The organism is Nocardia sp. NRRL S-836 (genome assembly GCF_001279525.1).
Taxonomy (GTDB): domain Bacteria; phylum Actinomycetota; class Actinomycetes; order Mycobacteriales; family Pseudonocardiaceae; genus Lentzea.
Genome location: NZ_LGDY01000128.1, coordinates 1 through 53,310, shown reverse-complemented (window position 1 = coordinate 53,310; position 53,310 = coordinate 1). Strand labels below are relative to the sequence as shown.

Annotated in this window: 49 protein-coding genes; 22 read left to right on the top strand and 27 right to left on the bottom strand. The window is 71.4% G+C overall.

Going from position 1 to position 53,310, the window contains the following annotated elements:
* Positions 1-67: 67 nt before the first annotated feature.
* The 3 genes from ADL03_RS35710 to ADL03_RS35700 form a co-directional block, all read right to left on the bottom strand.
* Positions 68-862 (bottom strand): hypothetical protein, encoded by a 795-nt coding sequence (locus ADL03_RS35710; protein ID WP_053738035.1) that lies wholly within the window; start codon positions 860-862, stop codon positions 68-70.
* A gap of 28 nt (positions 863-890) precedes the next feature.
* Positions 891-2,744: a glycoside hydrolase family 9 protein gene (locus ADL03_RS35705; protein ID WP_053738034.1), complete on the bottom strand. Its 1,854-nt coding sequence runs from the start codon at positions 2,742-2,744 to the stop codon at positions 891-893.
* 90 nt (positions 2,745-2,834) lie between these two features.
* Positions 2,835-3,836: a methionine synthase gene (locus ADL03_RS35700; RefSeq protein ID WP_231642687.1), complete on the bottom strand. Its 1,002-nt coding sequence runs from the start codon at positions 3,834-3,836 to the stop codon at positions 2,835-2,837.
* A 182-nt stretch (positions 3,837-4,018) separates the two neighbouring features.
* Between ADL03_RS35700 and ADL03_RS35695 the strand changes: the two genes are divergently transcribed.
* Positions 4,019-5,359 (top strand): cellulose binding domain-containing protein, encoded by a 1,341-nt coding sequence (locus ADL03_RS35695; RefSeq protein ID WP_053738032.1) that lies wholly within the window; start codon positions 4,019-4,021, stop codon positions 5,357-5,359.
* Between the two features lie 227 nt (positions 5,360-5,586).
* The gene (gene paaI, locus ADL03_RS35690) at positions 5,587-5,973 is read left to right on the top strand and encodes a hydroxyphenylacetyl-CoA thioesterase PaaI (protein ID WP_053738031.1); all 387 of its coding nucleotides are present in this window, start codon (positions 5,587-5,589) and stop codon (positions 5,971-5,973) included.
* Here paaI and ADL03_RS35685 read toward each other — a convergent pair.
* Together ADL03_RS35685 and ADL03_RS35680 are read right to left on the bottom strand one after the other, a co-directional pair.
* On the bottom strand, positions 5,912-6,352 hold the full coding sequence (locus tag ADL03_RS35685) for a hypothetical protein (RefSeq protein WP_157529589.1): 441 nt from the start codon (positions 6,350-6,352) through the stop codon (positions 5,912-5,914). The genes paaI and ADL03_RS35685 overlap by 62 nt on opposite strands.
* On the bottom strand, positions 6,349-7,491 hold the full coding sequence (locus tag ADL03_RS35680; protein WP_053738029.1) for a hypothetical protein: 1,143 nt from the start codon (positions 7,489-7,491) through the stop codon (positions 6,349-6,351). The genes ADL03_RS35685 and ADL03_RS35680 overlap by 4 nt, the downstream gene beginning before the upstream one ends.
* A gap of 36 nt (positions 7,492-7,527) precedes the next feature.
* Here ADL03_RS35680 and ADL03_RS35675 point away from each other — a divergent pair, with 36 nt between their 5' ends.
* Together ADL03_RS35675 and ADL03_RS35670 are read left to right on the top strand one after the other, a co-directional pair.
* Positions 7,528-8,031 (top strand): DUF6584 family protein, encoded by a 504-nt coding sequence (locus ADL03_RS35675; RefSeq protein WP_053738028.1) that lies wholly within the window; start codon positions 7,528-7,530, stop codon positions 8,029-8,031.
* Positions 8,028-8,885 carry a serine/threonine dehydratase gene (locus ADL03_RS35670; protein WP_053738027.1) on the top strand — a complete coding sequence of 286 codons (858 nt, stop codon included), beginning with the start codon at positions 8,028-8,030 and terminating at the stop codon, positions 8,883-8,885. The genes ADL03_RS35675 and ADL03_RS35670 overlap by 4 nt, the downstream gene beginning before the upstream one ends.
* 96 nt (positions 8,886-8,981) lie before the next feature.
* Here the strand turns inward: ADL03_RS35670 and mnmA are convergent, their stop codons facing one another.
* The 7 genes from mnmA to ADL03_RS35635 form a co-directional block, all read right to left on the bottom strand.
* Positions 8,982-10,064 carry a tRNA 2-thiouridine(34) synthase MnmA gene (gene mnmA / locus ADL03_RS35665; protein ID WP_053738026.1) on the bottom strand — a complete coding sequence of 361 codons (1,083 nt, stop codon included), beginning with the start codon at positions 10,062-10,064 and terminating at the stop codon, positions 8,982-8,984.
* Positions 10,061-11,233, bottom strand: coding sequence for a cysteine desulfurase family protein (locus tag ADL03_RS35660; RefSeq protein ID WP_053738025.1), 1,173 nt, complete (start codon positions 11,231-11,233; stop codon positions 10,061-10,063). The genes mnmA and ADL03_RS35660 overlap by 4 nt, the downstream gene beginning before the upstream one ends.
* Positions 11,233-12,576 (bottom strand): MFS transporter, encoded by a 1,344-nt coding sequence (locus ADL03_RS35655; RefSeq protein ID WP_053738024.1) that lies wholly within the window; start codon positions 12,574-12,576, stop codon positions 11,233-11,235. The genes ADL03_RS35660 and ADL03_RS35655 overlap by 1 nt, the downstream gene beginning before the upstream one ends.
* Positions 12,533-13,405: a 1-acyl-sn-glycerol-3-phosphate acyltransferase gene (locus tag ADL03_RS35650; protein WP_082373747.1), complete on the bottom strand. Its 873-nt coding sequence runs from the start codon at positions 13,403-13,405 to the stop codon at positions 12,533-12,535. The genes ADL03_RS35655 and ADL03_RS35650 overlap by 44 nt, the downstream gene beginning before the upstream one ends.
* A complete protein-coding gene (locus ADL03_RS35645; protein WP_053738037.1) occupies positions 13,402-14,175 on the bottom strand; it encodes a GNAT family N-acetyltransferase in 774 nt (257 codons plus the stop codon). Before ADL03_RS35645 ends, ADL03_RS35650 begins: the two co-directional genes overlap by 4 nt.
* A 175-nt stretch (positions 14,176-14,350) precedes the next feature.
* On the bottom strand, positions 14,351-15,304 hold the full coding sequence (locus ADL03_RS35640) for an electron transfer flavoprotein subunit alpha/FixB family protein (protein WP_053738022.1): 954 nt from the start codon (positions 15,302-15,304) through the stop codon (positions 14,351-14,353).
* A gap of 13 nt (positions 15,305-15,317) precedes the next feature.
* A complete protein-coding gene (locus ADL03_RS35635) occupies positions 15,318-16,100 on the bottom strand; it encodes an electron transfer flavoprotein subunit beta/FixA family protein (protein ID WP_053738021.1) in 783 nt (260 codons plus the stop codon).
* Between the two features lie 215 nt (positions 16,101-16,315).
* Here ADL03_RS35635 and ADL03_RS35630 point away from each other — a divergent pair, with 215 nt between their 5' ends.
* A complete protein-coding gene (locus tag ADL03_RS35630; protein ID WP_053738020.1) occupies positions 16,316-17,158 on the top strand; it encodes a DegV family protein in 843 nt (280 codons plus the stop codon).
* A 65-nt stretch (positions 17,159-17,223) separates the two neighbouring features.
* Positions 17,224-17,376: a hypothetical protein gene (locus ADL03_RS48975; protein ID WP_197288932.1), complete on the top strand. Its 153-nt coding sequence runs from the start codon at positions 17,224-17,226 to the stop codon at positions 17,374-17,376.
* Here the strand turns inward: ADL03_RS48975 and ADL03_RS35625 are convergent.
* The 4 genes from ADL03_RS35625 to ADL03_RS35610 form a co-directional block, all read right to left on the bottom strand.
* On the bottom strand, positions 17,373-18,218 hold the full coding sequence (locus ADL03_RS35625; RefSeq protein WP_053738019.1) for an isocitrate lyase/phosphoenolpyruvate mutase family protein: 846 nt from the start codon (positions 18,216-18,218) through the stop codon (positions 17,373-17,375). The genes ADL03_RS48975 and ADL03_RS35625 overlap by 4 nt on opposite strands.
* Positions 18,219-18,329: 111 nt before the next feature.
* A complete protein-coding gene (locus ADL03_RS35620) occupies positions 18,330-19,532 on the bottom strand; it encodes a hypothetical protein (RefSeq protein ID WP_157529587.1) in 1,203 nt (400 codons plus the stop codon).
* A 270-nt stretch (positions 19,533-19,802) separates the two neighbouring features.
* Positions 19,803-20,264 carry a hypothetical protein gene (locus ADL03_RS35615; protein ID WP_053738017.1) on the bottom strand — a complete coding sequence of 154 codons (462 nt, stop codon included), beginning with the start codon at positions 20,262-20,264 and terminating at the stop codon, positions 19,803-19,805.
* Positions 20,261-21,229 carry a hypothetical protein gene (locus tag ADL03_RS35610; RefSeq protein WP_157529586.1) on the bottom strand — a complete coding sequence of 323 codons (969 nt, stop codon included), beginning with the start codon at positions 21,227-21,229 and terminating at the stop codon, positions 20,261-20,263. The genes ADL03_RS35615 and ADL03_RS35610 overlap by 4 nt, the downstream gene beginning before the upstream one ends.
* A 294-nt stretch (positions 21,230-21,523) precedes the next feature.
* On the opposite strand from ADL03_RS35610, the gene ADL03_RS35605 reads away from it, so the two are divergent.
* Entirely contained in the window at positions 21,524-22,366 is an 843-nt protein-coding gene (locus ADL03_RS35605; RefSeq protein WP_053738015.1) for a DegV family protein, read from the top strand.
* Between the two features lie 284 nt (positions 22,367-22,650).
* On the opposite strand, the gene ADL03_RS50325 is transcribed toward ADL03_RS35605, so the two are convergent.
* Together ADL03_RS50325 and ADL03_RS35600 are read right to left on the bottom strand one after the other, a co-directional pair.
* The gene (locus tag ADL03_RS50325; RefSeq protein WP_255353446.1) at positions 22,651-22,785 is read right to left on the bottom strand and encodes a hypothetical protein; all 135 of its coding nucleotides are present in this window, start codon (positions 22,783-22,785) and stop codon (positions 22,651-22,653) included.
* Positions 22,782-23,414 carry a TetR/AcrR family transcriptional regulator gene (locus ADL03_RS35600; protein WP_053738014.1) on the bottom strand — a complete coding sequence of 211 codons (633 nt, stop codon included), beginning with the start codon at positions 23,412-23,414 and terminating at the stop codon, positions 22,782-22,784. Before ADL03_RS35600 ends, ADL03_RS50325 begins: the two co-directional genes overlap by 4 nt.
* Before the next feature lie 113 nt (positions 23,415-23,527).
* On the opposite strand from ADL03_RS35600, the gene ADL03_RS35595 reads away from it, so the two are divergent.
* The 5 genes from ADL03_RS35595 to ADL03_RS35575 are packed head-to-tail and all read left to right on the top strand — an operon-like array spanning position 23,528 to position 28,141.
* Entirely contained in the window at positions 23,528-23,890 is a 363-nt protein-coding gene (locus ADL03_RS35595) for a hypothetical protein (RefSeq protein WP_053738013.1), read from the top strand.
* 9 nt (positions 23,891-23,899) lie between these two features.
* The gene (locus tag ADL03_RS35590) at positions 23,900-24,628 is read left to right on the top strand and encodes a bifunctional 2-polyprenyl-6-hydroxyphenol methylase/3-demethylubiquinol 3-O-methyltransferase UbiG (protein ID WP_053738012.1); all 729 of its coding nucleotides are present in this window, start codon (positions 23,900-23,902) and stop codon (positions 24,626-24,628) included.
* A complete protein-coding gene (locus ADL03_RS35585) occupies positions 24,625-26,085 on the top strand; it encodes a glycoside hydrolase family 57 protein (protein WP_053738011.1) in 1,461 nt (486 codons plus the stop codon). The genes ADL03_RS35590 and ADL03_RS35585 overlap by 4 nt, the downstream gene beginning before the upstream one ends.
* Positions 26,086-26,089: 4 nt before the next feature.
* Entirely contained in the window at positions 26,090-27,337 is a 1,248-nt protein-coding gene (locus ADL03_RS35580) for a glycosyltransferase family 4 protein (protein WP_053738010.1), read from the top strand.
* Between the two features lie 48 nt (positions 27,338-27,385).
* Complete coding sequence (locus ADL03_RS35575; RefSeq protein ID WP_053738009.1) at positions 27,386-28,141, top strand: SGNH/GDSL hydrolase family protein; 756 nt, start codon at positions 27,386-27,388, stop codon at positions 28,139-28,141.
* Here ADL03_RS35575 and ADL03_RS35570 read toward each other — a convergent pair.
* Entirely contained in the window at positions 28,110-28,865 is a 756-nt protein-coding gene (locus ADL03_RS35570; protein ID WP_053738008.1) for a DapH/DapD/GlmU-related protein, read from the bottom strand. The two genes, ADL03_RS35575 and ADL03_RS35570, sit on opposite strands and share 32 nt — an antisense overlap.
* Before the next feature lie 103 nt (positions 28,866-28,968).
* Here ADL03_RS35570 and ADL03_RS35565 point away from each other — a divergent pair, with 103 nt between their 5' ends.
* Both ADL03_RS35565 and ADL03_RS35560 read left to right on the top strand, forming a co-directional pair.
* Complete coding sequence (locus tag ADL03_RS35565; RefSeq protein ID WP_053738007.1) at positions 28,969-29,805, top strand: nucleoside hydrolase; 837 nt, start codon at positions 28,969-28,971, stop codon at positions 29,803-29,805.
* A 58-nt stretch (positions 29,806-29,863) separates the two neighbouring features.
* The gene (locus ADL03_RS35560; RefSeq protein WP_053738006.1) at positions 29,864-33,121 is read left to right on the top strand and encodes a GH92 family glycosyl hydrolase; all 3,258 of its coding nucleotides are present in this window, start codon (positions 29,864-29,866) and stop codon (positions 33,119-33,121) included.
* A 139-nt stretch (positions 33,122-33,260) separates the two neighbouring features.
* On the opposite strand, the gene ADL03_RS35555 is transcribed toward ADL03_RS35560, so the two are convergent.
* Positions 33,261-33,665: a DUF4267 domain-containing protein gene (locus ADL03_RS35555; RefSeq protein WP_053738005.1), complete on the bottom strand. Its 405-nt coding sequence runs from the start codon at positions 33,663-33,665 to the stop codon at positions 33,261-33,263.
* Between the two features lie 90 nt (positions 33,666-33,755).
* Here ADL03_RS35555 and ADL03_RS35550 point away from each other — a divergent pair, with 90 nt between their 5' ends.
* Entirely contained in the window at positions 33,756-34,322 is a 567-nt protein-coding gene (locus tag ADL03_RS35550; RefSeq protein ID WP_053738004.1) for a TetR/AcrR family transcriptional regulator, read from the top strand.
* A gap of 20 nt (positions 34,323-34,342) precedes the next feature.
* The gene (locus ADL03_RS35545) at positions 34,343-37,021 is read left to right on the top strand and encodes a BTAD domain-containing putative transcriptional regulator (RefSeq protein WP_053738003.1); all 2,679 of its coding nucleotides are present in this window, start codon (positions 34,343-34,345) and stop codon (positions 37,019-37,021) included.
* On the opposite strand, the gene ADL03_RS35540 is transcribed toward ADL03_RS35545, so the two are convergent.
* From ADL03_RS35540 to ADL03_RS35525, 4 genes are all read right to left on the bottom strand, one after another.
* Positions 36,990-38,150, bottom strand: a complete 1,161-nt coding sequence (locus tag ADL03_RS35540) for a hypothetical protein (RefSeq protein ID WP_053738002.1) — start codon at positions 38,148-38,150, stop codon at positions 36,990-36,992. The two genes, ADL03_RS35545 and ADL03_RS35540, sit on opposite strands and share 32 nt — an antisense overlap.
* A 4-nt stretch (positions 38,151-38,154) precedes the next feature.
* The gene (locus ADL03_RS35535) at positions 38,155-39,111 is read right to left on the bottom strand and encodes a class I SAM-dependent methyltransferase (protein WP_053738001.1); all 957 of its coding nucleotides are present in this window, start codon (positions 39,109-39,111) and stop codon (positions 38,155-38,157) included.
* Positions 39,101-39,880 (bottom strand): enoyl-CoA hydratase/isomerase family protein, encoded by a 780-nt coding sequence (locus tag ADL03_RS35530; RefSeq protein WP_053738000.1) that lies wholly within the window; start codon positions 39,878-39,880, stop codon positions 39,101-39,103. Before ADL03_RS35530 ends, ADL03_RS35535 begins: the two co-directional genes overlap by 11 nt.
* Positions 39,881-39,988: 108 nt before the next feature.
* Entirely contained in the window at positions 39,989-40,756 is a 768-nt protein-coding gene (locus tag ADL03_RS35525) for an ABC transporter ATP-binding protein (RefSeq protein ID WP_369809056.1), read from the bottom strand.
* A gap of 164 nt (positions 40,757-40,920) precedes the next feature.
* On the opposite strand from ADL03_RS35525, the gene glgX reads away from it, so the two are divergent.
* From glgX to ADL03_RS35505, 4 genes are all read left to right on the top strand, one after another.
* The gene (gene glgX, locus ADL03_RS35520; protein WP_053737998.1) at positions 40,921-43,035 is read left to right on the top strand and encodes a glycogen debranching protein GlgX; all 2,115 of its coding nucleotides are present in this window, start codon (positions 40,921-40,923) and stop codon (positions 43,033-43,035) included.
* A gap of 261 nt (positions 43,036-43,296) precedes the next feature.
* Positions 43,297-43,875, top strand: coding sequence for a cysteine dioxygenase family protein (locus ADL03_RS35515; protein WP_053738036.1), 579 nt, complete (start codon positions 43,297-43,299; stop codon positions 43,873-43,875).
* A complete protein-coding gene (locus ADL03_RS35510) occupies positions 43,872-44,261 on the top strand; it encodes a rhodanese-like domain-containing protein (RefSeq protein WP_053737997.1) in 390 nt (129 codons plus the stop codon). The genes ADL03_RS35515 and ADL03_RS35510 overlap by 4 nt, the downstream gene beginning before the upstream one ends.
* A gap of 38 nt (positions 44,262-44,299) precedes the next feature.
* Positions 44,300-45,421 (top strand): hypothetical protein, encoded by a 1,122-nt coding sequence (locus tag ADL03_RS35505; protein ID WP_157529585.1) that lies wholly within the window; start codon positions 44,300-44,302, stop codon positions 45,419-45,421.
* A gap of 56 nt (positions 45,422-45,477) precedes the next feature.
* Here ADL03_RS35505 and ADL03_RS35500 read toward each other — a convergent pair whose 3' ends face one another.
* From ADL03_RS35500 to ADL03_RS35490, 3 genes are all read right to left on the bottom strand, one after another.
* On the bottom strand, positions 45,478-46,020 hold the full coding sequence (locus ADL03_RS35500) for a hypothetical protein (protein WP_053737995.1): 543 nt from the start codon (positions 46,018-46,020) through the stop codon (positions 45,478-45,480).
* A 298-nt stretch (positions 46,021-46,318) separates the two neighbouring features.
* Positions 46,319-48,904 (bottom strand): alpha-glucan family phosphorylase, encoded by a 2,586-nt coding sequence (gene glgP, locus ADL03_RS35495; RefSeq protein ID WP_053737994.1) that lies wholly within the window; start codon positions 48,902-48,904, stop codon positions 46,319-46,321.
* Between the two features lie 98 nt (positions 48,905-49,002).
* A complete protein-coding gene (locus ADL03_RS35490; protein WP_053737993.1) occupies positions 49,003-50,649 on the bottom strand; it encodes a serine/threonine-protein kinase in 1,647 nt (548 codons plus the stop codon).
* A 240-nt stretch (positions 50,650-50,889) separates the two neighbouring features.
* On the opposite strand from ADL03_RS35490, the gene ADL03_RS35485 reads away from it, so the two are divergent.
* Positions 50,890-52,866, top strand: coding sequence for an alpha-1,4-glucan--maltose-1-phosphate maltosyltransferase (locus tag ADL03_RS35485; protein ID WP_053737992.1), 1,977 nt, complete (start codon positions 50,890-50,892; stop codon positions 52,864-52,866).
* Between the two features lie 48 nt (positions 52,867-52,914).
* The coding region (locus ADL03_RS35480; RefSeq protein ID WP_255353445.1) for an alpha-amylase family glycosyl hydrolase at positions 52,915-53,310 on the top strand (396 nt) is incomplete at its 3' end.

The window sequence follows — 53,310 nt, the reverse complement described above, 5'->3', positions numbered from 1 at the left end:
GCCAACTTCCTCCGGCCCTGCGGTCCCCGATCACTCCGGATCTCGAAGTCCACCGCAACCCCTCAACTCAGGTGTTGCAACGACCTCTTGAACCCAAGATCGTCGCAGAGGGGTCTGACAATTCCGCGACGCTGCCATCGGCCATGACCGCGTACAGCGCGACCGTCCCGTCCGGCAGCAACACCGCCTCGGGATCACCCGCCACGCCGGGCACCACGGGCCGCCAGCCGCCGTCGAGTAGCACCACGACCTCGCCACGCACGGTCCGCGCGTACACGAACCGGCCGGCCACCGACGGACGGCCGACGAAGTCGCCCGAGGTGCTCAGCTGGCGCTGTCCCACCCAGACGTCGCCGTCCTCCACCACGTACACGCCGTCGACGACCTCCGGCCCGCCCTGCCACGCCTGGCGCAGCATCGACGAGGCCCGGTCCGCCGCCTGGTCGTAGCGCTCGGGGCAGCACGACCGCTGCACGGCGTCGGCGAGCAGGCCCGGCGTGAGCTCCGGCCGGTCCACCGCCGTGGCGCGTTCGAAGAAGCGGCCCGCCGCGTACGAGACGTCCATGATCTGCTCAGGTGTGCCCCAGCCCATCGACGGGCGCTGCTGGAACACGCCCAGGGAGTCGGCGTCGCCGCAGTCGAGGTTGTGCATGTGCGACTCGACCCAGCCGGCCTCGAAGGCCGCGAGCATCACCTTGTCGCTGACCCGCAGGGACAGGCCCACCTCGTGGACCTCGCGGATCACGTCGGGGTCGTGCACGGCGGGCACGCGGCAGGCCGGGCTCAGCGGCAGCGCCTGCGCCGGCACGGCCGTCAGGAACAACGCGAGGACGACCAGCGCGAGCCCGAGCACGGTCCTCATTGGACACCCGGGCTCGCGCGGCCGCCACTCAGCCGTTCGCGATCAGCGAGAAGCCCAGCACGCCGGTCGCCGTGAAGTCGATGGCCGGCTCGGAGCTCGGCCACGACCGCAGGTCGTCGGCGAACACGGACTTCGCCGAGTTGAACTGCAGGGTGTAGGGCTTGGTGCAGTCCACCGCGCCCGGTGGCATCTCGCCGAGGTCGCTGAACAGCGTGGCGTCGTTCGGGCCGTTGATCACGGCGCCGACGAGCACCTTGGCGCCGCCGTCGGGTGAACCGGACAGGTTCGCCGCCTGGTGGTGCGGGCACTCGGGGAACTTCGCGCCCACGCCGACGATCAGCGAGGTGCCCCAGGCGTTGGTGCCGAGCGCGAAGCCGCGCTGCTGGGTGCCGAACGTCTCGTACGTCCGGTCGCCGGTCAGCTTCCCGTACAGCGCGGCGGTGGTGATGAAGCCGAACGTGCGCGAGCCGACGTCCCAGGTCTCGACGTTCGCGGCGGTGCGGAACGGCGAGCCCTTGGCCGCGTCGGCACCCTGCTGGAGCTGGCGCCGCAGGTCGCCGACGACCTGCGCCTCGGTCACCTCGGCGCCGGGGACGCCCGCCTTCAGCAGCTTCGCGAGGTCGGCGTGGCCGAGCGCGGAGATGTTGTAGACGTTCAACGTGTCGGGGTCCTGCGTCGCGAGGAACTCCTTGGCCCAGTGCGTGGCCGCGCGGGCGAACTGGGTGTACCGCTTGTCGTTCAACGCCTTCGCGGCGAGCGCGAGCTGGGTCGCGCCGAACTCCAGGTCGTCGGTCCAGGACGGTTCCGGGTAGTAGGCGTGCGGGAACGCCGTCACGAGCTGGCCGACGTCCTCCGTCTTGGCCAGCGCGAACAGCTGCGCGGCCTTGTCCAGGTACCGGCACGCCAGGCGCGGGTTGCGCTTGGCCTCGATCTGCGCGGCCAGCGCGAACGAGCCGGCCACCCGGCCGACCAGGTTCGGGCTGATCTTCTCGCCGGCGGCGTTCGCGCGGAACACCGGGCGGTGCTTGATGAAGTACTGGCTGTCGCCGGGCTTCACGTCGAGCTTGTCGTCGGCCTCGGGCAGGCGCCACACGTCGTGGTCGCCGACGAAGCCGAACTCCTCGGAGCCGGTGCCGATGCCGACCTGCGCGTAGAGCGTGCCGGTCCGCTCGTCCCACGCCTTGTCGAGCCACCGCAGGCCGAACTTGGCCTCTTCGTACAGCGCGTCGTCATGCTTGTTGCGCAACGCCAGCAGCATCGACGCGGTCGAGTACGACGAGGCGTGGGTGAACTTCACGAAGTCGCCCGCGTCGAACCAGCCACCTTCGAGGTCGACCCGCGCGCCGGTGGGCTTGAGCGGTGCCGCGATCTGGTCGCCGCCCTCGCCCGCGAACACCGGCTCCTCGTAGACCAGCGCCGCGCGGTCGGTGAGGTGGGCGGGTTTGCGGTTCAGCCGGCCGGGGATGACGTTCGCGCCGTCCCGTTGCGCCTGGAAGAACTCCACGGTGTCGTTCGCGACCGGCTGGAAGAGCCGGTGCAGCGAGTCGACCCGGAACGCGGTGGAGGTGGCCGAGCCGACCTTGATCCGGTACGTGCCCGGTGTCCGCACGCCGGAGAGGTCGATCGGGTGCACCGACGGGAACTTCTCGCTCCACGAGCCCGTCGAGGCACCCGTCCGGCCGGTCAGCACGGTCCGGCCGCGGCCGTCGACCACGCTGAACTTCGCGTTCGCGGCACCGCCGAGCACGTAGGCGTGCTTGGCCTCGCCGGTGCCGAACCCGACCTGGTCGACCCTGATGTACGTGGCGGGAGCGGCCTCGGCAGGCGCCACGACCACCCCGGTGAGCACTGCGGCGACGAGTGCCGCACGTCTGATGCGCATGTTCGGAACTCCCGATCCAGGCCCGGCGGTGGCCCATGGTTAAGAAAGTTTCCTAATAGTTCGCAGCAGACTAGCCGCCCAAACCGGACATCACCAGCCCTCGGGCGGCTCCGAGAACGCCGAGGAGAGGTCACGGGTCAGCGCCAGCGCACGCTTGACCCACCCCGCCGTCGCACCGGCCAGCCCGCACGTCGGTGTCGGCAGCGCCTTCTCCGCGAGGATCGACCGCGGGAAGCCCAGCCGGTCGGCGAGGGTGAACGCCCGCTGACCGACGTCCTTCACCGTCACCGGCGCACCGGGGTCGGTGCTCGGCACCAGTCCGAGCACGAGCGTCGTGCCCGCCTCCCAGGTCTCCCCGATCTCGTCCAGTGCCGCCGCACCCCTGACCAGCGTCGCGTCGAACGCGATCGCCGCCGCGCCCGCCTCGCGCAGCAACGTCAGCGGCGGCTGCGGCGCGCAGCAGTGCACGACCACCTCGTGGTCCCCCAGCGCGTCGATCACGGTCGCGAGCACCCCACGCGCGTCCGGCGCCGGCACGGCGGGCACGGTGCCGAGCTTCGACGGCGTCGGCAGCAGGCCCTCCAGCACGGCGGGCAGGCCCGGTTCGTCCAGCTGCACCACGACCTTCGCACCGGTGCGCCTGGCGACCTCGGCGGCGTGCTGGCGCAGTCCCTCGGCCAGCGACTCGGAGAACTCCTTCACGGCACCTCGGTCGGTGAGGACCCGATGGCCGCGCATCAGCTCGATGTTCGACATCAACGTCCAGGGCCCCGCCGCCTGCACCTTGACCGTCTCCGGCCGCGCACCCGCGCGTTCCAGCGCCTCGTCGAACGCGTCCAGGTCGCCCCGCAGCAGGTCGATCGCCCGCCGGTGGTCACGGCCGGCGCGCGGCGTGACCCGGTAGCCCGAGGTGATCACCTCGATGGCGAGGTCGACCAGCAGGCCGGCGGTGCGGCCGATCATGTCCGCGCCGACTCCCCGCGCAGGCAGCTCCGGCACGTGCGGCAGCTCCGGCAGCTCGCCGGCGACCACCCGCGCCGCCTCGTCGATGTCGGTTCCGGGCAGTGATCCGATTCCAGTTGCTCCACGCACCCGCCGAATTGTTCCACTGTCCGACAGAGAGAAGAGGTCTAGACCCATTGACGATGTGGTCTAGGCCACTTACCGTGATTGAGCAGGTGCTGAGCGTGCGAGCACCTCCCTGCACGTGGTGTGGGACCGCGACGCGCCCCGCGATCCCACACCACCCCTTCCCCTGTACAGAAGGACCCCCGATGTCCCGCTTCGCCCTCTTCGCCGCCGGGGCCGCCACCGCACTGGTGGCCGGACTCGTCGCGATCGCTCCCGCCTCCGCCGCCGGCGAGTCCGCCGTGTTCAGCCAGGACTCCACCTGGGGCTCCGGCTACCAGGCGAAGTACACGATCTCCGCGGGCACCACCGCCGTGAGCGGCTGGAAGCTGGAGTTCGACCTCGCCGGCGCCTCCGTCGGCTCCTACTGGGACGCCACGCTGGCCCGCAGCGGCAACCACCACACGTTCACGCCCCGCGAGTACAACGGCAACCTGGCCGCCGGGTCCTCCACGAGCTTCGGCTTCCTCGTGAACGGGTCGGCGGTGCCGGCGAACTGCAAGCTCAACGGCGTTCCGTGCGGCGGTGGCGGTGGCGGCACAACCACCACCACTACGACGACCACGACCACCACCACGACCGGACCGACCACCACGACGTCCGATGTGCCGCCCACGCCCGGCAGCGCGCGCGTCGCGCCGTACATCGACATCACGATGCCGACGCCGTCACTGGTCGACGTGGCGAACGCGACCGGCCAGAAGCACTTCACGCTGGCGTTCGCCCTGGGCTCCTCGGCCGGGTGCGCACCCGCGTGGGGCGGCACGGTTCCGTTGGACGACAGCCGGATCGTGAACGACGTCCGGGCTCTGAAAGCGCAGGGCGGCAGCGTGATCGTGGCGACCGGCGGTGCGATGGGCCCGTACCTGGAGCACGTCTGCTCCTCGGCCGACGCGCTCTACAACGCTTATGTGGCGGTGCTCGACGCCGTCGGTTCCAACAGCATCGACGTGGACGTGGAGGCCACGATCCCGCAGGCGATCGTGAACACGGCGCTGAAGCGGCTGCAGGACACCCGCGGCACCACCGTCAGCTACACGATGCGCATCCAGGGCCAGGACTACGGCATGGACCCGTACTCGGTGGACGTGCTGAAGGACGCGGCCGCCAAGGGCGTCACCGTCCTGGTGAACCCGATGCTGATGAACTTCGGCTACACGGGCAACTGGGGCGACGCGATGGTCGCCGCCGCCAACGCCACCCTCGCCCAGATGCGCACCATCTGGCCGTCGAAGACCGACGCACAGCTCAAGGCGCTGCTCGGTCTCACGCCGATGATCGGCCGCAACGACACGGGTCCGACGACGACCCAGGACGACGCGCGCAAGGTCCTCGACTACGCGAAGGCCAACCACGTCGGCCGGGTCGCGTTCTGGTCCGCCGGCCGCGACAAGGGCTGTCCCGGTGGCGGGGTGTCGCCCACGTGCAGTGGAATCTCGCAGAGCAACTGGGAGTTCACGAACATGTTCAAGTCCTACACCGGCTGATCCCCCTGCCGGGCAGAGGCCGACGCGGATGCACCGCGCCGGCCTCTGCCCGTTCGTCCGGGCCTTCTAACAGCCGCTGCAGCACCCGCAGCCCGGACCCGTGCACGAGCCGCAGCAAGAGCATCCAGCCATGACGACCACCTCCGTTTTGAGCGATCAAGCAATCGGACAGTAGGGCCGCCCCGGAGCGGCGTGACACCACCGCCAGGGTGATTACGCTGCCACGAATGAATGGTCCTGCTGAGATGCTGGCCGCGGACAAGGCCTCCACCGCCCTGGGCATCACGCCGGTCGAACTGCGCGACGGTTATGCGTTGCTGCGGATGACGGTCACCGAGTCGATGCTCAACGGGCACGGCATCGCGCACGGTGGATATGTCTTCCTGCTGGCGGATTCGGCGTTCGCGTGCGCCTGCAACCGGGCCGGGTCCGTCACCGTCGCCGCCACGGCCGAGATCGACTTCATCCGGCCCGTGCACGCGGGCGACGAGCTCGTGGCGGAGGCGGTGGAACGGACCCGGTTCGGCCGCAGCGGGATCTACGACATCACGGTCAGGCGGGGGACGGAGACCGTGGCCGAGTTCCGGGGCCGCTCACGGACGCTGCACGCCTGAGGCCGGCGGACTGCAGCACCGCGAAGCCGAGCACCGCGAGCCCCTGGGCCAGCACCAGCGCGACGCCGAGACCGGTCAGCGGGAACCACTCCAGCTCCGCGGTGAGAATGCTGGCGGCGGCCCACGCCACGTTGCCGATGATGACCGGCAACACGATCCGGCGGTCGGGAACGGCGCGCGTTCCGAGGAAGAACACGCCCGCACCGTAAATGACGCAGAAAGCACCGAGGCCGATCTGCCAGCCGACCGGCATCCCCACCTCCGGGCGGATCAGCAGGGTCAGCAGGCCGAGCGCGAAGGAAGCGACACCGTCGAGTTTCAAGGCGAATTTCAACATGGCCCGACCATGGCCCGGCGAACGCTGCCGGAACCACGTCAAGCGCTGCCAACTCCTGCCACCAGGTCCGCCGCGACCAGGCGCGCGGCCGCGTTCTGCCAGTTGTGGAGGGTGCGCTCGGGCACCTGGGTCACGAACCACCGCAGGGCGCGGCGGTCCTCCTCGTCGAGGTCCTGGCGCTTGGTGCGCACCGAGTACGGGCGAATTCCCTTGACGTAATAGAAGTACAGGGCGTTGTAATGACGCCATTCATCGCTCGTGCCGAAATCGCCGTCCGCTGGCTTGAGCCGTTGAATGCTCGTCAGCAGCATCGATTTCAGCTGTGCCGCCCGGTCGAGCGGCGGGCCGTCGTCGGTGAGCGCGATCAACGGGCTCGCGACGAGCTTTCCGAGGTCGCCGTAATGGCTCAGCGCCTTGCGGGTGAGCCGTGCGAACTCGGCCTCGTCCTCGGTGACCAGCGGGCGTTGTCTCGGCAGCGCCTCGGCGGCTTCGCGGAGCTCGGCGCGTTCGGCGGCGACGGCGGGCACGGCGAGGCGGTCGACGGCGGCGGCGAGCGGGTTCGCGAGCACCTGGACCGCGATGGCCGCCGCGACCGTCGTGTACGCGAGAACCTCCGGGCCGTCGAAGAGCAGGACCTGGGAGCCGAACAGGACGGCGGTGAGGCCGGCGATCACCAGCGAGCGCAGCATGTCGGCGCGGATCGCCTGGCCCTCCTCGACCGCGTCGGTGACCGCAACGAGCACACCGAACACGAGCAGGTCAAACCCGATCGAGGGCAACGCGACGGCGGTGGGCACCAGATCGAGCACGAAAGCCGCCACCGACAGTCCGAACATCACCCCAACGAGTGAAAAGTACGTGCGTTTGCCAGCCGCCAGAGCCGTCGCCACGGCCAACGGCAGCAGCACGATCCACGGCACCCAGAGCGACGCGGCGAAGAACGGCACCACGGCGAAGATCCACCAGCGGATCGCCTCCGGCCGCGCCAGGAGCAGGATCGCACCGGTCCAGGCCAGCGCCGGAACCCCGAGCAGCACCGGGTGCGGCACCACGACGACCGCCGCGTATCCGGCCAGTCCCGCGCCCGCCCACCACAGCAACGGCTTCGCCGGATCGCGGGCCACCAGGTACAGCCCGAGCCACCAGGCGAGGCCGGACACCAGAAGGGAGAGGACGAACACGGGTCAAAGCTAGCCGCGCCTGCGAAACTACTCGGCATGCCGGTAGAGCTGACGCTCAACAAAGCGGCCGAGGAACTGCGGCGTGGCGACCTCGCGAACGTGCTTCGCGCACGTCAACGCCTCGCGGGGCTCGTGGGCACCTACCCGCACCGGCTCGACCTGCGCGACCGCCTCGCCGAGGTCTACCGCGTTCTCGGCGAGCCCGCGCAGGCCGGTCGCTGGGCCTACCTCTCCGACGACCGCGATCCCGAGGAGACACTCGCCTTCGAACGCGCCTACCGCCGTGCCCAGGTCCGCCTCGTCGCGTTGAACTGGGCCGGTCGCCTCGACGAGGCACCGACCGAGACCGCCCGCACCCGCCTGGCGTCGCTCTACCTGGAGGCGCGGGTGGAGCTGCAGCACGAGCTGGACGCGGTGCCGCACGAGGAGACGTCCTGGGGCGGCTGCCTGGTCGTGATGGTCGGCGGCACCTTCGTCATCGTGTGTTTCCTGCTGGGAATCGTGACTCTCGTGCAGTTCTTGTGGAAGCTGGTCTCATGAGAACGCTCTACGACCACGTCCGCCGCACCCCCGTCCTGCGCACCGCTGTGGACGGTCGCCCGGTGGTGCTCAAGCTGGAGCACCTCCAGCTCACCGGCTCGTTCAAGGTGCGCGGCGCGGTCACCAAGCTGCTCACGCTCGCCGGTGACGTGAGCGAGGTGGTCACCGCGTCCGGCGGCAACCACGGCATCGCCGTCGCGCAGGCCGCCCAGCTGCTCGGCATGCGCGCCACCGTCTTCGTGCCGGTGACCGCGCCGGAGACCAAGACCCGCCGCATCGAGGCGTTGGGCGCCAAGCTGATCCGCCACGGCAGCACCTACGCCGAGGCCGCTGCCGCCGCACGCGACCTCGGCCCGCTCTACGTCGAGGCCTACGACGACCCGGTCGTCATCGAGGGACAGTCCACGGTGACGCGCGAGATCGTCGAGGACGTGCCGGAGGTCGACGCGATCGTGATCGCGTCCGGTGGCGGCGGGCTGATCGCCGGTGCGGCACTGGCCTCGGGCGGCCGGCTGGTCGTGAACGTCGAGCCGGCCGGCTGCTGCGCCGTGCACCGCGGGCTCGAAGCCGGGGAGCCCGTCGACTCGCCGGTGGACTCCGTGGCGGCGTCGGCGCTCGGCGCGACGCGGGTGGGATCGGTGCCGCTGGAGGTGCTGCGGCGGCACAACGTCACGTCGGTGCTGGTGTCCGACGCCGAACTGCTGGCCGCGCGCGACCGGCTGTGGGAGGAGTTCCGGCTCGCGGTCGAACCCGCGGGTGCCGTGGCGTTCGCCGGGTTCCTCAAGGGCGAGGTGCCGGGTGAGCTGCCGTGTGTGCTCCTTTGTGGAGCGAACTCGGAGTGGCTGCCGCGGTAGTGCCGATCGGCCGGGCCGCACACCGCACCGCGGCGAGCCCACGGGCTCGTCTCGTCGTGGGGCGCGGCGCCGGTCGCACCACCGGCGCCAGGCGGATCAGCTGGTCGCGTCGATCGTCGCGCTGGCCAGCACCAGGTCGCCCGCCGCGTCCGGGCGGTAGATCGCCACGGCCTGTCCGGGTGCGACGCCCTTGAGCGGCTCGCGCAGCTGCACGCGCAGCGCGCCGCCGACCAGTTCGGCCACCGCGGGCGCCGTGCCGCCGTGCGCGCGCACCTGCGCGACGCACTCGACCGGTCCGTCCAGCAGCACGTGCGTGATCGGGTCCGACGCGGAGATGCCGGTCACCGCGAGCTTCTCGGCCGAGCCGACGCGGACGGTGCCGGAGACCGGCTCCAGCGCCAGCACGTACCGGGGGCGGCCGTCGGGGGCCGGGCCGTCGATGCCGAGGCCCTTGCGCTGCCCGATGGTGAACTCGTGGACACCCGCGTGCCGGCCGAGCACCGCGCCGGTCGCGTCGTCGACCAGCAGGCCGGGCTTGGTGTCCATGCGGGAGGCGAGGAACTTCTGCGTGTCGCCGTCCGGGATGAAGCAGATGTCGTGGCTGTCCGGCTTCTTCGCGACCGACAGGCCGCGCGCTGCCGCCTCGACCCGCACCTCGTCCTTCGTGGTGTCCCCCAACGGGAACATCGCGTGCGCGAGCTGGTCGGCGGTCAGCGAGGCCAGCACGTAGGACTGGTCCTTGCCCAGGTCGGCCGAGCGGCGCAGCTCCGGGCGGCCGTCCACGACCGCCAGGCGCGCGTAGTGGCCGGTGCAGACGGCGTCGAAGCCCAGCGCGATCGCCTTGTCCAGCAGGGCCTCGAACTTGATGCGCTCGTTGCAGCGCAGGCACGGGTTCGGGGTGCGGCCGGCGGCGTACTCGGCGACGAAGTCCTCGACGACCTCCTCGGTGAAGCGCTCCGCGAAGTCCCAGACGTAGAACGGGATGCCCATCAGGTCGGCGGCGCGGCGCGCGTCGTGGGCGTCCTCGATGGTGCAGCAGCCGCGGGCGCCGGTGCGCAGGGTGCCGGGCTTGGCCGACAACGCCAGGTGCACGCCCGTCACGTCGTGTCCCGCTTCAACGGCACGGGCCGCCGCCACCGCGGAGTCGACACCGCCGCTCATCGCCGCGAGGACCTTCACTGCTTGACCACCTTCCGGGACCGCCTCATGCCTGCCAGACCTGCCGTGCGCGCGCGCTCGACCACCGGGCCGATCACGCCCGCGAGTTTCTCAACGTCGGCACGCGTCGACGTATGCCCGAGGGAGAACCGCAGCGACCCGCGGGCCAGCGACGGCTCGACGCCCATCGCCAGCAGCACGTGCGAGGGTTGCGCGACACCGGCGGTGCACGCGGAGCCCGTGGAGCACTCGACACCGCGCGCGTCCAGCAGCATCAGCAGGCTGTCGCCCTCACAGCCGGGGAACGTCAGGTGCGCGTTGCCGGGCAGGCGGCCGACCGGGTCGCCGTTCACGACCACGTCCGGCACCACCGCGCGCACCGACGCGATCAGCTCGTCGCGCAGCACCGTCAGCTCCGCCGCGCGCTGCTCCTGCTCGTCCACCGCGATCCGCACGGCCTTCGCGAGCCCGACGATCGACGGCACGTCCAGCGTGCCGGAGCGGACGTCGCGTTCCTGGCCGCCGCCGTGCAGCAACGGCGTGCACTTCACGTCACGCGCCAGCAGCAGCACACCGACGCCGTACGGCCCGCCGACCTTGTGGCCGGTCATGGTGAGCGCGGAGGCGCCGGAGCCGGCGAAGCGCACCGGCACCGCCCCCACGGCCTGCACCGCGTCCGTGTGGAACGGCACACCGCGATCCGCGCACACGGCGGCGATGTCGTGCACCGGGTTGATGGTGCCGACCTCGTTGTTCGCCCACATCGTGGTGACCAGCGCCACGTCGTCGTCCAGCGCGGCCTCGACCGACTCGGCCGACACCCGACCGTGCCGGTCCGTCGGGAGCCAGGTGACCTCGGCGCCCTGCTGTTCCAGCCACTCCACGGCGTCGAGCACGGCGTGGTGCTCCACGGCGGAGGCCAGGACGCGGCGGCGGTCAGGACGGGCCCAGTAGATGCCCTTGACCGCGAGGTTGTCGCTCTCCGTGCCGCCGCCGGTGAACAGCACCTCGGACGGCCGGGCGCCGAGCGCGTCGGCGATGTCCTCCCGCGCCTCCTCGACCGCGCGCCGCGCCCGGCGGCCGGAGGTGTGCAGCGACGAGGCGTTGCCCGTGGTGGACAACGCCTCTGTCATCGCCGCGACCGCCTCGGGGAGCATCGGGGTCGTGGCCGCGTGGTCGAGATAAGCCATCAGGACTCAAGGGTAGCCCGCATGCGGGGCCCGGTCAGAACCGCTCCCACCACGGCCAACGCGGCCATCGACAGGTTGAGCACCACCACGCCCGCCGTCGGCGCGGTCGCCACGACCAGCACACCGCCGAGTCCGATCATGGTCGCGGAGCCGAGCATGTCCGAGATCTGCAGCGCCGCCGAGTTGAAGCCCCGGTCCTGCTCGGGTGACGCGGCCATCATCAGCACGCCGACGCTGGAGGTCGCCATGCCCATGCCGGCCCCCGCGACCGCCCACAGCAGGAACGTCAGCCACGCGGGACCCCAGGAGGGTGCGATGAGCGTCACGGCCGCCATGCCGGCCGCCGTGAACAGGAAGCCGGTGCGGACGAGGGTGTGGCGTTCGATCTCGGGGTGCCGCGACGCCCACATCGAGGCACCGGCCCAGCCGAGCGCGCTCACCGTGAGCGGGATGCCCGCCTCCAGCGGCGAGTAGCCGTGCACGACGGTCAGCGTGAGCGGGATGAAGCCCTCGACGGCGAAGAACGTGCCCGCGAGCAGGCCGCGGGCGAGGATCGTGACCGGCAGGCCGCGGCGGGCGACCAGCGTGCCCTTGGGCAGCAGGATCCGCACCGCGGGCGTGAGCAGCAGCAGCGCGACGGCCAGCAGCCACCACGTCCGGTGCTGCAACGCCCAGCTCAGGCTCGCCACCCCGGCACCGGCGGCCAGCGCGGCGGCCGGGAGGAACCGGCGCACCGGCGGCGTCGCGGTGTGCGGCGGCAGCCCCTTGAGCACCGGCACGAGCAGCACGCTGCCGATGAGCACCAGCGGGACGATCGCGAGGAACACCCACCGCCAGCTCAGGTGCTCGGTCGCCCAGCCCGCGACGGCGGGGCCGACCAGCGACGGCACCACCCACGCCGCCGACAGCGCGCCGAACACGGCGGGCCGGTCGCTCTCGGGGTAGGCCAGTGCGATCACGACGTAGATCGCGACGATCAGGAAGCCGGCGCCGAAGCCCTGCAGGACGCGGCCGGCGAGCAGCACGGTCATGGTCTCCGCGACGCCCGCGACGACCAGTCCGGCGAGGAACAGGGCGACACCGATCAGCACCGCCGGCTTGGGCCCCCCGCGGTCGGAGAGGCGGCCGGAGAAGACGGTGGCCATGACGCTCGCCGCGAGGTTCGCGAGGAACGGCCAGGCGTACAGCGCCTCGCCGTGCAGCTCACGGACCATGGTGGGCATCGCCGTGCCGACGCCCATCGCCTCGAAGGCGAGGAGCGTGACCAGCAGGACGATGCCCGTCGTGGGCCAGCGGCGGTCAGGCGACCAGAGGCGAGACGGCCGGGGAGCGGTGAGTGTCACCGGTAGATCGTGCAACTTCCAGTTCGGTCGAGGTCAAGCGGTTTGATTGTTCTTTGGCAAGTTGGGCGAGCTCCCTGCGGTTGCTCGCGCGGCCGGGGGCGATCTCGTCGAGCACGTGCACCTCGACGGTGAGGCCCCTGACCTTCAGCACCCTGCGGACCGAGTCCACCAGCGAGTCGCTGCCGATGAACGCGGGCTGCGTGCTCACGTGGCCGTCGACGCGGTAGCGCAGCACGATCGGCCGCACCGGCACACCGGCGTCCAGCGCCGCCTGGAACAGCGCCGGCTTGTAGCGCCCGGACGCGAGACCGCACCACGTGGTGCCCTCGGCGTGGATGCCGACCGCGGAGCCGTTGCGCAGCTTCACCGCCAGCTCCTCCACGGTCCGCGGCAGCTCGCGCAGCCGTTCCCGGTCGAGGTAGACGGTGCCGACGGCGGTGATGATCCGGCCCAGCACCGGCCAGCCCTTGATGTCCTTCTTGGCGACCAGCTTGATCGGCTGCACGGCGTCGATCGCGAGCTCGTCCAGCCACGACACGTGGTTGCTGGCGACGAGCACGCCACGTTGCGGAGTGGCCTGGAACTTCCTGGCGCCGTGGACCTCCAGCCGCACGCCGAACGCGCGCAGCACGGCGTGGAACCACAGGCGCACCAGGGTCTCGCGGTGCCTGCCGGGCAGCAGCAGCGCGAGGGCGAGCCACACCCCGCACAGCAGCGCCGTGACGGCGGTGAAGGCCCGCCAGGCCTGCCGGAAGCCTCCTACGGTGCGCGGTGCCGAGGCGATGCACCCGTCACCACAAGGCGACGCGGGCATCCAGGCGTGACTCATGCCGTCTCCCCGAGGAAGAACCTGAGGTAGCGCTGGTCCAGGTGGTCCATGCCGAGCAGGATGAACAGGTCCGCGACGCCGAAGTCCGCGTCGAGCGCCGGCCGCCCGCAGATCTTGGCGCCGAGCCGCAGGTAGCCCTTCAGCAGCGGCGGCAGCACGGTCCTGGCCGGCCGCTCGACGGCGTCGACGTCCCACGGGTGGTGCGGCGTGACCCGGTACCGCTCGGGCGCGTAGTGCTTGGCGTGCACCGTGTCCCACACCCCGGCGGCGAGGCTTCCGCCGTCGTGCAACGGGATGCTCGCGCACCCGATGAGCCACTTGTGGCCGCTCAGCAGCATGTAGCGCGCGATGCCCGCCCACACGAGGCTCACGACGGCACCGTTGCGGTGGTCGGGGTGCACGCAGGAGCGCCCGGTCTCGACGATGCCGGGCCGCAGGTCGTCCAGGTTGCCGAGGTCGAACTCGGTGTCGCTGTAGAGCCGTCCCGCTTCCTTGGCGCGCTCCGGCGGCAGCATCCGGTACCCGCCGACGATCTGGCCGGTGCGGTCGTCGCGCACCACCAGGTGGTCGCAGTGCCGGTCGAACTCGTCGACGTCGTGGCCGGGCACGCTCGTGTTCAGCGCCGCGCCCATCTCACCGGCGAACACCTCGTAGCGCAGTTTCTGCGCGGCGACGACCTCGTCGCTGTCGCGGGCGACGAGGAGGGAGTAGCGGGGAGCGTCCTCGCCCTGCCGGGCGGGGGTGCTGACAAGCAGTTCCGGCTGCGTCATGCGCACCAGGGTGAAGCCGGGTTGGCGAATGACAGCAGGTCACAACGATGACCGGTCAGTGGCAGTCGGGTTAACCGCGGGTAGTGGCGTGAACGCGGAGGGGCCGCCCCGTGAACACGGCGAAGGGCCACTCTCACGAGTGGCCCTTCGTCGTTGCCGCTGTGAGCTGAAGTGCTCAGCCCTTGCGCTTCTTGACCTCTTCGGTCAGCTGCGGTGCGACGTTGAACAGGTCGCCCACCACGCCGAAGTCGGCGATCTCGAAGATCGGGGCCTCGGGGTCCTTGTTGACCGCGACGATCGTCTTCGAGGTTTGCATGCCCGCGCGGTGCTGGATGGCGCCGGAGATGCCCAGTGCCACGTACAGCTGCGGCGAGACCGTCTTACCGGTCTGGCCCACCTGGAACTGGTGCGGGTAGTAGCCGGAGTCGACGGCGGCGCGGGAGGCACCGACGGCGGCACCGAGCGAGTCGGCGAGCTCCTCGACGGTCGAGAACTTCTCGGCGGACCCGACGCCGCGGCCACCGGAGACGACCACGGAGGCCTCGGTGAGCTCGGGGCGGTCGCCGCCGACCACGGCCTCGCGCGAGGTGACGCGGGCGGCCTTGGTGGCGTCCACGGAGACGGAGACCGACTCGTCGAGCGCGGCGTCCGCGGCGGACTCCTCGGCCTCGACGCCGCCGGGGCGGACCGTGATGACCGGGGTGCCCTTGCTGACCTTCGCCTTGACGACGAACGCGCCACCGAAGATGGACTGCACGCCGGTGCCGTCGGCCTCGACGTCCACGACGTCGACGAGCCAGCCGGAGTCGATGCGCACGGCGAGGCGGCCCGCGACCTCCTTGCCCTCGGCGGTCGCGGAGACGAGCACCGCGGCCGCGTTCGGGGCGAGCGCGGCCAGCGCGTCGACCTTCGGGGTCACCAGGAAGTTGACGGCGTCGTCGGACTCGACGGCGTAGACCTTCGCCGCGCCGTACCGGCCGAGCGACTCGCGGATCTTCGACGCGGTGCCGGGAGCGCCGACGACCACGGCCGCCGGGGTGCCGAGGCGACGGGCGGCCGTGAGCAGCTCGTAGCTGACCTTCTTGACCTCGCCGTCGACGTGGTCGACCAGGACCAGGACTTCAGACATGGTTTCCACTCCCTCAGATGAGCTTCTGGCCGACGAGGAACTCGGCGATCTTCGCTCCGCCGTCGCCGCCGTCCTCGACGCGCTGACCGGCGGTGCGCGGCGGCTTCGGGGCCGCCTCCAGCACCTGGGTCCACGCGCCGGACAGGCCGACCTCGGAGGCGTCGATGCCCAGGTCCGCGATGGAAACCGTGGAGACCGGCTTCTTCTTCGCGGCCATGATGCCCTTGAAGGACGGGTAACGCGGCTCGTTGATCTTCTCGGTCACCGAGACCACGGCCGGGAGCGACGCCTCGAGGAACGCGACGCCCTCGTCGGTCTCGCGCTCGCCCTTGATCGTGGTGCCCTCGACGGTGACCTTGCGCAGCTGGGTGACCTGCGGCAGGCCGAGCAGCTCGGCGAGGATGGCCGGGACTGCGCCCGCACGGCCGTCGGTGGCCTCGTTGCCGGCGATGACCAGGTCGACGTTCTCGACCGTGCCGATCGCCTTCGCGAGCACCTTCGCCGTGGCCAGCGAGTCGGAGCCGTGCAGCGCCTCGTCGTTGACGTGGATCGCCTTGTCGGCACCCATCGAGAGCGCCTTGCGGATGGCGTCGGTGGCGCGGTCGGGACCCATCGCGATCACGGTGACCTCGCCGCCGTGGGCTTCCTGCAGCTGCAGGGCCTCTTCGACGGCGCGCTCGTTGATCTCGTCGAGCACAGCATCCGCGGACTCGCGGTCAAGGGTGTGGTCGGCGTCGGTGAGCTTGCGCTCGGACCAGGTGTCAGGCACCTGCTTGACCAGGACAACAATGTTCATAGGTCCTCTTCGACCTCCTGCGGACGGGCGGCGACGCTGGCGCAGAGGACTCTAGAACTGCGTCGCCGGGTGTTCACGACCCTGCCATCACCCGGATGTTACCCGCCAGTAGCAGCGGTGCAAACCGGAGCAAGCACTCCGCTAGCGTGACGGTTCTCACCCGGTCGCACCACCGATTGAGACGTAACCCATTCGGGCGAGTACCCTGCGCGGACATGTACCGGCGAGTAGCAGTAGTGACCGACTCCACGGCCTGCCTCCCGGCGCAGCTGACCGATCAGCTCGGTGTCGAGGTGGTCCAGATCCAGGTCAGGATCGGCGACCACACCGACGACGAGTCCCGCATCCCGGTTCCCGAACTGGTCTCGGCCATGCGCGCGAACGTCCCCGTGGTGACGATCCCACCCGATCCGGGAGCGTTCTTCTGGACCTACGGCGACCTCGCCGCCCAGGGCGTCCAGGCCGTGGTGTCCGTCCACGTGTCCGGCCGGCTCTCCGCCACGGTGGACGCGGCCCGCGTCGCCGCCGAGCAGTCGCGCATCCCCGTGCACGTCGTCGACACCCACACCTGCGGGATGAGCATCGGGTACGCCGTCCAGGCCGCCGCCAAGGTGGCGGAGGCGGGCGGAACCGTCGAGCGGGTGATCGAGACGGCCCAGCGCCGCTACGACAGGTCCACCGAGCTCATCTACGTCGACACGCTGGAGTACCTGCGCCGCGGCGGCAAGATCGGCGCCGCGACCGCGCTCGTGGGTTCCGCGCTGTCGATGAAGCCGCTGCTGACCATGGCCGACGCCCAGATCACCCCGCTGGACCGGGTGATCGGCGCCGACCGCGCGCTGAACCGGATGCTGGACATCGCGATCAAGCGCGCGGGCACCGACACGGTCGACGTCGCGGTGGAGCACTTCGACGCGCTGGACAAGGCCCAGCGGCTGCTGCGCAAGCTGCGGCGCGGCGTGCCCAACGTCCGCCAGTTCATGCTGACGCAGGTCAGCTCGGCCATCGGAGCCCACGTGGGCCCCGGCGCGCTGGGCATCACCGTTTCGCCGGTCTGACCTTCGGGAACTCCAGGTGCTCCTGGTTGCGTTGAACTGGACGTAACGGACACCTGGAGGAACCGATGGCCTCGTTCATGGACAAGATCGCCAGGTTCCTGCACAGCCCTCAGGGGCGTCGACTGCAGGCCAAGGCCCGAGAAATGTCCCGCGACCCCCGCCGCCGCGCACAGGCCGAGCAGTTGCTGCGCAAGTTCCGCGGCGGCAAGAAGCACTAGAACAGCTCGTTCATCTCCCCGTACCCCAAGCCGTTCTTCGTGCTGTCGTACGTGCCGGCGTTCAACACCTCTTCCGCCGCCTGCCGGACCACCGCGTAGGCCGCGGAAGCGAGCGCCGTACCGACGCTGATCCTGGCCGCGCCCGCCTGCCCCAGCTCCACCGTGGTGGGCGCGCCAGGGCCCGCGAGCACGTTGAGCGGCGCCGGAATGTTCCTGGCCAGCTCCGCCACCGTCTCCACATCGGTCACACCGGGCACGAAGATGCCACTCGCCCCCGCAGCGAGGTAGGCCTCCGCCCGCTTCACCGTCTCGCCGAGCCGACCCGCCGGGTCACCAACGCCACGCAGGTAGATGTCGATCCGCGCGTTGAGGTAGAGCTCCGGCGCACCTTCACGAGCCGCCCGCAACCGTTCGGCCTGCTCGGCGACGTCCCGCACCGAGCCGCCCTGCCCGTCCTCGATGTTGACCCCCGACGCCCCCGCCTCGGCGACCGCCGCGAGGGTCGCGCGCACCTCGTCCGCATCGGCCCCGAACCCAGCTTCGATGTCGGCGGTCACCGGCACCCGGACCGCTTTCGCGATCCTGGCGACGAGGTCGATGGCGAGCTCGCGGTCGAGCCGGTCGCCGTCGGGCGCGCCGAGGCTCCACGCGACACCGGCACTCGTGGTGGCGACCGCCTTGGCGCCGGCGGCCTCGACGATCAACGCCGAGGCGACGTCCCAGGCGTTGGGGAGCACCAGCGGCGGCTGCCGGTGCAGGGCGTGGAAGAGCTGCGTGCGGTCGTTGCTGCCGGTGCTGCTGGTGCTGTGAGTGTTGTCGGTGCGGTCGGTGCTGGAAGTCATGATCGAGTGATATCAGCAGGGACCGGTGGGCGTCCGGCGAGTTTCGGACAGGGACCGAACGGTTTCGGACCGGCATGGCCGCAGGCCCTGCGCCGCACGCTCTTAGGCGGGCTAGTTGCTGCTGGCCTTGCGCCGCACCTCGTCGAACGTCCGCAGGTACCGCTGCCGGAACTCGTCGTGCTCGGCCCAGGTGGCGTGCTCGGTGGCCTGGGGCTCGGCCGGGGGCGGCAACGTCGCCTCGACCGCGTCGCCCATCGGTGCCGATTCCGACTCGGGCTTCGGCTCAGGTGCGACCACCGGCTCTAGTTCGGACTCGGACTCCGGCTGAAGCCTGGCCGCCGGCTCCTGTTCGGACGCGGGCCTCGGCTCAAATGCGGCCGCCAGCGCCGGTTTCGACTCGGGCCCCGGTTCAAGTGCAGCCGCCAGCTCCGGTTCGGACTCGGAGTTCGGCTGAAGTGTGGCCGCCGACTCCGGTTCGGACTCGGACCCCGGTTCAAGTGTGGCCGTCAGGTCGGCTGCGGTCGCCTGTTTGGCTGAGGTCGTCGGTTCGGGTGCGGTCGCCAGTTCGGGTGCGGTCGGGGACCTGGGTGCCGTCGCCGGTCCTGATGGAGCCGCCCGCTCCGCGACCACCACAGAACTGTCGGTGCTCGGCGCTACCGTTGATTCGGGGGCTTCAACTTCCCCCATGGGGGGCTCGAAGTCCCCATCCTGATCGTATCGCGCGGCACCGACAGTTTTCGGCGCCGCAACCTCGGCCGGAACTGCGACCGCGCCCGGCACGACAACTTCGGCCGGCACTGCGACCGCGCCCGGCACCACGACTCCGGCCGGCGCCGCGATCACGCTCGGATCAACGACCTCGACCGGATCGACGCCCTCGGCGGGCGCCGCAACCTCGGCCGTCGGGACCGCGTCCAGCTTGACGGCCTCAAGCGGCTCGACCACTGCGGCCGGCTCGTCGCCCTCAACCGGCGGCGCAACCGCGGACAGGTCAACCGCGGACAGGCCAGCCGGCGGCCCAACCGCCGACAGTTCAACCGCGGACAAGCCTGTCGGCGGCCCAATCGCCGACAGGTCGCCCGCAGACGGGTCGACCGCGACCGCCGCCGCAACCTCGGCGACCTCGACCGGCCCGACAACCTCGACCGGCCCGACGAGCTCGACCGGCCCCACGAGCTCGATCGGCCCCACGAGCTCGGCGAGGGTGTCGTCCGTCAACACCGGCGCCGCGAACGCCGCCAGCGCCGGTTCTGCCCCGCGGAGCCCCACCACGGGGTTGCGGTGGATCGGCCGCGTGTCGTAGTCGTCCGGCACCGGCTCGACCGACTCGTGCCTGGGCACCCACGCGGGTTCCGGCACCAGGGCGGCCTCCGGCACCGGCGGGGACTCGGCGGCGTCCTCGCGGCGCCGCAGCACGACGTACATCAGCGCCGCCCCCACTGTGAAGGACAGCACGCACAACCCGAAGACGAACCCGACGGCCCCTGCCATGTGCGGTTCCTACCTATCTGACGAGGACGTCGATCGGAGGTCCGGCGTCCGACGGCGGGCCCCAGACGGGGTCCACAACCACGCGGGTGGTGATCACGCTGCCGACTCCCCAGGTGGCCAGGTAGTCGGCAGCACGGCGGCTCGCTCCAGCGCGAGCACGTCGCAGCGGTGTGACGCCGTTTCGCCGTTCCAGGCGTGTGCCACCAGGGTGACGGCGCCGGACACGTGGCGCAGCACGGCGGCCAGTGCGCGGTGCACGCCGGCCAGGGCGGCGGTGACGGGTGCGAATGTGACGCCCTCGACGGCGTGTGCGGAGAACAGGTCCCGCACGTTCTGCTGCGCCACGGCGGCGGGCACCAGCAGCGGTGCGGGCGGCTGCATGCGCAGCGGTGGCACGGAGTCCGAGATCGGCACCGGGCCGGCCACGGGTGGTGGCACGGCTGGAGACGGCGACAGCGCGGACTTCAGCTGTTCGCCGGCGAACGAGAACCCGGCTGCCGTGATCGCCGCGGGCACCAGCAGCGCCCCGAGTGCCAGCGGCAGCCAGCGCTTCACGACGCGGCCACCTGTTCCGGGATCAGGGCCGGGGTGACGCGATCGACGGCCACCGCCAGCGCGGTGCGGGCGGCGGAGAGCTGCGAGTGGATGGCGCGGCGCAGTTCGCGCAGCTCGTCCATCTCGTGCGCGACCTCGGCGAGGCGGCGGTTCGACTCGCGGCAGACCGCCTTCACGACGAACTCGGCGCGGGCGCGGGCCAGTGCCTCCTGCTCCCGCAGGTGCTGCGCGGCCTCGTTGCGGCGGCGGGTCATGGACAGCTCGAAGAAACGTTGGGCCTTCTCGCGCTTGCGTTCGGAGTCGGCCTCCAGCGAGTTGCACGCCAGCGCCGTCTCGCGCAGCAGCCGGTCGGCGTCGGCCTGGGCCTGCTCCACCGCCTCCGCACACTCGCGTTCGACCTGGTCGGCGCGCTGCCGGTGCTGGGCTTCGAGATCGGCGCAGCGGCGGTCCGCCTCGACCTCGCGCTGCTCCACCGCGGCCGTGCGGGAGGCGCACTGCTGGCGGGTGGCGTACAGCTCGGACTCGGCCTCCGACCGCAGGACGGCGGACTCGCGGTCGGCCTCGGCGAGCCGCTCCGCGCACTCGGCCTCGGTGCGCTGACGGAGGTCCGCGCAGTCGCGTTCGGTCCGCAGGTGCATCTCCGCGGCCTCCTCCTCGGCGAGGCGGAGCATGCGGTGCATCCGTTCGGTGGCGCCCGCGTGCGACCCGGAGGTGGATTCGAGCCGTTCGATCCGGGAACGCGCGTCCTCCAGGTCCTGGCGCGTCATTTCCAGGAGCTTGCGCAAATCGGCGGCCTGCGCCAGCGCCTCTGCCCGGTCGAGGCTCGTGAAGCGCAGCTGCTCCTCGAGATTCTCGATGTGGTCGATGACCTGACGTCGGTGAAAACCGCGGTACACAACGTCGAAACCGGCGTGCAGCGGAACTATCTCGTGCTCTTTTGCACCCATGGTCACCTGCTCACTCACCGACCGAAGATTGTGCGAGCTTACCCAGTTGACCTGCGCGCAACCAGCGTCGACAAAGGACGGAAGCACCTCGGTGACGAGCGGAAACAGGGTTCCTTCCAGGGCGAACAACCAGGCCCTAGATCAACTGCCTCAAACCGTCGGTCACCCGATTGTGTAAGCTTGGCGCCCTTTCCGATGTGTTCACTCCGTGCGGTCGGCGTGTACGGAAAGCGACGGCGCAGGCATACGTCACACTAATTGCCATCCTTCGCCAGTGGCTACTGCGATCACGCTTCGTTAACCTTCCCTCCCGTGTCCTCACGTGTAGCCGTAGTCACCGACTCGACCGCGTCACTCCCGGCCCGTCTCGCGGAACGGTTCGACATCATCACCGTGCCGATGCAGCTGAAGATCGGATCGGAGTTGATCGACGAGGCCTACGTGCCGACCGAGCGCCTGCTGCAGGCGATGGAGGCGGAGATCCCGATCACCACGCAGCCGCCGGCGCCGGACGCGTTCTTCTGGGCCTACCAGGACGCGTGGGCCAAGGGCGCGGAGACGATCGTGTCGGTGCACGTGAGCCCGAAGCTCTCCCCCGCGACGGACGCGGCCAAGGCGGCCGCCGCCAAGTCGCGCGTGCCGGTGTTCATCGTCGACTCGCACTCGTCGGGCATGACGCTGGGCTTCGCGGCGCTCGCGGCGGCGCGGATCGTGCAGACCGGCGGCAACGTCCAGCACGCCCGCAGCGTCGCCGAGCAACGCGGCCGCGACGCGCACGTGCTCATCTACGTCGACACGCTGCACTACCTGCGCCGGGCCGGCCGGGTCAGCGCGACGGCGAAGCTCTTCGGCGACGCCCTGTCGGTGAAGCCGCTGCTCACGGTCGTCAACGGCGAGGTCGAGCCGTTCGACAAGGTGGTCGGCCGCGACCGGGCCCTGTCCAAGCTCGCCGACAAGGCCGTGGCGCTGGCCCACGGCCGCGAGGTGGACCTCGCGGTGGAGCACTTCGCCGCCGAGAAGGAGGGCCACGAGCTGCTGCTGATGCTGCAGAAGCGGATCCCGCACGCCCGCGACATCGTGCTGACGCAGGTCAGTGCGGCGATCGGCGCGAACGTGGGCCCCGGCGCGCTGGCGGTCACGGTTTCGCCCTTCTGACCCCGCCGCCCACCAAGCCCACCGCCCACCAAGCCCCACGGCGCGCGCCGCACGCGACGCGCGCCGCTCATAAGGCCAGTCACTCACAGCGCGTCGCTGACAACGCCCGTCGCTGACAGCGCGTCGCACAACCCTGTCGCCACAACCCCGTCGCCACAGCGCGTCGCTCACGGCTCCGTCGCCCACAGCGCGTCGCTCACAACCCCATCGCCCCACAGCGCGTCGCACAACGCCGTCGCTCGCGGTGCTGCCGCTCCCGCTCCGCCGCATAACAGCGCTGCCGCTCACGGCGCCGCACACAGCGCGTCGCCCAAAACGCCGTCGCCCACGGCGCCATCACCCGCGGCGCCATCACCCGCGGCGCCGTCACCCGCGGCGCCGTCACCCGCGGCGCTGCCGCTCACAGCGCTGCCGCTCACAGCGCCGCGATCTCCTCGGCGAGCAGCAGGCCGGGGTCGAAGCCCATCGGCGCGAAGTGGCCGGCGAGCTCCAGCGAGAGCACCCCCTGCAGCCGGGTCCAGAACACCAGCGCGCGCCGCACGGTCGCCGTCCTCGCCACCGGGTCGGGCACCCACACCCTGCGGTGGTCCAGGTGCAGGTCGAACGCCGTTGCCCCGTCCTCCGGCGCGACGGCGCACACCTCCAGCAGCACCGCCAGGATCTCGTTGGAGATCGCGGTGACGTCGTCGGGCGCGTGGTAGCCGGGCACCGGCGTGCCGTAGATGAGCAGGTACCGGTGCGGGTCGGCTAGCGCCCACCCCCGGATGGTGGCGGCGATGCCGGCCGCGTCCGCACCGGCGTCGAACGCGGCGCGCACGGTGTCGGCGAGGTCGCGGTAGGCGTCCATGACGAGTGCGGTGATCAGGTCGTCGCGGCCGGCGAAGTACCGGTAGAGGGCCGGGCCGCTCATGCCCATCTCCTTGGCGATGGCGTTGAGCGACAACGCGGTCACGCCCGCCGAGGCGATCTGCTGCCACGCGTGCCGCTTGACCTCCTCGCGCACCTGGGCCCGGTAACGCTCCCGCGGGCTCTGCACCGGCTCCGCCATCGGTTAGACCCTCTCACTTTTGTTGTTGACACTCACCGGAGTAACACCATACCGTCTAGCGGCAGTTAAATCTTATAACTAACACGATGGCTAATAACGAAAGAGAGAAGTCCGTGCCAAGCAAGAACACCGCAGCTCACCCGTCGACCGGCGTCCTCGTCGCCGCCTGGGCGGTCCCGGTCGTCGTCGCCGGCCAGTTCGGCCTGCTGTCCGGCATCCCGATCGTGATCACGCTCGCCGCGAGCCTGCGCGACCGGCGCTTACGAACGCTGCGCTGGTGGACGGGCGGCCTCGCGCTGGCCTACGCGAGCTTGGTGACGGCGTGGCTCGCCGGGCCGAGCGAGGCGCCGAGCCTGTCGAAGTACCTGAGCCCGGCGGCCACCGCGCTGCTCGCCGCCGCCGGTGCCGTCGTCGCGGTCGTCCACCACCTGGTGCGACGGCGCTCCGCGGTACCCGCTGCCACTACTGGCAAGTAACCTGACCGCGTGACCCTCCCCCTGACCGGCGAACGCACGGTGCCCGGTATCGCGGAAGAGAACTACTGGTTCCGGCGCCACGAGGCGGCGTACCTCCACCTCATCGGCCGGTGCACGGACGCGGTGGTGCTGGAGGCCGGCTGCGGAGAGGGCTACGGCGCCCAGCTGATCCACACGGTCGCGCGGCGGGTGGTCGCGCTCGACTACGACGAGCTCACCTCGCGGCACGTCGCCCGCGCGTACCCGCGGCTCGACGTGGTGCGCGGCAACCTGGCGACGCTGCCGCTGCGCTCGGCCGGCGTGGACGTCGTGGCGAACCTGCAGGTGATCGAGCACCTGTGGGACCAGGAGCAGTTCCTCGCGGAGTGCCACCGGGTGCTGCGCCCCGGCGGGACGCTCATCGTGACGACCCCGAACCGGCTCACGTTCTCGCCCGGTCAGGACACCCCGCTCAACCCGTTCCACACCAGGGAGCTGGCACCGTCCGAACTGGACGAGATGCTGCGCGCGGCCGGTTTCGTCGTTGACGAACTGAGCGGGCTGCGGCACGGGCCCAGGCTTGACACCCTCCTCGGTGGACGGATCATCGACGCACAGGTCGAGGTCGCCCTGTCCGGTGCACCGTGGCCGGCCGAGCTCAAGGAGGCTGTCGAGTCGGTGACGGTGGACGACTTCGACATCACCTCCGCGGACCTGGACTCCTGCCTCGACCTGGTGGCCGTGGCGGTGCGCGCGTGACGGCCCGGTCCGAGGGCACCTTCTGCCTGGTGTTGCACAGCCACCTGCCCTGGCTCGCGCACCACGGCGTGTGGCCGGTCGGCGAGGAGTGGCTCTACCAGGCCTGGGCGCATTCGTACCTGCCGGTCGTGGACATGTTGCGGCGCTTCGCCGACGAGGGCCGCCACGACGTCCTCACGCTGGGGGTCACGCCCGTTCTGGCCGCGCAGCTGGACGACCCGTACTGCCTGCGGGGCGCGCACGACTGGCTCGGCAACTGGCACCTGCGCTCGCACCTCGCGGGCGCCCGGCTGCCGGAGTTGTCCGCCTACGAGCACCGGGCGTCGGCGTGGGCGCTGGAGCAGTTCGAAACGCACTGGCGGCACGGGTTCTCGCCGGTCCTGCGGTCCCTTGTGGACGCACGGACGATCGAGCTGCTCGGCGGGCCGGCCACGCACCCGTTCCAGCCGCTGCTGGACCCGCGCGTGCGGGACTTCGCGCTGCGGACCGGCCTGGACGACACCGCGCTGCGGATCGGCAGTGCGCCGGAGGGCATCTGGGCGCCGGAGTGCGGTTACTCGCCCGGCATGGAGGCGGGGTACGCGGCGGCGGGCGTGCGGCGGTTTCTGGTCGACGGGCCCGCGCTGCACGGCGACACGGCCGCGGCGCACCCGGTCGGCTCGTCGGACGTGCTGGCGTTCGGGCGCGACCTGGAGGTGTCCTACCGGGTCTGGTCGCCGAAGGTCGGCTATCCGGGTGACGCGGCGTACCGGGATTTTCACACCTTCGACCACCCGACGGGCCTCAAGCCGTCGCGGGTGACGGGCAAGAACGTGGCGCCGGAGGACAAACGGCCCTACGACCCGCTGCTGGCGCGTGAGGCGATCGGCAGGCACGTCGAGGACTTCGTCGAGACGGTCGTGCGGCGGCTGCGCGCGATCGACGGCGGGCTGGTCGTGGCGGCCTACGACACCGAGCTGTACGGGCACTGGTGGCACGAGGGCCCGCTGTGGCTGGAGGCCGTGCTGCGCGCGTTGCCGGAGGCCGGTGTGCGCGTGACGACGTTGCGCGGAGCGGTCGAGGCGGGGCACGTGGGGGCGCCGGTCGAGCTGCCCGCGTCGTCGTGGGGCAGCGGCAAGGACTGGCGCGTGTGGGACGGCGCGCAGGTGTCCGACATCGTGTCGCTGAACGAGTCGGTGCAGAAGGAGCTGCTGGGGCTGGACCTCTCCGGCGGCACCAGGAACCCGGTGCTCGACCAGGCGGTGCGCGAGGCGCTGCTGGCGTTGTCGAGCGACTGGGCGTTCATGGTCACCAAGGACTCGGCCGCCGACTACGCGCGGTACCGCGCGAAGATTCACAGCGATCGTTTCAGCGAGCTCGCCGCGCTGGCCAGAGGTGGCCGGGGCCGGGCGAGGGCGGCGGAGCTCCGCGCGGCGGACGGCCCGTTCGGGCAGCTGGACGCGCGAGGAATGGGGTAACGGGATGCGCGTGCTGATGGTGTCGTGGGAGTACCCGCCGGTGGTCGTCGGCGGGCTGGGCAGGCACGTCCACGCGCTCGCGACACAGCTGGCCGCGCAGGGGCACGAGGTGGTCGTGCTGTGCCGCCAGCCCTCCGGCACCGACGCGGTCACGCACCCCACCACGGACCTGCGGAGCGAGGGCGTGCGGCTGATCCGGGTCGCCGAGGACCCGGCGCACCTGGTGTTCGAGAAGGACCTCGTGGCGTGGACGCTCGCGATGGGCCACGCGCTGGTCCGCGCCGGGCTGGCGCTGGGGCCGTGGCGCCCGGACGTGGTGCACGCGCACGACTGGCTGGTCACGCACCCGGCGGTGGCGCTGGCGGAGGCGTTCGGCGTGCCGCTGGTGGCCACGATCCACGCGACCGAGGCCGGCCGGCACTCCGGGTGGCTCTCGCACCCGCTGAACCAGCAGGTGCACTCGGTGGAGTGGTGGCTCGCGAACCGGGCCGACGCGCTGATCACGTGCTCGTCGGCGATGCGGCACGAGGTGGCGCACCTGTTCGACGTGGACGCGGCGGACATCTCCGTGCTGCACAACGGCATCGAGCCGGGTGGCTGGCGGATGCGCGCGGCGGACGTCGGCGCCGCACGGCGAGCACACTCCCCGCACGGCGACCCGCTGCTGCTGTTCTTCGGCCGGATCGAGTGGGAGAAGGGCATCCAGGACCTGATCGCCGCGCTGCCGCGGATCCGGCGTGCCTTCCGGGGCACGCGGGTGGTCGTGGCCGGTGGTGGGTCGCAGACGGAGTGGCTGCGGGACCAGGCGCGCAAGCACCGGGTGCTGCGGGCGGTGGAGTTCGTCGGGCACCTCTCCGACCGGTCACTCGCGGCGTTGCTCGCCGCGGCCGACGCGGTGGTGCTGCCGTCGCGGTACGAGCCGTTCGGCATCGTGGCACTGGAGGCGGCGGCCGCCGGGACGCCGCTGGTCGCGTCCACGGCGGGCGGGCTGGGCGAGGTGGTGCTGGACGGCGTGACGGGGCTGTCGTTCGCGCCCGGTGACGTGGATGGGCTCGCCACCGCGGTGCGTGCCGTGCTGTCCGACCCGGCGGCGGCCGCAGCCCGTGCGCGCGCTGCCAAGGCACGGCTGGCGTCGGACTTCAACTGGGCCACGATCGCGGCCGGCACCGCACGGGTCTACGCCGCCGCGGCGGTGCGCGAACCGCGGGTGCTGGGCCGTCCCAAGATCGCCACAGGCAATCTGTTCACCTAGCTCGGCTACAGTCCGCGGCCACGTGAACGAGAGGTGACCGGGGACTGAATGAGATACCAACGCTTCGTGGCACTCGGGGACAGCTGCACCGAGGGCCTGGACGACCTGCTGCCCGACGGCGCGTACCGCGGCTGGGCGGACCGGGTGGCGTCCGTGCTGGACGCGCCCGGCTTCCGCTACGCCAACCTCGGCGTGCGCGGCCGCCGGCTCGACCAGATGCTCGTGGAACAGGTGCCGCTGGCCGCCGAGCTGTCACCCGATCTGGTGGTCTTGTTCGGTGGCGGCAACGACGTGATGTCCGGCGCGTCCATCCCGCAGATCACCGAACGGGTGGACGCCGTCGTGCGCGCGGTGACGTCCTTCGCGCCGACGGTCGCCGTGTTCACCTTGAGCGACATCTCGCACCGGATGCCGTTCGGCTGGCGCATGCGGCCGCGGATCGAGGCGCTGAACACCGCCGTCCGCACCGCCGCGGACCGGTACGGCGCGCTGCTGGTGGACGTGTGGGCCGACGAGTGCGTCACGGACTCCCGCTACTTCGGTCCCGACCGCCTGCACCTGTCGTCGCTGGGCCACCGGCGGCTGGCGGGACACCTGCTGTCGGCGCTGGACGTCCCGTTCGACCAGGCGTGGATGGCGCCGCTGCCGGGTCAGGCCGCCCGTGCCTCGATGCGCGACCACTGGCGGTGGCTGCGCGACCAGGTCATCCCGGTCGCCTACTCGCGGTCGCGCAACAGGCTGATCGGCCGCCAGCCCGGCGACGGCTTCACGCCTAAGCGTCCGCAGCTTCTTCCGCTCGCTTAGCCAGCGCCTCCTTGGCCTTGCGCGCCATGTCGGCGATGTCGGCCCGCCGCTGCGCGTCCGCCTCGTAGTCGGCCCGCCGGTCCCGCACCACGCGGGCCGGCGCGCCCACGGCGATCTTGAAGTCGGGGAAGTCACCGCGCACCACGGCGTGGGCACCGAGCACGCACCCGCGCCCGACGCGCGTGCCGCGCAACACCGTCACCTTCGCGCCGAGCCAGCAGTCCGGCCCGATCCGCACCGGCGACTTCACGATGCCCTGGTCCTTGATCGGCAGCGTGATGTCCTCGGTCTTGTGGTCGAAGTCGCAGATGTACACCCAGTCGGCGACGAGCGACGACGCCCCGATCTCGATGTCGAGGTAGCAGTTGACCGTGTTGTCCTTGCCGAACACGACCTTGTCGCCGATCCGCAACGACCCCTCGTGGCACCGGATCGCGTTGCCGTCACCGATGTGCACCCAGCGGCCGATCTCCAGCCGCCCGTAGCCCGGCCGCGCCATGACGTCGACGCGCTTGCCGAAGAACACCATGCCGCGCAGCACGACGTGCGGGTTGAGCAGCCGGAACTTGAGCAGCCGCCAGTACCGCACGAGGTACCAGGGCGTGTAGGCGCGGTGGCGCAGCACCCAGCGCAGCGACGCCATCGTGAGGAAGCGCGCCTGCTGCGGGTCACGGGTCGATCGCCGCCAACGGGTCCACACCGGTGCGCCCCACATGCTCGTCATGGACGAAGACTCTAACTTCGCGCGCCCGGCCTGCCGGACGGTGTCGTGACCACCACAAACGGGGAGCGGTGGGACGGGCCCGGGACTGAGGCAGGCTGGGGGCATGGCGATTCCTCTCATCATCGACACCGACCCCGGCGTGGACGACGCGTTCGCGATCGCGCTCGCGGCCCGCAGCCCCGAGGTCGAGCTGGTCGCCCTCACCACCGTGTTCGGCAACGTGTCGCTGGACCTCACCACCCGCAACGCCCAGCGGCTGCTCGCGCACCTGGGGCGCACCGACGTGCCCGTGGTGCGGGGTGCGGAGGGGCCGAGCGGGGCGGCGGACGTGCACGGCGTCGACGGGCTCGGCGGGCGGGCGCACACGTTGCCGGACAACGACAGGGCGTTGTACGAGGGTGACGTCGTCGAGTTCTTCCGCGAGCACGTCACGGCGGACACCGTGGTGGCCGCGATCGGGCCGCAGACCAACATCGCCAGGGCGCTGGAGGCGGGTGTCGAGTTCCCGCGGCTGATCGTCATGGGTGGCGGGCTCGGGCTGGGCAACACCACGGAGCGGGCCGAGTTCAACTTCTGGGCCGACCCGGCGGCGGCGCGCACGGTGATCCGCAGGGGCAACCCGGTCGTGGTGCCGTTGAACCTCACCCAGCGGTGCATCGCGGACCCGGCGTTCCTCGACGCGGTCGACCCGGTGCTGAGCGGGCTCACCGAGACCTACCGCGTGTACCTCGCCGGCCGGTCCGACTACGAGGGCATCCTCGTGCACGACGCCGTCGCGGTGGCCGAGGCGATCGTCCCCGGCACGCTCACGCTCAAGCCGCACCTGCTCGACGTCGACGACGAGGGCGCGCTGGTCGACGGGAAACACCAGGTGGCGGTCGCGGAGGACACCGACTGGCCCGCGCTGAGGACGTTCATGGAGCAGCGGTTGTCCGTTTGACGACAGGTTCGTGTCGCTCTCTGGGGTTGGGCGGGCACGGAAAGTAGGGTCCGCCAGCATGCAGCGCAGAGTCCTCACGACAGCTGCGGTGGCGGTGGCCATGACGTTCGGAGTGGTCCCTGCCTCCGCTCAGCCCCAGGTTCAGGTGGTGCCGGATCCGGCGGCCCACGTCAACCCGTTCATCGGCACGACCAACCTCGGGAACACCTTCCCCGGCGCGGTCGTGCCGTTCGGCATGTTCTCGTTCAGCCCCGAGGCGTCCCGCGGCAACACCCTGCGCGCCGCCGCGCCTGGTGGCTACCGCTACGACGCCACGAAGATCCGCGGCTTCAGCCTCACCCACATGTCCGGCACGGGCTGCGCGGGCGGCAGCGGCGACATCCCGATCTTCCCGCACGTCGGCACCGTCACCACCTCGCCGACGACCGACGCGACCGATGCCGTGTACGCCAGCGAGTTCGCGCACGCGGACGAGGTGGCCAAGCCGGGCCGCTACGACGTGACGCTCAAGTCGGGTGCGAAGGCCGAGCTGTCCGCCACCGAACGCACCGGTGCCGCGCGGTTCAGCTTTCCCGCCGGCAAGCCGGCGACGGTGCTCGTCAACACCTCGAAGTCGCAGGTCGGCAGCAGCGACGCGCAGACGGTGGTCGACCGGGACAAGCGGACGATCACCGGCAGCGTCACGTCCGGCAACTTCTGCGGCTACATCAACCAGGCCGGCCGCCGCAGCTACTACACGCTGCACTTCGTGGCGGAGTTCGACCAGGACTTCACGCAGGTCGGCACGTACCAGGACAACGTTGTCACCCCCGATTCCACCTCCTCCAGGGGCGGCACGACCTACGGCGCCAACGGCTGGCCGGTGCTGGGCAAGGGGTCCGGCGCCTACCTCGGCTTCGCGCCGGGCACGCAGGTGAACATGAAGGTCGGCATCTCCTACGTCAGCCTCGACAACGCCAGGGCCAACCTGAGGGCCGAGAACACCGGGCAGTCCATCGAGGACATGCGGGACAACGCCTACATCGCGTGGCAGAAGCAGCTCAGGCGCATCGAGGTCGGCGGCGGCTCCGACGACGACCGCACGAAGTTCTACACCGCGCTGTACCACTCGCTGTTGCACCCCAACGTCTTCAGCGACGTCAACGGCGAGTACGCCGGCTTCGACGGCAAGGTGCACCGGATCGACCGGCAACGGCAGAAGGCCCAGTACGCCACGTTCTCCGGCTGGGACGTCTACCGCTCGCAGCTGCAGCTGCTGACCCTGCTGGAACCGCAGACCGGGTCGGACATCGCGCAGTCGCTGCTCAACCAGGCCGAGCAGAACGGCGGTGTCTGGGACCGCTGGACGCACAACGGCGGCGGCACGCACGTGATGAACGGCGACCCCGCGCCGATCGCACTCGCGGCGATCTCGGCGTTCGGCGGTGACCGGTTCGACCTGCGCACGTCGCTCAAGAGCCTCGTCAAGGCCGCGACCGTGCCGACGCCGCTCGACCTGAGCAAGGACGGCTGGGCCGTGATGTCGGTCGGGCAGCGGCCCTCGCTCGACAAGTACCTGCAGCACAAGTACATGCCGTCGGTGTCCAACGCGTGGGGTGGCGCGGCGGAGACGCTGGAGATCTCCGCGGCGGACTTCGCGATCAGCCAGCTCGCCGAGCGCACCGGCGACCGCCGGACCGCGAAGGCGTTCGCCGAGCGAGCGCAGTGGTGGCAGAACAACTTCGACCCGGTCGCGCACAGCACCGGCGGCTACATCCGCAACCGCAACGCCGACGGCACGTGGGTCAAGGACTTCACGCCCGACACCGGCAACGGGTTCGTGGAGGGCAGCAGCGCGCAGTACACGTGGATGGTCCCGCACAACGTGGCCGGGCTCGTGGAGTCGCTGGGCGGCAGGGACCGCGCCAACAGGCGGCTGGACGACTTCTTCCACAACGCCGACGGCAGCTGGGCGCTGACCGGCAAGGGCGGCGCGAAGTCCGAGCTGGACAACGAGCCGTCGGTGAACGTGCCGTGGCTCTACAACTACACCGGTCAGCCGGCCAAGGCGCAGGAGACGTTGCGCGAGACCGTGACCACGCTGTGGAAGAACGCCCCCGGCGGCATTCCTGGCAACGACGACCTCGGTGCGATGTCGTCGTGGTTCGTGTTCACCGCCATGGGCATGTACCCGCAGGTGCCGTCACGCGCGGAGCTGGTGCTGAGCAGCCCGCTGTTCACGTCGGTGAAGATCAACCGCGGTGGCGGCAGGGACATCGTCGTCACCGCTCCCGGCGCGAGCACCGCGAACAGGTACGTGCAGTCGCTGAAGGTCAACGGCCGCACCACCACCAAGACGTGGCTGCCGGAGTCGTTCGTGCAGCACGGCGGCAAGCTGGACTTCGTGCTCGGCGCCAAGCCGTCCTCCTGGGGCACGGGAGCGACCGACGCACCGCCGTCGTTCCGCGACGGCGAGCAGCCGATCAGGCACGACCAGCCCTACCACCTGTCCGTCGAACCGCAGCAGGTCGTCGTGACGCCAGGCGGGTCGGTCACGGCGAAGGTCACCGCGGTCAAGCTCTACGACGGCGACCCGAAGGCGACCTACGCGATCACCGGCCCCGGATCGCTGACGTTCACGCCCACGACGGGCGCGGTGCCGTCGTCGTTCCAGGTGAACGCGGCACCCGGCACGGCGGAGGGGTTCTACGACTTCACCGTCACGGTGACCGTGGAGGGCGCGGCGAAACCGGTCGTGCTGCCGATGACCGCGAAGGTCGCGCAGGAGGGCAGCATGCTCGCCGCGGTGGACAACGTCGGCGCCTCCGACGACGCCACCGGTGACGGCGACTTCGACGGCGGCGGCTACAGCTACTCGCGGCAGGCGCTGGCCACGGCCGGTCTCGTGCCCGGTCAGACCGGCACCGTCGACGGCCTCACGTTCACCTGGCCCGGCTCCCCCGCCGGCCGCCCGGACAACGTGACCGCGCACAGGCAGACGCTCACGCTGTCCGGCACGAGGCTCGCGTTCCTCGGCTCGGCGGCCAACGGCGCCCGCACCCGCACCGCCACGGTGACGTTCACCGACGGCACCACGGCACCGGTCGAGATCGGGTTCAGCGACTGGACGCTGGGCGGCGGCGGGGCGACCCCGAGCTACGGCAACGTCGTCGTCGCCGCCACGCCGTACCGCAACCAGCTCGGCGGCGGCAGCGAGAAGGTGGCCACGCACATCTTCGCCACGAAGACGTACGTGGCGCCGGAGGGCAAGACGGTGCGGAGCGTCGTGCTCCCGGAAGACGGCGACCTGCACGTGTTCGCCGTCGCCACCGGCTGAGAAGGCACCGCGCACAGGGTTCACGGTCCCGAATGCGCCAGGACCCCGTCGGCGCCGCCCGCAACGACCGCGTGTGGTCGGGCGGCGTTGACGGGGTCGGCCTCTCTCGCCCCCGGAGGAGCTGCGCGCGTTCCGGTGCTCAGTGAGTTGCTGCGGTCCGAGGTCGAGGACCCGCGGACGGTGCGTGAGCTGACTCGCGCAATAGCAGCGCCGCGGTGATGAGCACCAGCACGGCCGCCGAGCCGTGCACTGCGAGCGCGTAGCCCACACTGCCACCGGATGTGATCACCGAGAGGCAGTCGCCGATCGGGATGATCGAGTCCGCGAGCACCACCCAGCCCAGCGCCCGCCGTTGCCGCAGCACCAGCAGGATCAGCGCTGTCAACGCGTACGCGAGGTCGCGCACGCCCTTCACGACGTAGTAGCCGCTCGGGTCGACGATGCCGAACCCCGCGGCCGCGCCGTGCCCGTTGAGCAGGAAGTTCAGCCCGAACACGACACCCGCCACCACGACGAGCCACGCCAGGACCGTGGTCAACCGCATGACAACCCTCCAGAGATCTAGCACTGCTAGCGACACGAGCGACGCTAATCTATCTTCGCTCGAATGTCTAGCAGTGCTAGATTTGGTGTCGTGTCCGTCCAGCAGCGCCGGGAGCGCGAACGAGCAGAGCGCCATCAGCTGATCATCGACACGGCCCGCGAGCTGGCCGAGTCGGACGGCTGGGACGCGGTGACGACCCGCAGGCTGGCCGAGAAGGTCGAGTACAGCCAGCCGGTGCTCTACAGCCACTTCAAGGGCAAGGACGCGATCGTGCGCGCGGTCGCGGTCCAGGGCTTCGCCGACCTCGGCCGGCAGATGCGCGACGCGCGCACGACCGCCACCGCGCCGTTGCGCGCTCTCGCGGAGACGTACCTGCGGTTCGCCCGCGAACGGCCCGCGCTCTACGACGCCATGTTCGTGCAGCGGATCGACATCGCGTTCGGCAGCGACGAGACGCCGGTCGAGCTGCGCACGTCGTTCGGCGAGATCGTCGCCGCGCTGGAACCCGTCGCGGATGGCCGCGACCTCGACGTGCTCGCCGAGGCGTTCTGGAGCGCCCTGCACGGCATCGCCACGCTGCGCCACGGGCAGCGGCTGCGGCCCGACCTGGACGAGGACCGGCTGGACCTCGTGCTTTCGGCCTTCGCCCCGCACTGATCCCGGTACCGTGGCGGACTGTGGAGTTCGGGCTTCTGGGGGAGGTCGTCGCCCACGCCGGGGGTGAGCCGGTCGCACTCGGACCGGCCAGGCGGCGGTGCGTGCTGGCCGCGCTGGCGCTGGACGCGGGCCAGGTCGTGCCGTCCGGCGTGCTGGCCGACCGGATCTGGGGCGACCACCCGCCGTACCGCGCGAAGCTGACGCTGGCGAGCTACGTCTCCCGGCTGCGCGCGGTGCTGCCCGGTGTGGTGAAACAACGTTCCGGCGGGTACGTGCTCGACGTCGAGCGGTCCACAGTGGACGTTCACCGGTTCGGGGAGCTGACCGCGCGGGCCGCCGGTGCGCCCGGCGAGGCCGCGGCCGAGCTGCTCACCGAGGCGCTCGCGCTGTGGCGTGGCCAGGCGCTCACCGGGATCGGCGGCGCGTGGGCCGAGCACACCCGCGAATTGCTGGAGCGGCAACGGCTCACGGCCGCCACGGACCTGGCCGACGTGCGGCTGCGGCTCGGCGAGGGCGCCGGGCTGGTGGACGAGCTGGCCCACCGGGCGCAGGCCCACCCGCTGGACGAACGCGTTGCGGCGCAGTACATGCTGGCGCTGCACCGGGCCGGTCGCAGTGCCGACGCGCTGGAGCACCACCGCGGGCTGCGCGCCACGCTGGCCGAGGAGCTCGGCGCCGACCCCGGCCAGGCCGTGAGCGACCTGCACCAGCGGATCCTGCGCGACGACCCGGCCCTGCTGGTGGCGAAGGACGTGCCACGCCAGCTGCCGGCGCCACCGGCCACGTTCGTCGGCCGCACCGGGGAGCTGGCCGCGCTCACCGGCCGTGCTCCGGTGACGGCGGTCGTCGGTCCCGGCGGGATGGGCAAGACGTGGCTCGTGCTGCGGTGGGCGCACGAGCACCAGCGGGAGTTCCCGGACGGCCAGCTGCACGTCGACCTGCGCGGCTTCAGCCCGGAGGAGACGCCGATGCCCTCGGCCGTGGCCGTGCGCGGGTTCCTGGACGCGCTGGGCGTGTCCTCCGAGGGCCGCCCGACCGACCCGCACGCGCAGGCGGCCCTGCTGCGCAGCACGTTGGCGGACAAGCGGATGCTGCTCGTGCTGGACAACGCGGCCGACTCCGAGCACGTCACGCCGCTGCTGCCGGGCGGCACGACCTGCGCGGTGCTGGTCACCAGCCGCCGCCACCTGCCCGGCCTCGCCACGGCGCACGGTGCCCGGCAGATCGTGCTGGAACCGTTGCCGGATCACGAGGCGCGCGAGCTGCTGACCGCCCGCTTCCCCACGGCGGACCCCGCCGAGGTCGCCGAGGTGATCGGCCTGACCGGCGGCTTCCCGCTGGCACTGGGCATCATCGCCGGCCGGTCGCACCTCAGGCTCGGGGTCATCGCGCACGAGCTGCGCGCGTCGGGCATCGAGGCGCTCGACAGCGACGAGGCCAGCGCCAGCCTGCCGGCCGTGCTCTCGTGGTCGCACCAGGCGTTGACGGGCGAGGAAAGCCGCGCGTTCGAGCTCCTCGCCATCGCACCGGGCCCCGACATCGCCCTGCCCGCCGCCGCCCACCTGCTCGACCGCGCACCGGTCGCGGCCGCGAAAACGCTGGACGGGCTGGCGCGGACATCGTTGGTGGCCAAGGACTCCCATGGCCGGTACCGGATGCACGACCTGGTGCGCCAGTACGCCATCGAACGCGCCCGTGTGCTCACCGCGGACGAGCGCGAGACGGCGCTGGACCGGGTCCTGCGGGCGTATCTCGGGCTCGCCCGCGGGTACGACCAGGTGCTCGACCCGCACCGCACACCACCGGGGGAGATCCCGCCGATCCCCGCCCCCGCCGTCACCCACCCCGAGGCACTGGCCTGGTTCGACGCCGAGCACGGCTGCCTGCTCGCGAGCGCGCGGACCGCCGCCGCGCGGGGCGGCCACGACCTGGTCTGGCGGTTCGCGTGGGTGCTGGGCTCCTACCACTGGCGGCGCGGGAAGGTGGACGACGATGTCCTGTCGTGGCAACGCGGCGTGGCGGCGGCGGAACAGCTCGGCGACCGGGCGGTGCTCGCGATGGCGCACCAGATGATGGGCACCTCGCTGGCCAAGGCCCACCGCTCCGAGGAAGGCCTCACCCACCTGCGCCACGCGCTGGGCCACGCCGCGGGTGACCGGCTCCGGGAGTCGCACGTGCACCTGGCGCTGGCGTGGCGGCTGCACATCCTGCACCGCGACGAGGAGGCGCTGCCGCACGCGCGGCAGGCCCTGCCGGCCTACCGGGAGCTGGGCCGGCGGTCGAACGAGGTGCACGCGCTCAACACCCTCGGCGCCGTCCTGCTCCGGCTCGGCCGGGACGAGGAGGCGGTGCCGCACCTGCGGGAGTCGCTGCGGCTCAGCCGCGAGCTCGGCTCACCGATCAGCGAGTCCGGTTCGCTGAACCTCCTCGGCGAGGTGGCACAACGGGCGGGCGACCTGCGCACCGCGCTGGAGCACTTCGAGGCCGCGCTGGCGGTGCGGCGTGGCCTCGACGAGACCTACTCGTTCTCGCACAACCTGATGATGATCGGCGACGTCAAGCTCGCGCTGGGTGAGCAGGACGAGGCCGTGCGGCTGTGGGAGGAGTCCCTGCGGCTGACGAAGCTGCACAACCACGAGAAGGACACCGAACCGCTGCTGGAGCGGCTCAGGTCCGTTCGGCCCGGCACAGCACCATGACCGGCTTCGCGCCGATCCTGGTCAGCACGACCGCGGCCTCGTCGCGACCGGCGAGCTTGAGCCGTTTGCGCAACGTGTTCGGGTCGATGTCGAGCCCGCGCACCAGGATCTCCAACCTGCCGATCCCGCGCGCCTTCACCAGCGACCTCAACGCCTTCTCGGTGTAGTGCGCGTGGTCGAGCACGCGGAACGCCCGGATGCCCGGCGGCGGCTTCGGACCGCTGAGGTACGCGATGCGCTCGTCGAGCTGGTGCAGGCCGTGCCGGGCCGCGTAGTGCCGCACCAGGCCCGCGCGCACGACGGCGCCGTCCGGGTCGACGAGCCACTCCCCCGGCGGGCCGACCGGGCAGTCGTCGGGTTCGGCGTCGGTGAGCGTCCACGTCCCGCCGCCGTGGAGGACCGTGGCGCGGCGGGACACCCCCGGCGTGGCCAGGCCCCTGGTCCACAGGCAGGCCTCGCGGACCGAGCCGTCCAGCGACACCAGCTCGACCTCGCCGGCCCACGGCGCGACCGCGAAGTCGATGCCGGGCGCGCACTTCACCGCGAGGTCGGTGTGCGCGTAGACCTCGGCCAGCTCGTCCAGCGGCGGCAGGAAGTCCTGCGGGTGCCACCTGCGGCGGCCGGAGGCGTCGCGGCGGGCCGGGTCGACGGTGACCGCCGTGGCCTTCGAGACCGGTTTCAGGGCGTCGGCCCTGACGACGAGCGCGTCCGGGACGTTGTTGCGCGCCATGGCGAGCCGGACCGGGTCGAGGTCGGAGCCCAGGCAGCGGGCCGCGACCTCCCGCAACGCCACGAGGTCCGCGCCGATCGAGCACGTCACGTCGTGGACGTCACGGCCGCGGAAGCGTTCGGCGCGGTGGCGGGCGACCGCGGAGGCGGTGGCCTGCTGCAACGCGTCGTCGGTGAACAGCCAGCCCCCGGAGTCGTCCAGTTTGGACAGTGCCCTGCGGCGCAGCAGCACGGTCTCCACGACCGGCGCGAAGCCGTCACCGAGCAGCCGGCGCGCGACGCCGACGTCGTGCAGGCGGGAGGCGTCCGTGAACGGCAGCGCGTCCACCTCGGCGAGTGCGGCGGTTCCGGCGGCCGACCGCAGGAACGCCACGTCGTCCGAGGTGAACGCGTACCCCAACGCCCTACTTCGACTTCCTGCCGGTGATCGACACGTTGTAGAACACCTCGCGCGGCAGGACCTTCGCGAGGACGTTCTGGTCGACCCAGGAGAGGTTCTGCCAGGTGCGGTAGGCGAACATCGCCCAGCCGAACCCGAGCTTCTCGCGCGGCACGGCGGCCTCGAACGTGCGCACCGGCCAGCCGAAGAACGCCGCCGACAGCTCGTCGGTGACGGCCTTGACCTCGGTCGCACCCGCGCGCCGGGCCGTGGCCTCCAGCTGGTCGGGGTCGAACGTGTGCAGGTCGACGACGGCTTCCAGCGCGGCCGCACGGGAGGACTCGTCGAGCTCCTCCTGCGGGCGGCGCCACCCGTTCAGCACCGGCACGGCCTTGGTGACCGTGGTGGTCAGCCACCACGTCGCCTGGCCGAGCTTGCGGGCGTAGAAGTTGCCGATGTTCGTCGGGTCGCCGGCGAACACGAACTTGCCGCCGGGCTTGAGCACCCGCAGCACCTCGCGCATCGCCGCCTCCACGTCGGGGATGTGGTGCAGCACCGCGTGGCCCACGACGAGGTCGAACGTGTCGTCGTCGTACGGGATCCGCTCGGCGTCGGCGACCCGGCCGTCGACGTCCAGCCCGAGGTGCTCCGCGTTGCGCAGCGCGACCTCGACCATGCCGGGCGACAGGTCGGTGACCGACCCCTTCTCGATCACCCCGCCCTGCATGAGGTTCAGCAGAAAGAAACCGGTGCCGCAGCCCAGTTCCAGCGCGTGCCCGTACGGGCCGACGTCACCGGCGGCGGCGCGGAAGCGGTCCGTCGCGTAGGTGATGCAGCGGTCGTCGTAGGAGATCGACCACTTCTCGTCGTACGTGCCGGCTTCCCAGTCGTGGTAGAGCACCTGCGCGAGCTTGGTGTCCTTGTACGCGGCCTCGACCTCTTCGGCCGTGGCGTGCGGGTTGGGTGCGGGGTCAGTTGCCACTGAACTTCGCCTTCCCGGGACCGTTCTCGATGAACGACTCCACGCCGGCCTTCTTGTCCTCGGTCGCGAACAGGGCCGCGAAGAGGTGGCTTTCGAGCTTCAGGCCCGACTCCAGGTCGGTGTCGAGCCCGCCGTCGACGGCGGCCTTGGTCGCGGCGAGCGCGAGCACCGGCCCGCCGACGAACTGCCTGGCCCAGCGCAGCGCGGCGGCGTAGACGTCGTCGGGTGCGACGACCTCGTCGACCATGCCGATCTCCAGCGCCTCCTGGGCGCCGACGAACCGGCCGGTGTACAGCAGGTCCTTGGTCTTCGACGGACCGATCAGCCGGGCGAGGCGCTGTGTGCCGCCACCACCGGGGATCAGGCCGAGCAGGATCTCCGGCTGGCCGAGCTTGGCGTTGTCGCCCGCGATGCGCCGGTCGCAGCCGAGGGCGACCTCGAAGCCGCCGCCCAGCGCGTAGCCGGTGATCGCCGCGACCGTCGGCTTGGGAACGGTGGCCAGCGCACCGAGCGCGTCGGACAGGCCCTTGGCCCGCAACGTCATCTCGGCGTGGGAGATCTTCGCGAACTCCTTGACGTCCGCACCGGCCGCGAACACCTTCTCGCCGCCGTAGACGACCACCGCGTACACGTCGGACCGCTCGGAGGCCTCCCTGGCCGCGGCCTGGAGCTCGCTCTGCACCTGCCGGTTCAGCGCGTTCATCGGCGGCCGATCCAGCCGGATCGTGCCGATCCCGTCCTCGACCTCGAGCCTGACGAACTCAGCCAAAGCAATCCTCCTCGATGAGTGCCGGGCAGACCGTACGTTACCGCTCAGTAGTCGCGAGTTCGGCTTCCCGGCGAACTCGCCGCCGCCTGCGAAGCAGCGGCCAAAAACTCAGACCTTGCGGCGGGCGAAGAAGCGGTCCCCTGACCTCTGCAGCTCCAGGTCCTGGCCGAACGTCTTCGAGAGGTTCTCCTCGGTGAGGGTGTCCTCCAGGAGCCCCTGCGCCACGATCGAGCCCTCGCGCAGCAGCAGCGCGTGCGTGAAGCCGGGCGGGATCTCCTCGACGTGGTGCGTGACCAGCACCATCGCGGGCGCGTCCGGGTCGAGCGCCAGCTCGGAGAGCTTCGCCACGAGGTCCTCACGGCCGCCCAGGTCGAGGCCCGCGGCGGGCTCGTCGAGCAGCAGCATCTCGGGGTCGGTCATCAACGCGCGGGCGATGAGCGTGCGCTTGCGCTCGCCCTCGCTCAGCGTGCCGTAGAGGCGGTCGGCGAGGTGTGCCATGCCCAGGGTGCCGAGCAGCTCGCGGGCGCGGTCGGTGTCCTGCTTGCCGTACTCCTCGCGCCAGCGGCCGAGGACCGCGTAGCCGGCCGAGACGACGAGGTCGACGACCGTCTCGTCCGGCGGGATGCGGCCACCGAGGGCCGCCGAGCACAGCCCGATCCGGGGCTTGAGCTCCTGCACGTCCGTCTTGCCCAGGCGTTCGCCCAGGAGGTGGACCTTGCCCTTGGTCGGGTGCAGGTCGGCGCTGGAGAGCCTCAGCAGGGTGGTCTTGCCGGCGCCGTTCGGGCCCAGCACCACCCAGCGCTCGTCCAGCTCCACGCTCCAGTCGATGTTGCCGACCAGCGTGTTCTTTCCCCGGCGGACCGACACGCCCGCCATGTGCACGACCAGATCTGTCACGTCGACGTCCGCCACGCCCCCATTGTTCCGAACGGCCTCCGACCGACCACTCATCGGGGTGCACCTCACACCCGGCGGGACCGCTGGTCCGCCTGTGTGATGTCTCAAGTTTTTTGTCGGTGCCGGATGCCAAGATCAGAGGCATGGCTACGCGACCCGAGTCCGAGGTGCTGGCAGGCCGCCCGTTCCCCCTGGGGGCACACGCCGAGGCGGGCGGTGTGCGTTTCGCGGTGACGTCCCCCGTCGCCGACGCGGTCGAGGTCTGCCTGGTCGACGAGGACGGGACGGAGAAACGGGTCGAGCTGACCGAGCGGACGTTCGGCGTGTGGCACGGCCTGGTGCCCGGCGTCACACCCGGCCAGCGCTACGGCTTCCGCGTGCACGGCCCGTACGACACGGGCCGCGGCCTGCGCTGCAACCCGGCGAAGCTGCTGGTCGACCCGTACGCGCGGCAGATCACCGGCGGGGTCACGGACCTCACGCGGGCGCTGGGGTACGTCGGCGACCCGATGCACGGCCCGCCGTCCGCGGCGGACTCGCTGGGGTTCGTCCCCCTCTCCGTCGTCAGCTCGCCGGGCGGCGCGAACACCGGCACCAAGCCGGAGGTGCCGTTCGAGGAAGCCGTCATCTACGAGCTGCACGTGAAGGGCTTCACGAAGAACCACCCGGACATCCCCGAGCGGCTCCGCGGCACCTACCTCGGTCTCGCGCACCCCGCCGCGGTCGAGCACCTGAGCAGGCTGGGCGTCACGACCGTCGAGCTGCTGCCCGTCCAGGCGTTCCAGGACGAGCCGTCGCTGATCAGCCGCGGCGCGAGCAACTACTGGGGCTACTCGCCGCTGGCCTACTTCGCGCCGCATCCCGCCTACGCCAGCGAGCCGGGCAACGAGGTGCAGGAGTTCCGCACGATGGTCGCGGCGCTGCACGCGGCGAACATCGAGGTGCTGATCGACGTCGTCTACAACCACACCTGCGAGGGCGGTCCGGACGGGCCGACGCTGAGCTTCCGCGGGTTCGACGCGCCGGGCTACTACCTGCACGCGGGTGGCGGCAGCACGGTGGACATCACGGGCTGCGGCAACACGCTGGACGCCGGGTCGCCGCAGGTCGTGCGCCTGGTGACGGACTCGCTGCGGTACTGGGCGGACGAGATGGGCGTGGACGGGTTCCGGTTCGACCTCGCCTCGACGATGGGCCGTCCCGGCGGCGGCTTCTTCGACCGCCACTCGGCGCTGCTGACCGCGATCACCACGGACCCGGTGCTGTGCCGCGCGAAGCTGATCGCCGAGCCGTGGGACGCGACCGGTGACGGCTACCGGGTGGGCGACTTCGGCGTGCAGTGGGCGGAGTGGAACGGCCGGTACCGCGACACGGTGCGCGACTTCTGGCGCGGCCACACGTCGGTGCGCGACCTCGCCTACCGGCTCTCCGGCTCGTCCGACCTCTACGCCGACGACCTGCGCCGGCCGTGGCAGTCGATCAACTTCGTCACCGCGCACGACGGGTTCACGCTGCGGGACCTGGTGTCCTACAACGACAAGCACAACGAGGAGAACGGCGAGCAGAACCGGGACGGCACGAACGACAACCGGTCGTGGAACTGCGGTGCCGAGGGCGAGACGACGAACCGCGCCGTCCTGGCGCTGCGCGCGAAGCAGGCCCGCAACCTGCTCGCCACGCTGCTGCTGTCGACCGGCACGCCGATGATGGTCGCGGGCGACGAGATGTGGCGGACGCAGGGCGGCAACAACAACGCGTACTGCCTCGACAACGAGGTCTCGTGGGTCGACTGGGCCACGACGGACGCGAGCGAGGCGTTGCTCGGTTTCACGCAGCGGCTGATCGACCTGCGCGCGTCCTCGCCCGCGCTGCGGCAGCCGCAGTTCTTCGAGGGCCGCACGACGCCGAGCGGCAACCCGGACCTGGTGTGGTTCCGGCCGGACGGGCTGGAGATGGCCGAGACCGACTGGTTCGACGAGAGCAGGCGGACGCTCGGCATGTTCATCGACGGCTCGAACTGCCTGTCGCGCACGCGCGACGGTGAGCTGGTCTCGGACGACTCGTGGCTGCTGCTGATGCACGCCGGCGCGGACGCGGTCACCGTGACCCTGCCGCACGAGCGGTACGGGCCGGGCTACGAGCCGTTCCTGGACACGACGACGCTCGACGGCTCGCCGGTGGACACCACGGCCCTGCTGCCGCACACGAAGCTCACGATGGAGGGACGCTCGCTGCTGTTGCTGCGGATGCCGCGCTGACCAGCCGGAAACCGTCGCACGGCGGCAGTCGGGCGGCAACTCGGAGGCAGTTCGCCGACCATCCCGTGGACGCTGTGGCGGCGTTCGAGGCCGCCGTGGCAACATCAGGACCGTGGTCGTCTACCGGTGGACCGACCGCACGATCGACCTCCTCCTCGTCGCGTCGTGCGGGTGTAGCTCGACGCGACGCGCGCGCTGACCGCAGCCGCCGTCGCGTCTTGATCGCTACCCCGTACCGACGTGGCCATCAGGAGCGAACCGGTGACTTCCACCATTTCCGAGTACGACCTGCACCCCGCCCTCGACTCCCAGCTGCTGCGCGACGTGATCCACCCGTCGCGATCGCTGTGGACACCGCGCGAGCTGCGCGACCTGACCTCGTTCGTGGCGAGCGAGCTGACCACCGGCCTGCTCTCGATCCTGGAGTACTCGCCGCGGCGCCGGTGGTGGGCGCGGCTGGGGCTGACCGAGGGCGTCGAGCTGTGGCTGCTGTCGTGGCTGCCGGGCCAGGGCACCGAGCCGCACGACCACGGCGGCTCGGCCGGCTCGTTCACGGTGCTGACCGGGCGGCTGCGGGAGGACTACCGCTACCCGGCCGGCCCGATCCGCTCGGCCGTGCGCACGACCGGTGACGCGCTGGGCTTCGGTTCCGGGCGGGCGCACCAGGTGACGAACCCGTTCGACGCGCCAGCCGCGACCGTCCACGCCTACTCGCCGCCGCTGGTGCCGACCCGCGAGTACGCCTCGCTGCTCGACATCCCCGACTCGATCCCGCCGCTGCCGGCGCAGCGCCTCCCGCTGGCCGAGCTGCGTCAGCTGGCCGACCTGGAGGGCCCGTGAGCAACGTCGACACCTACCTCGCTCAGGCACGGGCGGACCTGACGCGCCTCACCCCGGCCGAGGCGCACGCGCTGCCGGACGCGCTGATCGTCGACATCCGCCCGTTGCACAACCGGCTCGCCGAGGGCGAGATCGAGAACTCCGTGGTGGTCGAGCGGATCGTGCTGGAGTGGCGCCTGGACCCGACCGGCGACTGGCGGCTGCCGGGCTTCACCGCGGACACGCCGGTCGTGGTCGTGTGCAACGAGGGCTACTCGTCGTCGCTGGCCGCGCGCGACCTGCAGCGGATCGGGCTGCCGAACGCGACCGACCTCATCGGCGGGTACCGGGCGTGGCGCGCTGCGGGGCTGCCGGTTCGCGAGGGCGGGACGCAGGCGGTGGTCTGAGCCAGGAACCGGATCCCGCCGGGTAGCGTCTGGAGATCGTGAAGGTAGTGCGCTGGGCCCTCGCGGCCCTGGTGGTGGCGGCCACGATCGCCTGGGACCCGTCCGGCTGGTACCTCGGGATGGCGGGCGCGTTCGCCGGGCTGCTGGTGGAGCTGACCGTGGTGCAGGCGGGGCTGGCGCTCGGGGCCGTCCTCTTCGGACTGCGGATCACGCACGTCATGATCGGGCTCGGCAGCGAGCTGCGGTCGTGGACGACCGACCAGCGCCGCATCGTGCTGCGGAGCATCCCGGTGCTGGCGTCGCTGAGCTTCACCGGCCTGAAGCCGGGCGTGCGGCGCAGGACCGTGCTCGCGGGCGTCACCGGGATCGTGGTGACCGCCCTGTTCGTGGCGGCGACCTGGCTGCTCACCGGTTCCGCGTTCGGCAAGGGCCTGGCGCTCGCCTCCACCGCCCTGCTGCTCCTGCAGCTGTGGCCGAACGAGAAGCCGGCGCACACGAGCCTGGGCTGGTTCGTGTTCAGCCTGCCGAGGCTGAGCGGGCGGCCGCTGGAGGAGATGGAGGCACGGCCGCTGGTGCTGGCCGGCATGGACGCCTACCACCGCGGCGACATCGAGGCGGCCGAGCGGATCCACGCCGAGGCGGCGCAGCGGTACCCGGAGCTGCTCACGGTCATCGGGCTCAAGGTCGTCACGGCGTGCGCACGGGAGAAGTACCTCGACGCGCTGCAGACGGTGATCGGGCTGAGCGGGCGCACGGACCTGAGCCAGCGCGAGCTCGCGTTCGTCATGGCGACCGTCGCCGGGGTCGCGGCGCAGGCGGTGGAGTCGGGCCAGTTCCCGCGCGAGGTCGGGCTGGAGACGGCGAAGAACATGCTGGGCAACGCCTACGAGGCCGGCTACCCCAGGCACCGGGCGAACGGGACGCTGGCGCTGATCGCGTTGATCGAGGGGCAGAACGCGGAGGCCCGCAAGCTCGCGACGTGGGCGGCGGAGAACAGCGAGCAGGCACTGGGACGCGCGGACGACCTGATCACGATCGCACGGGCGTGGATGGCCGACGGGGACAACGCGAAGGCCCGCGCGCTCGTGGCCGAGGCGCACGAGCTCGCCGGGTGGTACCCGCGGGTGGCGGCGACCCGCGCCCGTCTCGACATCAGCTGAGCGCACACGGGGAAGGGGTCCGTCACCGGTGCCGGTGACGGACCCCCGCGCCCCGATCAGCCGTGCTGGGCCGGCAGCGGTGCGCCCGGAGCCGCGGGCACGCCACCGGGAGGCGCCGGCAGGCCGCACCTGGCCAGCAGGTCGTCGGCGTTCTTCAGCACCGTCTTCAGCTGCTCGGTGACCTTGGCGGGGTCGAGCTGGGTGCCGCCGACCGCGCCGAGCACCGTGCCGCCGAGGCCGGCGATCGACGAGATCAGGTTCAGCACGGCCGCCAGGCACTGCTCGGACGGCGCCTCACGGGCCGGTGCGGCGGGCTGCGGCACGGCCGGAGCGCTCACCGGCGGTTTCGGCAGGCAGCCCGCGTTCTGCATCGCCGTCACGATGGCGAGGAGGTCGCCGATCAACGGCGCCACCGCACCGGCGTCCGGCGGCGCGAGCAGGCTCTCGACGAGCTTCTTGAGCTTCGCGGCGAGGTCCGTCGCGAGGCTCGTGCAGGTGGCCGGCGGTTCCGGCGCGACGAGTGACGCGGTGGCGGCCGGGACCGACGAGGCGGCGAACAGGCTGGCGACGAGCGAGAGCACGGTGATCGTCTTCTTCACGGCTGCCTTCTTCCTCACGCGCAGTGCGGAGCCGCGGCGGGAAGTGCGCGGGCAGTTCCCGGGGCGGTTCGTTCCGTGCACGAAGGGTAGGACCGCGAAAACGCTCCTACCAGCGGAGATCGGGAAATCACCCGTCGGTAGAAGCGCTCATCCGATGGGAGGAGGCCGCTGAGTCGAACCCGCGCCTGAGCCGGGGTCACCAGCAGTGAACAGGCGCTGGGGAGATGGACGCATCAGGGCATCCAGCCCGCCACGGGAAGGCGAGCCGGATGCCCTGCGTCGATCTGCGCCGAGCCGGTCAGGAGGCCAGGACCACGCGACCGAGCTCCGCCGAGGTGGCCAGCAGGTCGTGCCGCGGCAGCACGCGGACGGTGTAGCCCAGCGCACCCGCGTGCGGCAGCGGCACCTCGACCTCGTAGTTGCCGTTGCCCGCGTAGCTCATCGGCGCGGTGACGATGTCCTTCAGCTCGTCCGAGTCGTGGGTGAGCTTGCCCAGCACGACCTGGACGTCCACTTCGGACGGTTCCAGCCCGGCGAGCTCGACCCTGGCCCGCACCACGACCGGCGACCCGAGCACCGGCACCGACGAACCGCCGAGCACCAGGTCGCTGTCGAGCACCCGCACCCGCGTCCACGAGGCGCGCAGCCGGTGCCGGTACGCCGACAGCTCCTTCGCGCCGCGGTAGCCCTCACCGAGGACGTTCTGGGCGGACGCGGCGGCCGGCGCGTAGTACGTCTCCACGTACTCGCGGACCATGCGCGAGGCCTGCACGACCGGGCCGAGCGAGGCCAGCGTGTGCCGGACCATCGACATCCACCGCAGCGGCACGCCTTCTTCGTTGCGGTCGTAGAACAGCGGCGCGACCTGCGAGCCGAGCAGCTCGTACAGCGCGTTGGCCTCCAGGTCGTCGCGCCGGATCGGGTCGTTGACGCCGTCCGCGGTCGGGATGGCCCAGCCGTTCGACCCGTCGTAGAGCTCGTCCCACCAGCCGTCGCGGATGGAGAGGTTGAGCCCGCCGTTCAGCGCCGCCTTCATGCCGGACGTGCCGCACGCCTCCAGCGGGCGCATCGGGTTGTTCAGCCACACGTCGCAGCCCCAGTACAGGTAGCGGGCCATCGACATGTCGTAGTCGGGCAGGAACACGATCCGGTGCCGCACGCCCGCGTCGTCGGCGTAGCGCACGATCTGCTGGATCAGCGCCTTGCCGCCGTCGTCGGCCGGGTGCGACTTGCCGGCCACCACGAGCTGCACCGGCCGTTCGGGGTGCAGCAGCAGCGACCGCAGCCGCTCCGGGTCACGCAGCATCAGCGTGAGGCGCTTGTAGGTCGGCACGCGGCGGGCGAACCCGACGGTCAGCACGTCCGGGTCGAACACGCCGTCGGTCCAGCCCAGCTCCAGCGCCGACGCGCCGCGCTGCAGCCACGACTCGCGCAACCGCCTGCGCACCTCGTTGACCAGGCGCGAGCGCAGCGTCGACCGCAGCTCCCACAGGCCGGCGTCGGTGACCGGCTCGAACGCGCCGATGCCCAGGCCGCTGGTCTGCGTGTCGGCCTCCGACGCCCCGAGCAGCCGGCTCATCTCCGTCGCCGCCCACGTCGGGCCGTGCACGCCGTTGGTGACCGAGCCGATCGGCACCTCGGTCGCGTCGAAGCCGGGCCACAGGCCGCGGAACATGTCGCGGCTGACCTCACCGTGCAGTTTGGACACACCGTTCGCGCGCTGGGCCAGCCGCAGGCCCATGTGCGCCATGTTGAACATGCCGGGGTTGTCCTCGGCGCCGAGCGCGAGGATCCGCTGGGTGTTCACGCCGGGCACGAGCTGCTCGGCGCCGAAGTAGTGCTGGACCAGGTCGACCGGGAAGCGGTCGATGCCGGCAGGCACGGGCGTGTGCGTGGTGAACACGGCACCGGCACGGGCCGCGGTGAGCGCCTGGTCGAAGTCGAGGCCGTCGTTGGTGATGTACTCGCGGATCCGTTCGAGGCCGAGGAAGCCCGCGTGGCCCTCGTTGGTGTGGAACACCTCGGGCTGCGCGTGGCCGGTCAGCTCGCAGAACGTGCGCACGGCCCGTACGCCACCGATGCCGGCCAGGATCTCCTGGCGGATGCGGTGGTTCTGGTCGCCGCCGTAGAGCCGGTCGGTGACGCCGCGCAGGTCCTCGTCGTTCTGCTCCACGTCGGAGTCGAGCAGCAGCAGCGGGACGCGGCCGACCTGCGCCTTCCAGATCTTGGCGCGCAGCGTCCGGTCGCCCGGCATCGCGACGTGCACGAGCAGCGGCAGCCCGGACGGCTCGGTCAGCAGCTCCAGCGGCAGCCCGCGCGGGTCGAGCGACGGGTAGTGCTCCTGCTGCCAGCCGTCGAGCGACAGCGACTGGCGGAAGTAGCCCGACCGGTACAGCAGGCCGACCGCGATCAGCGGAACGCCCAGGTCGGAGGCCGCCTTCAGGTGGTCGCCCGCGAGGATGCCCAGACCGCCCGAGTAGTTCGGCAGCGCCTCGTGCACGCCGAACTCCATCGAGAAGTACGCCACTGACGTGGGCAACGGGGTGTCGCCGCTGCCGTGCTCCCGGCGCCCGGCGATCTCGTCCTGCCTGCGCTGGTACCAGCGCGGGCCGTTGACGTACCGCTCCAGGTCGGAGGCGAGCGCGTGCACCTTCAGGAGGAACTGCTCATCTCTCGCAAGTGTGTCCAATCGCCCCGCATCGACGACGGAGAGCAGGCGCAACGGGTCGCCACCGACCTCGGACCAGACCTGGGGGTCGATCGAGGAGAACAGCTCCTGCGTCGGCGGGTGCCAGGTCCAGCGCAGGTTGGTGGCGAGCGTGCTCAGCGCGGACAGGGGCTCCGGCAGGCTGGCGCGGACGGTGAACCGGCGAAGTGCTCGCATGACGAGGCAACTTACCCGGCACCCCCGCGCCCGCGACAACGTTCCCGGCCAGACCAGCGTGAACGCGTTGTAGCGGGGGCCGGACGCGGCCGTGGTGATCAGGGATGATCACGGCTCGCGATCAGCAGCTTCTCGCCCTGGCCGGAGACCTCCAGCGTGTGCTCCTCCGTCTTCGGCTTGTCCGCCTCGGTCTCCGTCAGGTCCATCGCGACCGTGACCGTGAAGCTGCCGTCGGAGGCCTCCACGATCGGGCTGCCCCGCAGCGCCACCTTGCTGTAGGCCTTCCAGTAGTCCTTGTAGGCCTGCGGGGTGGGGGCGCTGTCCTTGGTGAAGTCCTTGATCGCGGCGTCCGGGTTGGCCGGCAGCTTGCCGTAGTGCTGCTGCACGAACTGGACGACCTGCGCCTTGGTGAACCTGCTGCCACCGGCCGGCTGGGACGCGCTCGCCGGCGGGCTCGGGTAGCCCTGCGACGTCGGCTTCTGGGTCGGCGTGTTCGCGGTGGTGGTCTGCTGCCGGGTGCCGGCGGGCGGCTGGGTCGGCTTGACCTGGTCCGACGTCGACGGGCCGGGGTTGGCCGTCGTGTCGTCGCCCTTCTGGCTCGTCGCGATCGCGTAGACGATGCCGGCGACCAGCAGGACCGCGAGCACAGAGGCGGCGACCGCGAGGCCGCGGCCCTTCCTGGGCTCGGGTTCGGGCTCCGGGTCGCGCGGCGGCCGGGTGGGCGGTCCGGGTGGCGGGCCCGCGGGGACGGCCTGGCGCGCGGTCGGCGGCCGGGACGGCGGGCCGCTGGGGCGAGCGGTGGGCGGACCGGCCGGGCGCATCGTGCCCGGTCCCTGGCGCATCGCCGCCGTGCCGCCCGGCGGGGTGCCCGGCGGCATGATCGCGGTGCCGCCCGGCGGGGTGCCGGTGGGCGGCAGGATCGTGGTGGCGGGCACCTGCCGGCCGTTCGCGACGGCCTTCAGCGCCTCCGCGGCCTGGGCGGCGGTCGGGCGCTGGTGCGGCTCGTTGGCGAGCAGGCGGGTCAGCAGCGGGGTGAGCGGGCCGGAGCGCACCGGCGGGCGGGTCTCGCCGCGGGCAACCTTGTAGAGCAGGCCGAGGTCGTTGGTGCTGCGGCCGAACGGCGGCTCGCCCTCGGTCATGGCGTAGATCGTGGCGCCGAGCGAGAACACGTCGCTGGGCGGCGCGGGCTCGGAGCCGCGGGCCAGCTCCGGCGCGAGGTAGGCGGGGGTGCCGGCGAGCATGCCGGTCTTGGTCACCGCCACGTCGCCGAGCGCGCGGGAGATGCCGAAGTCGGTGATCTTGACGGCGCCGTCGCGTCCAATGAGGACGTTGCCGGGCTTGATGTCGCGGTGCACGATGCCCGCCTCGTGCGCGGCCGCGAGCGCGTTGGCCGCCAGCGAGCCGATCCGCGCGGCCTCGACCGGCGGCATCGGGCCGCGCTCGTCGAGCACCGAGGAGAGGTTGCGCGACGGCAGGTACTCCATGACCAGGCAGGGCTTGCCGTTCTCGACCACGACGTCGAACACGCCGATCGCGTTCGGGTGCTGCAGGCGCGCGGCGATGCGGGCCTCCCTCATCGCGCGCTGGATGGCCTCCTGGAGCTCCTGCGGCTGCACGTCGGTGAGGAGCAGCTGCTTGACGGCCACGTCCCGGTGCAGCAGTTCGTCACGCGCCCGCCACACGACACCCATCGCGCCCGCACCGAGCTGATCGAGCAGGACGTAGCGGTCGCCAAGCTTGTTCACGCGCGCGACGCTACCCAACGCGTCCAGCCGCCGTCGCGGCTACAGCATGATCCGTCCACAGTCGAGGACCGCGAAGGCGCCCTCCGGTGACATGTGCCTCTCGACACGCTCGGTGTTCGAGGTGTGCGATCGACGGCGGATGGGTACGGATCTACTTGGGGCAACCCGCTGACAGGCTGGTTGATCGAACAAGGCAGGATTACGGGCATCGCGGAGATCCACGGCGGAAGGGCGCTGCCGATGAGTGGACGGCTCGGTATCGACGACGTATCCCCGGTGGTGTCGGCTGGTAGGTATCCAGCCAAAGCCGTTGTGGGAGAACACATTCCGGTCCAGGCGACAGTCTGGCGCGAGGGGCACGACAAGCTCGCGGCCACCGTCACGTGGAGAGGACCGAACGACCGAGTCGCTCGCCAGACCCGCATGCACGAGGTCGGCACCGGGCTCGACCGGTGGGGAGCGACCATCGTTCCCGACGCGGAGGGCGCGTGGACCTTCCGGATCGATGCGTGGAGTGACCCCTGGGGCACCTGGAACCACGCCATCGAGGTGAAGATCGCCGCCGGTCAGGGGCCCGGCGAACTCGCGAACGACCTGGAGATGGGCGCTCTGCTGCTCGATCGGGTGGCCAGGCGACCCGATCGGAGGCGGGAGCGAGCACTCCTCATGAACGCGGCGGCGGCGCTGCGGGACGACGAGCGGCCGCTGAACGAGCGCGTGGCACCGGCGCTGGCCGGCGACGTGCAGAAGGTGATGTTCGAGCACCCGGTGCGCGAGCTGATCACCAAGGGCAGGCCGCACAAGATCTGGTGCGACCGGAAGAAGGCCGCGTTCGGTTCCTGGTACGAGTTCTTCCCGCGCAGCACCGGCGGGATCGACGAGACCGGCCAGGCCGTGCACGGCACGTTCGCCACGGCGACCAAGGAGCTCGACCGGGTCGCGGCGATGGGTTTCGACGTCGTCTACTTCCCGCCGATCCACCCGATCGGCCGGGTGAACCGCAAGGGCCCCAACAACACGCTCGTCGCGGGCCCCGAGGACACCGGCTCGCCCTGGGCGATCGGCGCCGACGAGGGCGGGCACGACGCGATCCACCCGGAGCTGGGCACGATCGAGGACTTCGACGCGCTGGTCGAACGCGCGCACGAGCTCGGCATGGAGGTGGCGCTGGACTTCGCGCTGCAGTGCGCGCCGGACCACCCGTGGGTGCTCAAGCACCCGGAGTGGTTCACGACCAGGCCGGACGGCACGATCGCGTACGCGGAGAACCCGCCGAAGAAGTACCAGGACATCTACCCGATCAACTTCGACCTGGACCCGCAGGGCCTCTACCACGAGGTGCTGCGCGTGGTCCTGTACTGGGCCGAGCACGGGGTGCGGATCTTCCGGGTCGACAACCCGCACACCAAGCCGCCGGACTTCTGGCAGTGGCTGATCTGGAAGGTCAAGGAGGTCTACCCGGACACGCTGTTCCTGTCCGAGGCCTTCACCCGGCCGGCCCGGCTCTACGGCCTGGCCAAGCTCGGCTTCACGCAGTCCTACACGTACTTCACGTGGCGGACGAGCAAGCAGGAGCTGGTCGAGTTCGGCGAGGACCTGCGCGACCACTGGGACGAGGCGCGGCCGAACCTCTTCGTGAACACGCCGGACATCCTGCACGAGTCGCTGCAGCACGGCGGCCCGGGCATGTTCGCGCTGCGCGCGGCGCTGGCGGCGACGCTGGCCCCCACGTGGGGCGTGTACAGCGGGTACGAGCTGTTCGAGCACGAGGCGGTCAAGCCGGGCAGCGAGGAGTACCTCAACTCCGAGAAGTACCAGCTCCGGCCCCGCGACTACGCCCGTGCGCTGGCGGACGGGCGCTCACTCGAACCGTGGCTGCGCAAGCTCAACCACATCCGCAAGGCCCACCCGGCCCTCCAGCAGATGCGCACGCTGAGGTTCCAGCACATCGACAACGACGCGCTGGTCGCCTACTCCAAGCGCGACCCGGAGACCGGCGACACGGTCGTCGTGATCGTGAACCTCGACCCGGACAACGGCCAGGAGGGGACGCTGTACCTCGACCTGCCCGAGCTCGGGTTCGACTGGTACGAGCGGGTGATCGCGCACGACGAGGTCACCGGCGAGACCTGGGACTGGGGTCAGGCCAACTACGTCCGCCTCGAGCCGTGGCGTGCCACCGCGCACGTCGTGAGCCTGCAGCGACGTTTTTCCTAGAGCGTGCGTCAGCCGCTCAACCGCACAACCCGCGACGAGGTGGGCATCATGGTCGACGACCCGCGTCCCGACGCTGCACTCGGGCTGGAAGGAACACCGCACACCGGCGAGGCCATCGACGACGACGGCTTCCTGGTCGAGCCGCAGGCCGAGGACTTCAAGTCCGCACGGCAGGCGAAGCCGAACCCGGACTGGTACAAGGGCGCCGTCTTCTACGAGGTCCTGGTCCGGGCGTTCAGCGACTCCAACGGTGACGGCACCGGTGACCTGCGCGGGCTCGCGTCGAGGCTCGACTACCTGGAGTGGCTGGGGGTCGACTGCCTGTGGCTGCCGCCGTTCTACGCGTCGCCGTTGCGGGACGGCGGGTACGACATCAGCGACTTCCGGGCGGTGCTGCCGGAGTTCGGCACCGTCGAGGACTTCGTGTACCTGCTGGAGGAGGCG

What these genes read in the sequence shown, in the direction of transcription:
- ADL03_RS35525 (WP_369809056.1), bottom strand. Translation starts at nt 40,756, where the DNA reads ATGGCGGGCGTGTCGGTCCGCCGGGGAAAGAACACGCTGGTCGGCAAC.
- ADL03_RS35630 (WP_053738020.1), top strand. Translation starts at nt 16,316, where the DNA reads ATGTACCGGCGAGTAGCAGTAGTGACCGACTCCACGGCCTGCCTCCCG.
- ADL03_RS35705 (WP_053738034.1), bottom strand. Translation starts at nt 2,744, where the DNA reads ATGCGCATCAGACGTGCGGCACTCGTCGCCGCAGTGCTCACCGGGGTG.
- ADL03_RS35645 (WP_053738037.1), bottom strand. Translation starts at nt 14,175, where the DNA reads ATGACGCAGCCGGAACTGCTTGTCAGCACCCCCGCCCGGCAGGGCGAG.
- ADL03_RS35580 (WP_053738010.1), top strand. Translation starts at nt 26,090, where the DNA reads ATGCGCGTGCTGATGGTGTCGTGGGAGTACCCGCCGGTGGTCGTCGGC.
- ADL03_RS48975 (WP_197288932.1), top strand. Translation starts at nt 17,224, where the DNA reads ATGGCCTCGTTCATGGACAAGATCGCCAGGTTCCTGCACAGCCCTCAG.
- ADL03_RS35635 (WP_053738021.1), bottom strand. Translation starts at nt 16,100, where the DNA reads ATGAACATTGTTGTCCTGGTCAAGCAGGTGCCTGACACCTGGTCCGAG.
- ADL03_RS35695 (WP_053738032.1), top strand. Translation starts at nt 4,019, where the DNA reads ATGTCCCGCTTCGCCCTCTTCGCCGCCGGGGCCGCCACCGCACTGGTG.
- ADL03_RS35710 (WP_053738035.1), bottom strand. Translation starts at nt 862, where the DNA reads ATGAGGACCGTGCTCGGGCTCGCGCTGGTCGTCCTCGCGTTGTTCCTG.
- ADL03_RS35570 (WP_053738008.1), bottom strand. Translation starts at nt 28,865, where the DNA reads ATGACGAGCATGTGGGGCGCACCGGTGTGGACCCGTTGGCGGCGATCG.
- ADL03_RS35600 (WP_053738014.1), bottom strand. Translation starts at nt 23,414, where the DNA reads ATGGCGGAGCCGGTGCAGAGCCCGCGGGAGCGTTACCGGGCCCAGGTG.
- ADL03_RS35660 (WP_053738025.1), bottom strand. Translation starts at nt 11,233, where the DNA reads ATGGCTTATCTCGACCACGCGGCCACGACCCCGATGCTCCCCGAGGCG.
- paaI (WP_053738031.1), top strand. Translation starts at nt 5,587, where the DNA reads ATGAATGGTCCTGCTGAGATGCTGGCCGCGGACAAGGCCTCCACCGCC.
- ADL03_RS35670 (WP_053738027.1), top strand. Translation starts at nt 8,028, where the DNA reads ATGAGAACGCTCTACGACCACGTCCGCCGCACCCCCGTCCTGCGCACC.
- ADL03_RS35565 (WP_053738007.1), top strand. Translation starts at nt 28,969, where the DNA reads ATGGCGATTCCTCTCATCATCGACACCGACCCCGGCGTGGACGACGCG.
- ADL03_RS35575 (WP_053738009.1), top strand. Translation starts at nt 27,386, where the DNA reads ATGAGATACCAACGCTTCGTGGCACTCGGGGACAGCTGCACCGAGGGC.
- ADL03_RS35560 (WP_053738006.1), top strand. Translation starts at nt 29,864, where the DNA reads ATGCAGCGCAGAGTCCTCACGACAGCTGCGGTGGCGGTGGCCATGACG.
- ADL03_RS35650 (WP_082373747.1), bottom strand. Translation starts at nt 13,405, where the DNA reads ATGAGTCACGCCTGGATGCCCGCGTCGCCTTGTGGTGACGGGTGCATC.
- ADL03_RS35485 (WP_053737992.1), top strand. Translation starts at nt 50,890, where the DNA reads ATGAGTGGACGGCTCGGTATCGACGACGTATCCCCGGTGGTGTCGGCT.
- ADL03_RS35640 (WP_053738022.1), bottom strand. Translation starts at nt 15,304, where the DNA reads ATGTCTGAAGTCCTGGTCCTGGTCGACCACGTCGACGGCGAGGTCAAG.
- glgP (WP_053737994.1), bottom strand. Translation starts at nt 48,904, where the DNA reads ATGCGAGCACTTCGCCGGTTCACCGTCCGCGCCAGCCTGCCGGAGCCC.
- ADL03_RS35625 (WP_053738019.1), bottom strand. Translation starts at nt 18,218, where the DNA reads ATGACTTCCAGCACCGACCGCACCGACAACACTCACAGCACCAGCAGC.
- ADL03_RS35675 (WP_053738028.1), top strand. Translation starts at nt 7,528, where the DNA reads ATGCCGGTAGAGCTGACGCTCAACAAAGCGGCCGAGGAACTGCGGCGT.
- glgX (WP_053737998.1), top strand. Translation starts at nt 40,921, where the DNA reads ATGGCTACGCGACCCGAGTCCGAGGTGCTGGCAGGCCGCCCGTTCCCC.
- ADL03_RS35555 (WP_053738005.1), bottom strand. Translation starts at nt 33,665, where the DNA reads ATGCGGTTGACCACGGTCCTGGCGTGGCTCGTCGTGGTGGCGGGTGTC.